General features: G+C 42.1%; 52 protein-coding genes (1 of these 52 running past the window's edge). 17 read left to right on the top strand and 35 right to left on the bottom strand.

The annotated features are described in order from the left end of the window. Positions 1 to 425, top strand: the final stretch of a protein-coding gene (locus LCH52_16265; GenBank protein MCA0390045.1) for a NupC/NupG family nucleoside CNT transporter. The gene continues 928 nt to the left of window position 1, outside the view; only the last 425 of its 1353 coding nucleotides appear in the window; the start codon falls outside the window, past its left edge; the stop codon is at positions 423 to 425. Between the two features lies 1 nt (position 426). Next, a complete protein-coding gene (locus LCH52_16260; protein MCA0390044.1) occupies positions 427 to 1248 on the top strand; it encodes a purine-nucleoside phosphorylase in 822 nt (273 codons plus the stop codon). Here LCH52_16260 and LCH52_16255 read toward each other — a convergent pair. Continuing rightward, positions 1245 to 1946, bottom strand: coding sequence for a 16S rRNA (uracil(1498)-N(3))-methyltransferase (locus LCH52_16255; protein ID MCA0390043.1), 702 nt, complete (start codon positions 1944 to 1946; stop codon positions 1245 to 1247). The two genes, LCH52_16260 and LCH52_16255, sit on opposite strands and share 4 nt — an antisense overlap. Before the next feature lie 3 nt (positions 1947 to 1949). Beyond that, on the bottom strand, positions 1950 to 2402 hold the full coding sequence (locus tag LCH52_16250; GenBank protein ID MCA0390042.1) for a hypothetical protein: 453 nt from the start codon (positions 2400 to 2402) through the stop codon (positions 1950 to 1952). A gap of 89 nt (positions 2403 to 2491) precedes the next feature. Between LCH52_16250 and LCH52_16245 the strand changes: the two genes are divergently transcribed. After that, positions 2492 to 2890: an acyl-CoA thioesterase gene (locus LCH52_16245; protein ID MCA0390041.1), complete on the top strand. Its 399-nt coding sequence runs from the start codon at positions 2492 to 2494 to the stop codon at positions 2888 to 2890. Here the strand turns inward: LCH52_16245 and LCH52_16240 are convergent. The 7 genes from LCH52_16240 to LCH52_16210 form a co-directional block, all read right to left on the bottom strand. After that, entirely contained in the window at positions 2887 to 4221 is a 1335-nt protein-coding gene (locus LCH52_16240) for an AMP-binding protein (protein ID MCA0390040.1), read from the bottom strand. The genes LCH52_16245 and LCH52_16240 overlap by 4 nt on opposite strands. 91 nt (positions 4222 to 4312) lie before the next feature. Continuing rightward, positions 4313 to 5188, bottom strand: a complete 876-nt coding sequence (locus LCH52_16235) for a 1,4-dihydroxy-2-naphthoate polyprenyltransferase (protein MCA0390039.1) — start codon at positions 5186 to 5188, stop codon at positions 4313 to 4315. Between the two features lie 5 nt (positions 5189 to 5193). Further along, on the bottom strand, positions 5194 to 6027 hold the full coding sequence (gene menB / locus LCH52_16230) for a 1,4-dihydroxy-2-naphthoyl-CoA synthase (GenBank protein MCA0390038.1): 834 nt from the start codon (positions 6025 to 6027) through the stop codon (positions 5194 to 5196). 17 nt (positions 6028 to 6044) lie between these two features. After that, positions 6045 to 6866 carry an alpha/beta fold hydrolase gene (locus LCH52_16225; protein ID MCA0390037.1) on the bottom strand — a complete coding sequence of 274 codons (822 nt, stop codon included), beginning with the start codon at positions 6864 to 6866 and terminating at the stop codon, positions 6045 to 6047. Positions 6867 to 6869: 3 nt separating this feature from the next. Beyond that, on the bottom strand, positions 6870 to 7862 hold the full coding sequence (locus LCH52_16220) for a M28 family peptidase (protein ID MCA0390036.1): 993 nt from the start codon (positions 7860 to 7862) through the stop codon (positions 6870 to 6872). Positions 7863 to 7871: 9 nt separating this feature from the next. Continuing rightward, positions 7872 to 9257 (bottom strand): D-alanyl-D-alanine carboxypeptidase/D-alanyl-D-alanine-endopeptidase, encoded by a 1386-nt coding sequence (dacB, locus tag LCH52_16215; protein ID MCA0390035.1) that lies wholly within the window; start codon positions 9255 to 9257, stop codon positions 7872 to 7874. A 28-nt stretch (positions 9258 to 9285) separates the two neighbouring features. After that, the gene (locus tag LCH52_16210) at positions 9286 to 9624 is read right to left on the bottom strand and encodes an ATP-dependent Clp protease adaptor ClpS (protein ID MCA0390034.1); all 339 of its coding nucleotides are present in this window, start codon (positions 9622 to 9624) and stop codon (positions 9286 to 9288) included. A 123-nt stretch (positions 9625 to 9747) separates the two neighbouring features. On the opposite strand from LCH52_16210, the gene LCH52_16205 reads away from it, so the two are divergent. The 4 genes from LCH52_16205 to LCH52_16190 are packed head-to-tail and all read left to right on the top strand — an operon-like array spanning position 9748 to position 13932. Further along, a complete protein-coding gene (locus LCH52_16205; protein MCA0390033.1) occupies positions 9748 to 10494 on the top strand; it encodes an electron transfer flavoprotein subunit beta/FixA family protein in 747 nt (248 codons plus the stop codon). A gap of 11 nt (positions 10495 to 10505) precedes the next feature. Beyond that, on the top strand, positions 10506 to 11474 hold the full coding sequence (locus LCH52_16200) for an electron transfer flavoprotein subunit alpha/FixB family protein (protein ID MCA0390032.1): 969 nt from the start codon (positions 10506 to 10508) through the stop codon (positions 11472 to 11474). Then, positions 11471 to 12052, top strand: coding sequence for a DUF151 domain-containing protein (locus tag LCH52_16195; GenBank protein MCA0390031.1), 582 nt, complete (start codon positions 11471 to 11473; stop codon positions 12050 to 12052). Before LCH52_16200 ends, LCH52_16195 begins: the two co-directional genes overlap by 4 nt. A 23-nt stretch (positions 12053 to 12075) precedes the next feature. Next, positions 12076 to 13932: a hypothetical protein gene (locus tag LCH52_16190; GenBank protein MCA0390030.1), complete on the top strand. Its 1857-nt coding sequence runs from the start codon at positions 12076 to 12078 to the stop codon at positions 13930 to 13932. Positions 13933 to 13970: 38 nt separating this feature from the next. Here LCH52_16190 and LCH52_16185 read toward each other — a convergent pair whose 3' ends face one another. The 11 genes from LCH52_16185 to LCH52_16135 form a co-directional block, all read right to left on the bottom strand. Beyond that, positions 13971 to 15452 (bottom strand): DUF2851 family protein, encoded by a 1482-nt coding sequence (locus LCH52_16185; protein ID MCA0390029.1) that lies wholly within the window; start codon positions 15450 to 15452, stop codon positions 13971 to 13973. Between the two features lie 137 nt (positions 15453 to 15589). After that, the gene (gene pyrF / locus LCH52_16180; GenBank protein ID MCA0390028.1) at positions 15590 to 16414 is read right to left on the bottom strand and encodes an orotidine-5'-phosphate decarboxylase; all 825 of its coding nucleotides are present in this window, start codon (positions 16412 to 16414) and stop codon (positions 15590 to 15592) included. A gap of 8 nt (positions 16415 to 16422) precedes the next feature. Continuing rightward, positions 16423 to 17652, bottom strand: a complete 1230-nt coding sequence (gene rodA, locus LCH52_16175) for a rod shape-determining protein RodA (protein MCA0390027.1) — start codon at positions 17650 to 17652, stop codon at positions 16423 to 16425. Beyond that, complete coding sequence (mrdA, locus tag LCH52_16170) at positions 17653 to 19488, bottom strand: penicillin-binding protein 2 (GenBank protein ID MCA0390026.1); 1836 nt, start codon at positions 19486 to 19488, stop codon at positions 17653 to 17655. Beyond that, positions 19485 to 19991, bottom strand: coding sequence for a rod shape-determining protein MreD (gene mreD / locus LCH52_16165; protein MCA0390025.1), 507 nt, complete (start codon positions 19989 to 19991; stop codon positions 19485 to 19487). The genes mrdA and mreD overlap by 4 nt, the downstream gene beginning before the upstream one ends. Continuing rightward, entirely contained in the window at positions 19988 to 20821 is an 834-nt protein-coding gene (locus LCH52_16160; GenBank protein ID MCA0390024.1) for a rod shape-determining protein MreC, read from the bottom strand. Before LCH52_16160 ends, mreD begins: the two co-directional genes overlap by 4 nt. A gap of 1 nt (position 20822) precedes the next feature. Continuing rightward, the gene (locus tag LCH52_16155) at positions 20823 to 21848 is read right to left on the bottom strand and encodes a rod shape-determining protein (GenBank protein ID MCA0390023.1); all 1026 of its coding nucleotides are present in this window, start codon (positions 21846 to 21848) and stop codon (positions 20823 to 20825) included. 10 nt (positions 21849 to 21858) lie between these two features. Beyond that, positions 21859 to 23373: a bifunctional phosphoribosylaminoimidazolecarboxamide formyltransferase/IMP cyclohydrolase gene (gene purH, locus LCH52_16150; GenBank protein ID MCA0390022.1), complete on the bottom strand. Its 1515-nt coding sequence runs from the start codon at positions 23371 to 23373 to the stop codon at positions 21859 to 21861. A 39-nt stretch (positions 23374 to 23412) separates the two neighbouring features. Beyond that, positions 23413 to 24018, bottom strand: a complete 606-nt coding sequence (locus LCH52_16145; GenBank protein MCA0390021.1) for a phosphoribosylglycinamide formyltransferase — start codon at positions 24016 to 24018, stop codon at positions 23413 to 23415. Positions 24019 to 24024: 6 nt separating this feature from the next. Further along, a complete protein-coding gene (locus LCH52_16140) occupies positions 24025 to 25629 on the bottom strand; it encodes a CTP synthase (GenBank protein MCA0390020.1) in 1605 nt (534 codons plus the stop codon). 78 nt (positions 25630 to 25707) lie between these two features. Continuing rightward, positions 25708 to 26304, bottom strand: coding sequence for a GDSL-type esterase/lipase family protein (locus tag LCH52_16135; GenBank protein MCA0390019.1), 597 nt, complete (start codon positions 26302 to 26304; stop codon positions 25708 to 25710). A gap of 88 nt (positions 26305 to 26392) precedes the next feature. Between LCH52_16135 and LCH52_16130 the strand changes: the two genes are divergently transcribed. Next, positions 26393 to 27484 carry a T9SS type A sorting domain-containing protein gene (locus LCH52_16130; protein MCA0390018.1) on the top strand — a complete coding sequence of 364 codons (1092 nt, stop codon included), beginning with the start codon at positions 26393 to 26395 and terminating at the stop codon, positions 27482 to 27484. 27 nt (positions 27485 to 27511) lie between these two features. Here LCH52_16130 and LCH52_16125 read toward each other — a convergent pair whose 3' ends face one another. Next, a complete protein-coding gene (locus LCH52_16125) occupies positions 27512 to 28012 on the bottom strand; it encodes a DinB family protein (protein MCA0390017.1) in 501 nt (166 codons plus the stop codon). Between the two features lie 58 nt (positions 28013 to 28070). Then, on the bottom strand, positions 28071 to 29429 hold the full coding sequence (locus tag LCH52_16120; protein ID MCA0390016.1) for an OmpA family protein: 1359 nt from the start codon (positions 29427 to 29429) through the stop codon (positions 28071 to 28073). Between the two features lie 227 nt (positions 29430 to 29656). Here LCH52_16120 and LCH52_16115 point away from each other — a divergent pair, with 227 nt between their 5' ends. The 4 genes from LCH52_16115 to LCH52_16100 all read left to right on the top strand — a co-directional run bounded on the left by LCH52_16115 (position 29657) and on the right by LCH52_16100 (position 34392). After that, on the top strand, positions 29657 to 30124 hold the full coding sequence (locus LCH52_16115; protein ID MCA0390015.1) for a hypothetical protein: 468 nt from the start codon (positions 29657 to 29659) through the stop codon (positions 30122 to 30124). 106 nt (positions 30125 to 30230) lie between these two features. Next, a complete protein-coding gene (locus LCH52_16110) occupies positions 30231 to 32429 on the top strand; it encodes a TonB-dependent receptor (GenBank protein ID MCA0390014.1) in 2199 nt (732 codons plus the stop codon). A gap of 23 nt (positions 32430 to 32452) precedes the next feature. After that, entirely contained in the window at positions 32453 to 32797 is a 345-nt protein-coding gene (locus tag LCH52_16105; GenBank protein ID MCA0390013.1) for a YHS domain-containing protein, read from the top strand. A gap of 245 nt (positions 32798 to 33042) precedes the next feature. Continuing rightward, positions 33043 to 34392, top strand: coding sequence for a T9SS type A sorting domain-containing protein (locus LCH52_16100; GenBank protein ID MCA0390012.1), 1350 nt, complete (start codon positions 33043 to 33045; stop codon positions 34390 to 34392). A gap of 79 nt (positions 34393 to 34471) precedes the next feature. Here LCH52_16100 and LCH52_16095 read toward each other — a convergent pair whose 3' ends face one another. The 9 genes from LCH52_16095 to LCH52_16055 form a co-directional block, all read right to left on the bottom strand. Continuing rightward, positions 34472 to 34708, bottom strand: a complete 237-nt coding sequence (locus tag LCH52_16095) for a hypothetical protein (GenBank protein MCA0390011.1) — start codon at positions 34706 to 34708, stop codon at positions 34472 to 34474. An 89-nt stretch (positions 34709 to 34797) separates the two neighbouring features. After that, the gene (locus tag LCH52_16090) at positions 34798 to 36837 is read right to left on the bottom strand and encodes a Type 1 glutamine amidotransferase-like domain-containing protein (protein ID MCA0390010.1); all 2040 of its coding nucleotides are present in this window, start codon (positions 36835 to 36837) and stop codon (positions 34798 to 34800) included. 26 nt (positions 36838 to 36863) lie between these two features. Continuing rightward, entirely contained in the window at positions 36864 to 37856 is a 993-nt protein-coding gene (locus tag LCH52_16085; protein ID MCA0390009.1) for a PorV/PorQ family protein, read from the bottom strand. A 15-nt stretch (positions 37857 to 37871) separates the two neighbouring features. Continuing rightward, positions 37872 to 40730 carry a hypothetical protein gene (locus LCH52_16080; GenBank protein MCA0390008.1) on the bottom strand — a complete coding sequence of 953 codons (2859 nt, stop codon included), beginning with the start codon at positions 40728 to 40730 and terminating at the stop codon, positions 37872 to 37874. 17 nt (positions 40731 to 40747) lie between these two features. Next, a complete protein-coding gene (locus LCH52_16075; GenBank protein MCA0390007.1) occupies positions 40748 to 43204 on the bottom strand; it encodes a TonB-dependent receptor in 2457 nt (818 codons plus the stop codon). Positions 43205 to 43213: 9 nt separating this feature from the next. Further along, the gene (locus LCH52_16070; protein MCA0390006.1) at positions 43214 to 44068 is read right to left on the bottom strand and encodes a MurR/RpiR family transcriptional regulator; all 855 of its coding nucleotides are present in this window, start codon (positions 44066 to 44068) and stop codon (positions 43214 to 43216) included. A 62-nt stretch (positions 44069 to 44130) separates the two neighbouring features. Then, positions 44131 to 45240 (bottom strand): T9SS type A sorting domain-containing protein, encoded by a 1110-nt coding sequence (locus tag LCH52_16065; protein MCA0390005.1) that lies wholly within the window; start codon positions 45238 to 45240, stop codon positions 44131 to 44133. A gap of 19 nt (positions 45241 to 45259) precedes the next feature. Then, the gene (locus LCH52_16060) at positions 45260 to 46108 is read right to left on the bottom strand and encodes a cyanophycinase (GenBank protein MCA0390004.1); all 849 of its coding nucleotides are present in this window, start codon (positions 46106 to 46108) and stop codon (positions 45260 to 45262) included. After that, positions 46105 to 47211 carry a M20/M25/M40 family metallo-hydrolase gene (locus LCH52_16055; GenBank protein ID MCA0390003.1) on the bottom strand — a complete coding sequence of 369 codons (1107 nt, stop codon included), beginning with the start codon at positions 47209 to 47211 and terminating at the stop codon, positions 46105 to 46107. Before LCH52_16055 ends, LCH52_16060 begins: the two co-directional genes overlap by 4 nt. Before the next feature lie 218 nt (positions 47212 to 47429). Between LCH52_16055 and LCH52_16050 the strand changes: the two genes are divergently transcribed. Next, entirely contained in the window at positions 47430 to 50432 is a 3003-nt protein-coding gene (locus LCH52_16050) for an exo-alpha-sialidase (GenBank protein MCA0390002.1), read from the top strand. Positions 50433 to 50584: 152 nt separating this feature from the next. Here the strand turns inward: LCH52_16050 and cysK are convergent, their stop codons facing one another. Then, the gene (gene cysK, locus LCH52_16045) at positions 50585 to 51496 is read right to left on the bottom strand and encodes a cysteine synthase A (GenBank protein MCA0390001.1); all 912 of its coding nucleotides are present in this window, start codon (positions 51494 to 51496) and stop codon (positions 50585 to 50587) included. Between the two features lie 21 nt (positions 51497 to 51517). Next, positions 51518 to 52360: a serine acetyltransferase gene (locus LCH52_16040; GenBank protein MCA0390000.1), complete on the bottom strand. Its 843-nt coding sequence runs from the start codon at positions 52358 to 52360 to the stop codon at positions 51518 to 51520. A gap of 338 nt (positions 52361 to 52698) precedes the next feature. Here LCH52_16040 and LCH52_16035 point away from each other — a divergent pair, with 338 nt between their 5' ends. From LCH52_16035 to LCH52_16025, 3 genes are read left to right on the top strand one after another with little or no spacing between them, the layout of a single operon-like run. Then, positions 52699 to 53166: a hypothetical protein gene (locus LCH52_16035; protein MCA0389999.1), complete on the top strand. Its 468-nt coding sequence runs from the start codon at positions 52699 to 52701 to the stop codon at positions 53164 to 53166. A 3-nt stretch (positions 53167 to 53169) separates the two neighbouring features. Beyond that, positions 53170 to 53406 (top strand): phosphopantetheine-binding protein, encoded by a 237-nt coding sequence (locus LCH52_16030; GenBank protein MCA0389998.1) that lies wholly within the window; start codon positions 53170 to 53172, stop codon positions 53404 to 53406. 8 nt (positions 53407 to 53414) lie between these two features. Further along, positions 53415 to 54464, top strand: coding sequence for a ketoacyl-ACP synthase III (locus tag LCH52_16025; GenBank protein MCA0389997.1), 1050 nt, complete (start codon positions 53415 to 53417; stop codon positions 54462 to 54464). A 16-nt stretch (positions 54465 to 54480) separates the two neighbouring features. Here the strand turns inward: LCH52_16025 and LCH52_16020 are convergent, their stop codons facing one another. Then, entirely contained in the window at positions 54481 to 55590 is a 1110-nt protein-coding gene (locus LCH52_16020; protein MCA0389996.1) for a glycosyltransferase, read from the bottom strand. Further along, a complete protein-coding gene (locus tag LCH52_16015) occupies positions 55577 to 56440 on the bottom strand; it encodes a mechanosensitive ion channel (GenBank protein MCA0389995.1) in 864 nt (287 codons plus the stop codon). The genes LCH52_16020 and LCH52_16015 overlap by 14 nt, the downstream gene beginning before the upstream one ends. 232 nt (positions 56441 to 56672) lie before the next feature. On the opposite strand from LCH52_16015, the gene LCH52_16010 reads away from it, so the two are divergent. Further along, positions 56673 to 57536 carry a polyphosphate kinase 2 family protein gene (locus LCH52_16010; protein MCA0389994.1) on the top strand — a complete coding sequence of 288 codons (864 nt, stop codon included), beginning with the start codon at positions 56673 to 56675 and terminating at the stop codon, positions 57534 to 57536. Positions 57537 to 57671: the final 135 nt, after the last annotated feature.

The raw sequence follows: 57671 nt of genomic DNA, 5'->3' as shown, positions 1-57671 counted from the left end.
GGGTCGGTGACATTACAGGATTGAGCGCCATCATGCAGGATCAGTATGGTAAACCACTCAGTTTTGAGTTATTGATTGGTTTCATACTTCAACCGGTTGCGTTCGCTATTGGTATCCCTTTTGAAGATGCACTTAACTTTGGAAGTCTGCTCGGGACAAAAACGGTTCTTAATGAATTTGTAGCTTACCTTGAGCTTTCGCGTATGGTTGAGATGAAGGAGATGATCAATCCTAAGGTAATTTTTATGTCTTCGTACGCCCTTTGTGGATTTGCCAACTTCTCGTCAATCGCAATTCAGGTTGGTGGAATCGGTGCTCTTGCTCCACACAGAAAAGCTGATCTTGCTCAGCTCGGCATCAAAGCTGTAATTGGTGGAACTCTTTCCACACTTCTCTCGGCAACTATTGCAGGAATATTTTTCTAAGATGTTTGATTTCGAATTTTATTACAAAGACCTGATAGATATCCTAAAAAAGGATATCAAGGATGATATTAAACTCTCAATAGTTCTTGGTTCCGGACTTGGTAAATTCCCGGAAACAATTAATATTATTAAAACATGGGATGGAGACACTCTTCCAAATTACCCCCGGTCCACAGTTGAAGGTCATTCGGGTAAACTGATTCTCGGTGAGATTAACGGGAAGAAGTGCCTGGTATTTCAGGGGCGATTCCATTTTTATGAGGGCTACCAGCTCTATGAGACAATCGTACCTTCAATTATTACAAAAGGTCTGGATATCCCCTATCTTTTGCTTACAAATGCCGCCGGAGGTGTCGACTATGCTTTCGAACCGGGTGATTTGATGCTCTGTACCTCTTTCATCGGAATTAATATCAAGAATGAAATTAATGAAGTCATGAGAGTCGCTACACCTGATCAAAAAAACATGTTTCTTAAGACTCCCGATCCTGATTTTAACGATATTATCATCTGGTCGGCTCTCGAAGAAAAAGTTCACCTGAAAGAGGGAATCTACTGGTATAATAAAGGACCAACCTACGAGACTCCTGCCGAAATTCGGATGGTCGACAAGTTTGGTGCTCACGCGGTAGGAATGTCCACCGTTGCAGAAGCTTATTGGGCTTCAGCTCACGGTATAAAGGTAAGTTGTATATCATGTATTACGAACTATGCGGCAGGTCTTTCACCCCACAAACTTAGCCATGAAGATGTCACTGTTGCTGCGAAACTTGTTGAAAACAAATTTAACAGACTGGTTCAAAGAATAGTAGAATATTTTTAGTAAAATCTGGTAATCAGAAAAGCGGAATAGAGAATTGCCGTCTCACTTCTCAACCGGTTGCCGGTGAGTTGAAAAATATTTCCTTCACGGAATTTTGTAAGTTCTTTTTTACTCAGTCCGCCTTCGGGTCCTGTAACAAGTGTGTAATTTACTCCCCGTTCAGGCTGAAAACCGGCAAAACTGTTTTCAGCCTCCAGATCAAATCCAATCACTTCTCTCCCATTTTTGAAAAGATCATCAAATTTACTCACTGAGCGTAATTCCACATTAAATGGATTAAATGACTGCTTGGATGCGGAGATTGCAATTTTTTCCCACCGGTCGAGTTTGAATCCTTTCCCGATGCAATTCTCAGATTCGAAGAATACAAATTTTGTAAATCCCGTCTCAACCAGTTTCTCGATAACCAGTTCAATTTTATCGCTGCTTTTTAGTCTCGGAATTGCAATCTCGATATTGGAGAGTTTATTTTGACACTCAAATCGCTCAAGAGACATCACTTTAATCAGATCATCTGATCCTGAAACTATTTTCACTCTTAAAATGATGCCATCACCCGAAGTTACATGAATGATATCACCTGCCTTATGACGCATCACCCGCGTGATATGCCTGATATCGTTTCCTGTAAGAACCAAGTCCCCGTTATCCATCCCGATGTTACACCGGAAGAGTTCCTGACCTGCGAAATGGCTCATATTTTATTGAAAATAGTATCTGACACCAATTGCTCCGTTAAAATCGAATTGAGTATCGGGAATCAAATCGAGTAATGGCACGATCTCAACAAAAAGATCAACAGGGGCTTTGGGGAACTGATATGCGATTCCCACCGGGACCCTTACTCCAAATCTGCTCTTATCCTGCAATTTTAATCTTCCGCCAAAGCCGAAATAAACCGGCAGTTTCCCTGTTTTAACATTGAAAAAAGAATTGTCATGATAAAGATAATCGGCATGAATATGGAGTGCTGCAACTTTCTTGAAAGACCATGCTACTGCGGCATCAATGGCATTGTTTTCATTCAGGAAATACTTGCCTGATAAACCGGTTGGTTCCCCTACTATGATCCCCAGGCCGAAACCTGAATTTTGTGAATAGATACTTACAGATGAAAAAATCAAACAGATCACTAAAAATCTGAATATTTTCATGTTTTGATTCCTTACTTTATTGTTTTCGATTTTCAAAATTACGAAAAATATCTTTGACAGCCTTTTTATCCCACAATTAGATAGAGCAAATGTTTTCAACAGAAAAATATATCTCATTCGGTGAATGTGATCCTGCGGGCATCATGTTTTTTTCCCGTGCATTTGAAATAGCACATATTGCCTACGAACAGTTCATGTTTAACAATGGATTGGGGGGCTATTTTGAAGCAAAAGGTGTGATTATACCCCTGGTTCATGCTGAGGCGGACTATAAAATCCCGCTAAAAGCCGGTACCAGAGTGACTGTGATGGTTAAATTGGGTGAGATAAAGGAGAATTCATTTTCGCTTGCCTACAATATTTATAACCCCGAAAACGCGATTGCCATAAAGGTAAAAACAGTTCATGTTATGTTTTCGCCGGAAGAAAACAGGAAATATGGAGTGCCGGAGGATTTGCGAAATGCCCTTCTTAAACTCGAACTTTAGCGTTCGAAAAGAATTTCCCTTGATTTAACCGGATCAGATTTACCGATTGCAGATTTCGGAATTTCATCAACGATACGGTAATATTTGGGGATTTTGTGTGCAGACAGCCTGCCCTTCAAGAATTTATGGAACTCCATAATATCAAACTCATCTTCGGTTCTTAAAAGAGCAGATACGGCTTCTCCCCATTTTTCGTTGGTAACAGAGAAGACGAACACTTCCGTTATGCCGTAATACTCTTTTATCGCTGCTTCCACCTCAAGGGGATCCACATTTATTCCACCTGAAATTATAAAACGACTCATTCTGCCGGTAATCGAGAACGAACCATCTTTGAAGATCGAGGCTTCGTCACCTGTATGATAGGTGTCATCAATTTTTCTCGAAGCTGTCAGGTCGGGATCATCAAGATATCTGTCAAAAAGCTGATCACTTTTTACGGTGAGTTCTCCATTATCCAGATTGATTCTTACTCCTTCAAGAGGCTCATAGTCACCTTCATGACTAACCTCATTTGACTCCAAATCCCGTCCGGCAATAAAAGCAGCGGTTTCGCTTGAGCCGTATACCTTGAACAGATTCAATTTGCAGGCAATTGCATCTGTGATAAGTTTACTGTTGATGGCACTTCCACCCACGAGAATCATTTTGTAACTTGTCTGCGAAAGCGTTATGTTCTCGATATATCCTTTTAACTGTGTGGCAACAAAAGATACCAGATTTGGTTTGCGGACTTCAGCCTCATAAAATTCAGGGTTGGCTGTGTTGTTGGAGGCGGTAAGAACAAGTTTCACTCCCCCGACAATTGATCGCATCAGTATTGAAAATCCCGAAATATGATACACAGGCAGACTTAACAACCATTTATCCTCCGAAGTCATCCGGCAGGCAAGATTGCTCCTTTTTGCCGCATTCAGTAATGAATCAAATGTGTGTACTACCGCCTTTGGTTTGCCTGAACTCCCCGAGGTGAGTATGACGACAGCATCATCATCCAATACGGGATTCAGAGTTTCTTCATAGCCGGTCAAAACGGGTGAACCTTTGGTGATCACGATACCCGGTTTGAATCTCGAAAGCAGTTCCTTAAACTCGTTTTCAGTTACCGATGGAGAAACCAGCAGAGGAAGTAAACCGTTATTCCAGGATAAAACGATGGAAAAGATGTACTGAAGAGGATTTTCTTCGTGAATGAACACAAGTCTGTTATTGAGATCAAGTGCAGATATATCTGTGAAGTTGTCCGAGACCATCTCATTCGAAAAAATTAAGTAGTCTCCTTCCACTGCCGAGCCATCGATTATCCGTCGCCGTAAGCTTTCAGAATTCAAAGAGTGAACCATACTCGAAGGAGACTCGATCACGAGAGCCCGGACAAGCTTTAAAATGGTACTTTTTGCCTCACCGGTCAACTGATAAACCTTAGAGACAGAGTCCGAGGGAGAAAAGGAACCCAAAAAGTGCTGATATCTTAGCCGAAAGTTCCAGCGCTTTATTCAATTCCGAACCTTTAAGGCTCAGCAACATCAGAATCGCTTTATAAGCAAATGGGAGGGTTAAATAAGGAAGAAATACCCAATAGGTCAGATCATAGTAGAGATACATGATCAATGGGACTGAAAATGAGGAAACAAGCAAAATAAAATATTCTGCCAGTGCAAAATTCTTACCGAGCAGCACCGCGAGAGTTTTCTTCCCGGCTTTTTTATCCTGATCCACATCCCGGTAATTATTTACAACCAGTATATTCGTTACCAGGGCGCCGACAGGTATTGACGATATCATAGCCTGACTTGTAATGGTATGGGTATTGATAAAATATGTCCCTACGGTGCCCACAAAACCGTAGAAAAGGAAAACAAAAAGATCACCCAGCCCGTTGTAAGCAAACGGAAACGGGCCTGCGGTGTACATAAATCCTGCGATTATGGAAAGAATTCCTATCGCTGAAATAAGCGGACCACCAAGGTAGACAAGATACAACCCCAGAATGAAAGCCAGTCCGAATGTAAGGTAAATAGCAAGTTTCATCTCCCCGACCGAAACCCATCCTTCATTCAATGCTCTCTGCGGGCCCACCCTTTCTTTGGTGTCTGCACCTTTGAGGTGATCATAAAGATCGTTTGTAAAATTCGTGGCAATCTGGATCAGTATTGAACAAATCAAAGCAACAAGAGCCGCGGCTAGATGGTACTCTTTCTCTGCAACCGCCAGTGATGTACCAACAATCACCGGGACGAATGCGGCAAGAAGAGTTTTAGGTCTTGCCGCCAGAATCCAGACATTCAATTTACTCATAACTTCTACGGCAGTTTGGGAAATTTATTGAAATCGGGCTTTCTCTTCTCCAAGTAAGCTTTTTTACCTTCCTGAGCTTCCTCGGTCATGTAATATAGAAGTGTTGCGTTTCCGGCAAGTTCCTGAATACCCTGTTGTCCGTCGAGCTCGGCATTGAATGCGGATTTTAATAAACGAATGGAGAGGGGGCTTTTTTCAAGAATCTCTCTCGCCCACTGAACTCCTTCAGCCTCAAGTTCTTCGACGGGTACAACTTTGTTCACGAGTCCCATTTCATATGCTTCAGCTGCATTGTACTGGCGGCAAAGATACCAGATTTCACGGGCTCTTTTCTGTCCAACAAGTCTGGCAAGATAGGATGCACCAAAACCACCATCGAAACTTCCGACCTTCGGACCGGTCTGTCCAAATACCGCATTATCAGCGGCTATGGTTAGGTCGCAAACCACATGAAGAACATGGCCGCCACCAATTGCGTATCCTGCCACAAGAGCGATTACTGGTTTGGGTATGCTTCTGATCATTTTCTGCAAATCCAGAACATTAAGTCTTGGAACTCCATCCGAGCCAATGTAGCCCTGATCTCCTCTAATCCTCTGATCACCACCTGAACAGAAAGCGTATTTGCCATCCTCGGCAGGTCCCTTGCCTGTCAACAGGATGACGCCGATCTCCTGGTCCTCCCTTGCATCAACAAAGGCATTGTACATCTCAATCACAGTGTCAGGACGGAAAGCGTTTCTTACTTCGGGCCTGTTGATGGTAATTTTTGCAATGCCTTCAGCTTTTTCGTAAATGATGTCTTTATAATTTCCGGTTTGTTTCCATTCAATCAACATAATATTTCCAAATGGTTTTAATTCAATTCAGTTAAAAAATTTTCAATCAATCGGGCAGTCTCTTTCGGTTTCTCCAGATAAAGAGTATGCCACGCTCCTTCTATAACAAAATGTTTAAATTTATTGTTCAACCTGATGACACGATTCCCTATTTCACAATATTTTCCATCATTACCGCCGGAAATCAGAAGTCCCGGAACGGTGGTTTTTCTCAATCCCGGTTGTAGCGGTTCCTGAATACCGAGTCCGGAATATAAAAGATACTTCTGCAGCACTTCAGTATTGTTGAGAAGCCTTCTTTTCCTGTACTCTTCATTGAAATCAGATAAAAGATACTTCAAACCTTCAAACAGATCAAGATTTAGCCAGTTTTCCACCCATTCCTCAATTCCGTGTTCAGCAATCATTTTTGCATGATGGATATCACCCTCCCGTCTCTCCTGCCTCATCACTTCATCCGGAATGCCTGGAGTTGTTGAAATGGCAACAAATCCGGATTGTGAATTCACCAGATTATGTGCGGTGATATAGTAAACAAGTCTGCCCCCTGCCGAGTAACCGCAAATAACCGGTGATATAATACTCAGGGAATCAATCAGACTCGAGACTAAACCACCCAGTCCTTCAAATGTGTAGAAAGTGTCATCTGATGTGAACTCCGACTGCCCGCAGCCGGGCAAGTCGATCAGCAGATAACTTTGTTCTTCACCGAGTACTTCAACAAACGGTTCCCAGTCAGCAGAACTGCCACCAAAACCGTGGATTAAAACCAGAGTATGCCTGCTTCCCCTCTCCTCAAATTTGTAAAAACACTTGATACCGTTATAATCGTAAAGCATTGCCTAATTAATTTTAAGTGAATATAAAAATCCTGTTAGTACCCTGCCGAGGTCATATAATGTGGTCTTGCTGATATTCCGCATATCGTCGTTAAGAGTGTGCCAGTAGTTTCTTCGAGGATTTGCAGAATTGGCACCAACAAGTCCGGCATCGATTATATTTAGAGTCTTTATGCCTGCCTCGTTTAAAGGTATATGATCATCGTAAATGGGTTGCGAGATAAAATCCTTGAATCTTGAATTCCCTGAACTCTGAGCATAACGCCAAAGCAATTCCACCAGATCCCCGGCGTACTGCATCGAAGCCGGTTCACGCATATAAACAGCCTCGATATCACCCACAAGATCGAGAAGAATACCAAATTTTGGTTTAATTGGAAGCGGAAAATTTGAAGCGAAGTGTTTTGAACCAAGACAATATCCCTCGAGACTGCTCGAAACTCCATAATCTTCCCCATCGAACAGAACAATATCGACACCGTAATCCAGTTTGTTTTTTCCGATTACATTTGCCAGTTCGAGCAGGACTCCGGTACCGCTGGCTCCGTCGTTAGCCCCGGGAATTGGAGTTTTGTGTTTACTGCTGTCAGCCTCCTTATCAGCGTGAGGTCTGCTGTCCCAATGAGCACAAAGTAACACTCTTTTAGCCGCATCGGGATTAAAACTTCCGATGATATTGGTAAACTTCATTTTCTCCCCCCAAGGCACAACAGCCTCAAAATCCTGTAGTGTGACCTTCGCTCCCGATTTTTGCAGGCTCTCGATAAGATACTTTTTTGCATTCTCCCAGGACGGGAGTCCCGAAACCCTGGGACCAAACTCTGTCTGTCTTTTTACATATTCATAAACATTCAGACTGTCAAAAACCGGCATATTATCTCTTTTTTGAATTTCAAATTGAGGCGGTTGAACGGCTGGAGGTTCTTCATTTTTCTTGCAGGAAGTGAAAAAAACCGCGAAAAGAATCAATACAACTGTTGCTTTCCCAAAATTCATATTCCCACCTCAATTATTCTGTGCAATTATTTCACAAATGGCGTCCTGAAATCCTCTTGCCTTTGCGGCACTGCCGGGAAAGTTCTGCATCATTATAGAGAAGGAAATCATATCTCCACTTTTTCCTCTTACATAACCCGTGAGGCTGCTTACACCGGAAAGTGTCCCCGTTTTTGCGTGGAGATTATTAAAGCATAAGCCGGTTTTCATTCTTGATGCCAGAGTACCATCCACCCCTGCGATTGGTAATGAATTGTAGTAAATATCGAACAGTTCACCGCCTGTTTCGTAAATTTTATTGGTTAGAGCCAGTAGAAGAGATGCACTGACAACATTGTATCGTGAAACACCGGACCCGTCGGACAGTCTGTAATCTGCAGGATTCTTCCCTGCCCACTTTATTATAATGTCCTGATATTTTTTTCCATCGGCGAAGGAGACATTTTTATTTCTTGAAATACCACCTAACGCAAGAAGCACCATTTCAGCATAAAGATTGTCACTTTTTTTATTCAACTGATTGATCAATTTCGAATAGGGATGTTGAAACTCATACAGTTGAGTCATTTTGTAGTCCCCGTAGATAATTCTTGCTTTCCCTGAAACCTTGATTCCACCCCTCTCAAGCTTTTCTTTGAGAAGTGTTGCGAAATAGAATTCCGGCTGCCATACATTAAAAATATATACCGATGGCGGAGAACCGTAACTCATTTTTCCCTTCACGAATATTTTATTTGTTCTCTCGAGGTAATCACGCCAGACTCTTAAATCAGTTCCTTCATTGGTCATCGAAGCGGAATTCACTATTTCAAAATAACTGGTTACAGGATAAACAGAGACATGGGGTCTTCCGCCTCCGGCAACCGGCGAAACGGTAACCTTTACTGTATTTCCGTAAATATTAAGTGCGGACATAAAAGGTGAAGTTACAGCGCCGTCGTCATCCCACATCCAGCCCTCTCCCCAAAAAAGAGAATCCTTGTATGAGACATCAAGCAAAATATCTCCCTTTATCTCTTTTATACCAAAAGCACTTAGCAGGTCATAGCATTTGTTTAGACTGTCCATCTTGAAGTCAGGGTCACCATACCCCACAATTACAACATCACCATTCAGAACTGAATTTTCTATCTTCCCGGTGTAACCAATTTTTGTTTTGAACGAGTAGTCTTTCCCGAGATATACAAGACCTGCAATTGAAGTGATAACCTTCATGTTTGATGCGGGATTCATTAATTTAAAGCGGTCGCGGGAGAATAACGGCTTTTTTTGCGATAAATTATATACTTCGATCCCCGCATTACAGGAGGTAAAGAAGGTATCATTAAGAATTGTATTTAACTCTGAGAGGAATTTCTCCCCCTGGGCTGACACTCTGGTGAATGAAAGGCACATCACCAAAACGAAAAACTTTATAGATATTCTAGTATACAATTTCTGTCCTCAGTGCAATTTCTTCCAAAACTGATGAAACTTTTATACATTTTAAATACTCTCCCTTGAAAACAACCGCCTTCCCTTCGCTGTGAGCCTTCATTGTCAAATAAACTGCCCTCGCAGAGGAACAATTCAGGGCTTTTATCAGTTGTCCTATTACTTCCTCGAATGAATGGAAGTCATCATTATATAAAATGACCCTCGCAGCATATTTCGAGGAAGAGCCCGAGTCGATGTCCTCAGATATCTCAGGTGACTGAACTTCCTGACCTTCGGTTCCTGGATTTCCTCCAAAAATGGTCAAGATTCTTTCAAATTGGGTCATTTTATTTCAGATATTTCGTAGCAAAATAATTTAAAACATGAAACAGTAATTTAAAGAAAAAACCATCATCTTTCTTATTTTTGTAAGTCATTCCTTAACAAATTCATACAATACGGAGGTCAAATGAAAATAGCTGTTTGCGTCAGCAATGTACCCGATACAGCTACCAAAATAAAGATTGCTGCCGGCGGTAAAGAGATCGATAAAACCGGTGTATCTTTTATTGTTAATCCCTACGACGAGTTCGCCATTGAAGAGGCAGTTAAAACCAAAGAGAAATTTGGTGGTGAAACTGTTGTAATCAGTGTTGGTGACGACTCAAACAAGGCGATTATGACAAAAGCATTAGCCATGGGAATTGATTCCGGCCTGCTTTTAAAAACACAGGATACACTCGACTCTAACGGTGTGGCAACACTTCTTGCAGAGGAGATTAAAGCGAGCGGATACGATATTGTATTCATGGGCAAACAGTCTGTAGATTATGATACTTCAATGGTGGGACAACTCACCGCTGCGAAAGCGGGCTTGAATTGTATAACTGTATGCGTTTCATTGAATATTGAAAATGGCTCTGTTACTGCTGAAAGAGAGATAGAAGGCGGAAGAGAAGTAGTAAAATCGTCTCTTCCTGTCGTGATAACTGCTCAAAAAGGGCTGAATGATCCAAGATATCCGAATCTCAAGGGAATTATGGATGCAAAAAGGAAAAAACTCGAGGAGAGACCTGTCACCGCACCTGCCCCGTTGGTGGAAGTGGTCGAAATGTTCCTTCCCAATCCAAAAGCACCCGGGAGAATTCTTGGAACCGATTCATCAGCAGTACCCGAACTGGTACGCCTTTTAAGAGAAGAAGCAAAAGTTATCTAAGGAGATTATTTATGTCAAAAAAGATTTTAGCAGTTATAGAACAGAGAGATGGAAAAATAAAGAAATCCGGGTTGGAAGCAGCTTCAAAAGCTTCAATGCTGGCTGCAACATTCGGATGCGAAGTCCTGGCAGTAATCCCCGCGGCTTCTGTTGAAAACTCGCAATTACTGTCACAATATGGGATCCAAAAAGCCGTCATCCTTTCTGATCCGGCTTTTGATAAATATTCACCGTCGGGATACACCAAATCGATCATCGATTTTGCTAAAGGATGTGGTGCCGATACTCTTATTTTCGCGAACACCGCTATGGGAAAAGATCTTGCACCAAGGGTTGCCGCAGGTTTGAATGCCGCAATTATTTCAGATGTCACCTCACTCGAATTTGAGGGTGGTGAACTGATTGCTGTCAGACCTGTATTTGCAGGAAAGGCTTTGCAAAAAGTAAAATCTGCTGCCGAAGTCAAGGTTTTTACACTCCGTCCTAATGTATTTCCGCTTGTTGATTCACCTGTTCAGACAGTTTTTGAGACTGTTACTCTTTCCGGGTCTGATCTCTCAACCACCGTCACAGAAATCAAAAAATCGGAAGGCAAACTTGATGTAGCAGAAGCAAATATCATCGTTTCGGGTGGAAGAGGTCTGAAAGAATCAGGTAATTTCCACATGGTGGAGGAACTTGCAGAAGTTCTGGGCGCGGCTGTAGGTGCCTCAAGAGCAGTTGTTGATGCCGGATGGAGACCTCACGGTGAACAGGTGGGACAAACAGGTAAAACTGTGACTCCTTCACTTTACATTGCGTGTGGAATTTCAGGCGCCATTCAACATCTTGCAGGCATGGCTTCCTCAAAATACATCGTCGCCATCAACAAAGACAAAGATGCACCAATCTTTACTATTGCGGACTATGGTATAGTCGGTGATGTGTTTGAAGTGCTGCCGGCATTAAAAGACGAGTTAAAGAAAGTGATTGCAAATTGAACAAAATAGAATGTGAAGTTCTTGGTATTTCAACCAGTCCTGCGGGCGGAGGAGCGTTCGTTCTGCTTCTGAAAGAAGTGGATGGAGAGCGTAAACTTCCAATCATTATTGGACATTTCGAAGCTCAGTCAATTGCTTTTGTGATTGAAAGGCAGGCTCTGGAAAGACCAAATACTTACGATCTATTGAAATCTGTTATTGATAACCTCGGCGCTTCTGTCGTCGAGGTTGTCATTCACGAACTCCTCCAAAACACTTACTATGCAAATATCGTGCTCGATGTATCCGGTTTTACTAATGAAGTGGATGCCCGTCCCTCAGATGCGATTAATCTCGCCATCAGATGCCAGGTGCCGATTTTCGTAGCTGAAAAGGTGATGGATGAGGCGGGATTTTATCCGGCAAAGGAAACTCCCAAAGAGGATGAATCAGGTGAACCCTCTGAAAGGTCTACCATCAGGGAAACCAAGCTCGCCGCACTTCAGGACAGACTAAGGGAATTGCTCGAAAATGAAGATTATGAACAGGCTGCTAAAGTACGCGATGAGATTAATAAACTTGGAGGAAAGAGCAACTGAACAAATCATGAAAGAATTTCCAAATGTACATTCCTCCTGAAACTGTCCGGTTTTTCCGCCTGCCTTTTCTACTTTTTGCCTGCCTGCTCCTGACATCGCAATTATTTCCACAGACTCCAAAAGAAAAAACAAGATTTTCACTCGTATCCCCTGGTGCCGGTGAAGTGTTGGTCACAGGAAGTTTTAATGGCTGGAACCCGGTTGGAGAGAAACTCATTAAATCAGAGGATGATCTGTGGATTGCATATCTTGAACTGGAACCGGGATATTATCAGTATAAATTCATTGTTGACGGAAAATGGATTCCCGACCCTGCAAACAACTGGAAAATTAATGACGGTGGCGAAAGTTTTAACTCCCTGATCATGGTTGGAAATCCTCCCGTTCCGAAAAGAAAAAGAAGCACCATCCCGTTTCCTAAGGATAAACTGCCGGAACCTGTATTAAGAGATTCTGCATTGATAGAATTATATTACTTTGCCTGGAATCGCGCATGGGACAAAATCACACGCGGTACCTCTGAAAATGATTTTTCCGATAGCTATATTGATGAAGGGTTCAACGAATGGATATATCAATGGGATTCGAATTTCATGGTTGCCTTTGCCATGTATTCAGGCGAAGTCTTCCCTGCCATGCAGACACTGGATAATTTTTACAGCAAACAGCGGTCTGATGGCTACATCCAGAGAGTATATTCCGAAGCAAACGGGAATATTGCTGCCGAACCATCCCAGGATGAACCGATGTTAAATCCCCCGCTTTTTGCGTGGATCGAACTCAGATACTCAGAGATGACAGGCGATTTTTCACGCATTAAAAAGGTTCTTCCTCGTCTGGTGAAGTACCATGAATGGATTGAAAAGAATGTTGCATCATCACTTTCTCCCTGGCTTTATTACCAGACTCCTTTAGGCAGTGGCATGGACAATGTTCCGCGGAGAGGTGTTGGAAAAGGTGCCTGGGTCGATTTCTCCTCCCAGATGGCGCTGGCAGCCAAATCCATTTCCCGCCTGGCAAAGCTGGATGGTCAGATGGATATTTCACAGGAATTCCTAAATCGTTACACAAGAATAAGCGAGGCAATCCTTAAATTTTGCTGGGACAGCAAGACAAAATTCCTTTATGATGTGAAGCCTGACGGCAGTTTTTCTTCCACTGCACATGCAGGGGCATTCTGGGCTTTTCTCGCAGGTGTACTGGATGCGGATAAGGCAACGGCACTCTCATCACACATGGAAGACACACTCTCGTTCAACCGTCCACACAGGATTCCGACACTCCCCGCAAATGATCCTGATTACGACAGTATGGGACACTACTGGCTGGGAGGAGTCTGGGCTCCTGTCGTATACTCAACTGTGAAGGGTTTGGAAAGTTGCGGATTTTACAGGCTCGCTGATGAAATCGCTAAGAATCACCTCGAAAACATCTTGAAGGTGTTCAACAATTTCTCACCCCCAGAGGACAAAATTGCGTTTGAGGAAAGATATGAAGATGGATATAAAACCATTTGGGAGTGCTATTCTCCGGAGTTTCCGCAACCCGGCACAAGATGGGACAACACATTTTACGGGAGACAGGATTTCGCCGGATGGACAGCAACAGGACCCGTAGCCCTTCTGATTGAAAATATTATAGGTCTTAGAGTAAGTGCAGCCGAAGGAAGGATAGTCTGGCGGCTGAACCGGAACGACCGGAACGGGATGAAGAATCTTCTGTTCGGAAAGGAAAAAATCAGTCTTGTTGCAAGTGAGGATATTGAAAAAAGAAAAATAGAGGTGGAGACGCAGGTCCCCTTCGTTTTGGAAATCATCCGGAACGGGAAATCCTACTCATTCAGCGTGCAGAAAGGGAAATCAGAATTCCTTGTTGAATAGCCACTCCATTGACCCAAAAAAAGGTCTCAAAAAACTTCCTATTCTGAAAAGACCTTCTCTCCAATCAAACACTGGTCACATTTGTCTTTGGAACATTTGTTCCTGAAAAGTTCCAGCATCCCCTGATAAATCAGTGGTCCATGCTTGTGTGCATCCAGATTCAATGCTGAAGACACTTCACTGACAAGTGTGTTATCGATTTCCATATCCACTTCACTAAACAGTCTCAATGTTTTAGCTGCAAATTTATGCTTGCCAAACAATTCGTAATAGATATAAAGTATAGGAAGAACGACATTAAGCACCATTTCGTCTGCACGGTTTTTTCCGACGAAGAAATTAATATACGGTTTTGCTTCCGTATCGAACATGTAGTGCCGGCTCCAGTATCCATTTCCTTTTGTTACAAAGATGCTCCTGATGCAAACTTTTAAGGTGTTAAGATTGTGAATGTCGATAAATTTACGGTGTAATCCGCCGATCAGATTGTGATTCAGTATTTCATTCAGAAGTCTAACTCCACCTGCAAGTCGCACAGTTGGATAATTTTGAGGTCTCATACGATAAAATGACCAGTCTTCCGAAGAGAAGGTCTTGCCATCGTATATCTCTTCAAGCTCCAGCCACTTTTCATGCATCGATCTGATATATCCCGAAGTCTCCTCTGACTCCCCTTTATGCGTTAATTCCAGCAAACCGGACACATGGAAGAAGAGGGCTTCAGCATTGTGGATAAAATCTGCATCCTGCCCCAGGGTTTTCAGATATTTAAGCTCGACAGCCTTTGCGAGCCTAAGCATAATCTCTTTGTTTCTGGAATAACCCAGAGCTTCAAATATCCCTTCATAGAATAACTGTTCCCATACTGCTTTGTTATTCATTTCCTTTCGTGTCAGTTTTCTCTCAAGATATTCAAGCGGTACATCATATCCATGTTCAGGTTCACATATCTTCATCTCCTCGATGAAAAGTATCTCCTTCATTCTGTAGGCAACCTTTTCACATTTTCGCTTGAACCTCTCAATTCCGAGTCTTTTCAAAAACTGAAGTTTTTCTTCCTCTGTTACGAGCAGAGTCAACTGTTTGCACGATATTTTATTGATACTGCTTAACCTGAAATTGGCAATCTGCTTGCGGAGGGATGTGCTTAGAGACTGATCGATAAAGTCAATGACGCTAATAGAGGGGACTTTTCTGCCGTCTTTGGTAGTAACAAAAATTCGCTGATCAGAATCGTCGAGGATTACATGAAGGATGACTTTGTTAAACTTTGGATTTTTTGAGTGACCATGATTTTTCCAGTCGGTATGAAAATTATCAATTTCGATATCACCGACAAATGTCAAACTGCCTATTTGTATGTGAGCATTCCTGAAGTCAGGACCTCCCAGTTCCGTTGATTCAACACCCCTGTCGAGCACGCGAATCCTTTCGCCATCTCTTGTATAAATATCAGACTTGAAATCCTGATTTTTCCAAATTTCATAGATCAGTTTTTCAGGTAACGCAGCAGTTTTCATTCTCTCTCCATCAAAATACGATAATAGCCGACAGTATTATCTATCAATTATTAGAATATATTCCCATTTACGAGAAATATATCTTTCCTCCGGCTTACAATACCGGGTTAATTATTCTTTGATTACTATCCGGTTTATCACACGCTGTGTGAGATTTGATTCACTTCTCTGTTAAGTTTTTGAAGTTCGTCATATGCAGATGAAGCAAAATCTTCTTCCTGTGAAGCGTAAATGATATTTCTGCTGGAATTAATCAGAAAATTTCTGTGTCCTGCAGAATGAAATATTGAAGCAACCTCACCGGCACTGCCCCCCTGAGCTCCAACTCCGGGTACGAGAACAGTGGTACCTTTCAGGTCATCAATATCTTCCTTCAAGTTTTCGATCCTTGTTGCTCCAAAAACTGTGCCAAGTTGATTTGCCGGATACCAGCTTTTAATTTTTTGAAGTACAGATTTATAAAGAGCTGTTCCATCGCTCAACAACAGTTTTTCAAAATCTTCCGAACCTTTGTTCGAAGTGAGGACGAGTATGAAATTAATTTTCCCTTCGTACTCAAAAAAAGGATCAAGGGAGTCCTTCCCCATATAAGGGGCTATGGTCGAACAATCAAATCCCAGTTCATCGAAGATTGCTTTGGCATACATCATGGAAGTATTGCCGATGTCTCCCCTTTTTGCATCTCCGATTATAAGCACATCCTCTCTCTTAGACCGGATTAGCTCTACTGTTTTTCTTAAAACCGTAAAACCTTCCAATCCATGACTTTCATAAAAAGCAAAATTAAGCTTGTATGCTGCTGCTTCAGTTATTGTTGATTCAACAATCAGTCTGTTAAATTCATAAAAAGGGTTCGAAGATTTTCTTACAATGGAAGGAATTTTTTTTATGTCGGTATCCAGACCAACGCAGATATGTTTTCCCTGTTTTACAAGTGCTTCCAGTTTTTCAAACGAATTCATTCACCACCTCAATTAATTGCGTGACGGCTTTTGGATATGTTAAATACAATTCCGAGCATTATAAAATTTGACAGAAGTGATGATCCCCCATAACTGACGAAAGGCAAGGGAATTCCGATGACAGGAACAATTCCTATGACCATTCCAATATTGATGGCAAAATGAATCACGAAAATTGACAGGATTCCCACAACGACCAGACTGAAAAAGTCACTCTTTGTTTCACTTGCTATCTTGAGGATTCTGAGAAATATAAGTACGAATAATGAAATCACGGCGATTGTGCCAAAAAAGCCAAATTCCTCACCAACCACGCAGAAAATAAAGTCTGACCACAATTCGGGTATGAACTGTAACTGTGTCTGACTGCCTGACATGAATCCCTTGCCCCAAAGTCCTCCGGAGCCTATTGCTATCTGCGCCTGAATGGCATTATAACCTGCTCCAAGTGGATCCGAGTTGGGATCGACAAATGTCAGAATTCTTTTTTTCTGGTGAGGGCTAAGGATGTTAAAGAAATACTTTACAAAAAATGCCGAAGCAAAATTTACACCCAGGAGGGCTGTGGTGATGAAAATATTTTTTTTGAAAACAAACAGAAAAGCTATTACAACCGCAAATGCCCCTGCAATGTACCAGACTCCGAACAGTGAACTGATCATCACCAAAGGTGGAGCAAGAACAACAAACAGCCCAAATGCACTTATTCCCCTCCAAAAAAGAAGGGTAAGTATCATTCCAAAATAGACAAGCGAACTTCCAAGATCCGGTTCCAGCATAATCAGGGCAACAGGAAAAAGTCCGATTGCCAGATATTTTAAAATTACTTTTATATCCTCAATATCATTTCCTTTTTCTTCCAGAAATGATGCCAAGGCAAGAAGTGTGGCAATTTTGGAAAATTCAGCAGGCTGCAGGTTCAAAGGTCCAAGACTGATCCACGCTTTAGCACCACCAATTGTTTTACCAAATATAAGTACTGCTATCAATAGGAAGATACTCAACCCGTATGCCCATGGAATTGCAGTTCTTATAAGAGTACTGGGAAGGTTATAGATTACGACAAAAATTATAATTGAGAGGACGAGTGCAACAATCTGTTTTTCAAAATTATTGCGAACCTGTGTTACATTCTGAGTGGAACTGTAAATCGCCAGTAACCCGAATGTTAAAAGAATAATGACAGCACCAAAAATCAGGAAATCAAATCTGCCGGATATTTTTCCGCCTAACTTCATTTAATCCCCGTTTTCGATGTTGGTGACAAGTTGTGTAGAATCTGCTGATTTCGAGGGTTTTTTGGGTTTATCTTCCTTTTCCTTCAGCTTAATCACACCTGAAGACCGAAGATATGCAAGTATTACTTCTTCTGCCACCGGTGCTGCCACATCAGCTCCGTATCCCGCATTCTCAAAAAGTACTGCGACCGCAATTTTGGGATCATCGTACGGGGCAAAACCGACAAACAGTGAGTGGTTTCTGCCATGGATATTTTGTACAGTTCCCGTTTTGCCTGCGATCACCACATCGGTACTCCTGATGTTCTTTGCTGTTCCACCACCACCGTTGACTACAAGCCACATCCCTTTTTTGATAATCCTGACATTATTCTCGTTGACTCCGGTATTTATTTCTTCAAACCGGAAAGGAACAAAGTTCCTTTTCTCGTCAAGATAACCTTTAACGAGATGAGGAACGAACGACTTGCCGTTGTTTGCAACCAGGGCGGTCATCAGAGCGAGTTGCAATGGTGTCATACTTACCTCACCCTGTCCAATGCCAACACTCACTAAAATACCTTTGGGCCAGCCTTTTCCATATATTTTTTCATAATACTGACTGGAAGGAATCAAACCTTTTGACTCTTCAAGAAGATCAATTCCTGTCTTTGTCCCTATCCGGAATTTCTTTGCAAATTCATTCAGCCGGTCCACTCCAATTTCAAAGATCAATTTGTAGAAGAAGACATTGCATGATCCCTCAAGTGCCCTGTAAACTGTAGTGGCACCATGAGCACCGTGACATTTAAATGTTCTGTTTCCATAGGTGAACGAGCCGGGACAGTAAATCGTGCTGTTTTCGTTTAATACACCGAGTTCCAATGCACATAATGCTACCAGTACTTTAAATGTTGAACCGGGAGAATGGGTTGACATGGTTGCTCTGTTAAACTGCGGCTTCAGCGGGTTTGTTACCAGCTCCCTCATGTAATCTGCAGGAGTAATATCCGAAAATTTTGAAAGATCGTATCCGGGTGAACTTGAAAACGCCAGTATCTCACCGGAAGATGGTTCTATGGCAACAATTGCTCCGCTCCTGCCGTGCATCACCTTTTCGGCTGTAAGCTGTGCTGCGGAATCAAGCGAAAGCACAAGGTCTTTACCCTTTATTGAAGGCTTATCAGCATTTCCTTCCTTAAACCTCGCAATTTTCTTCCTCGATGCGTTTACCAGAATATAGTTGTATCCCTTTTCACCGCGAAGGTAGGTTTCATAGCTCTTTTCGATACCATTCATGCCGATGTTATCACCAAGAGTATAAAAGCTGTCTTTTTTTAGATCATTGTCATTTGTCTCTTTTAGATAACCGAGAACATGGGATGCGCCAAAAATATTCGTGTAGCCCCGTTTTATTTCAATTATGTAATCGACTCCCGGGAACCGTTCAGAATTCTCTTCCAACCACCCGATTTCCTGAAATGTAGCCCCCTTTTTAATGCGGACAGGCTGATACTTCCCGTATTTTTTGTGCTTAAGAAGTATCCGTGAAATAGTGTCTTTGGGGAGTTGGAGGAGCGATTCAAGCATCGAATTTTTTGTGGTGTCATATTCGTATGGAGTAATTCTCACAGTGTACGACGGCACATTGTCAACAAGCAATCTAAAATTACGGTCATAAAGAACACCCCTCAGGGGCATCTGTTCAATCGCTTTAATACTGTTGTCGGTAGATTTGTTTTCAAATTTACTGTTGAAAACTATTTGCATCTGAAATAGCTTTAAACCGTAAACAAGAAAAAGACCCAGTATTATGGAAGCGAGCACAGTCTTTCTTGTAGAGGAAAGTAGTGTCATTCCAGCCAGTCACCTTTTTTTGTTGGAGTTGCAAAGATCCAAATTGCGCTTATGAATCCTGTGTAAAGTGCGGGAGTAATTCCCTGCTCAAAAATAAGTTTAAGAAGATTATTATTCAGGTCGAAATTTGTTACCAGAGCGAAAGTTGAAGAGTTGATGAAGGCTGCAAGCAGAATTATAAATATAAACCTGTAGGACTTTAAATTAATGTCCATTCTGTTTGTACTGAAATAACCGGCAACGAATCCTGCGACAGTTTTGGCAAGAGCAGCACTTCCAAGTAAATTTCCTGTGACAAGGTCAAATATCAGTCCGGCACCAAATCCAAACACGGTACCCGGTATCTGTCCCTGTTTCACCGCATAGTAAACAACAAGAATAAGTATAAGGTCAGGAACTATCGTTTCAATTGAAATAAGTGGAACGAAAACGACTTGTACAAACAGAAGCGGAATCAGATATAAAACCGGAAGAAGGTATTTGAAATATTTGTTGTTTGTCATTTCGTCTTCAGATAATTCAGTTCGTAATTGTCAACTTTTTTACTCTGCACCATACGCATCACAAACACATTAAGGGTACTGTTCAGATCAACATACGGTTCGATGAGAATATCGTTAAACAAACCGCTTTCGGGATTCAGAATCTTAACCACTTCACCAACGGGAAGATTTATCCCGATCAAGGAACTGATTTCAGAAGTGATGATTCTCTCCCCTTTTTTCAACTGCAATGTTTTTGGAATCCCTTGCATTATCAGCTCGGTTCCGTTCCATTTCAGGATACCGGGGGTTCCCGAATTCAACAATTTCACGATAATTTTCAGATTTACATTTTTATAAGTTCTTACGATCGAATAGTTTTCCGTAGAAGTGTAGACGATTCCAAGAAGTCCGTTGTGCGATATGACAGGCATCCCGGGTTTTACGGAATCTTTAGTGCCTTTGTTGATTGTAAAATTGACCTGATCGGCAAGGTATGATTTGGAAATTACTTCTGAAGCAATCAGTTCATATGAGCTGGTATCCTGGAAGGCAAGCATTTCTCTCAATTCACTGTTTTCCAGACCGAACTCCCGCAACTGATTGTTTTCGAGCATCAGTTCAGCATTTCTTCTTCTGAGTTCTTCATTGTCTGAACGGAGATCAGTGATGAAATTTACATACCCGAATACTCCTGAAACTCGCGAAAAAGTGGACAACGCAAGTGCCCTCAGCTTTTGAGTCGATTCAGATTCACTTAACGACATCAGAAAAAATGAAATGATTATGAGAATTATCAGGATTAGATAAGACTTGAAAGATTGAAAAAGTGAATGGAAAAATTCTCTCATTCTAATAGCGACGGTGCCTTATCAAAACTGCAGAATATCCATTTAGATTATCAATAACTCTTCCGGCACCCCGAACCACGGCAGTCAGAGGTTCCTCTGCAATGTGAACGGGCAGATTTGTCTCCAGTCTTATTCTTTTATCAAGACCTTTCAGTAGTGCGCCACCACCTGACAGCATAATTCCGGAGCTGTGAATATCCGCTGAATGTTCGGCACCTGTTCTCTCGAGCAATCTCCTGACTGCCTCAAGAATCTGAACTACAGGTCCCTCCAGGGCATCCCTGATTTCCACAGACGAAACTTCAACTTTCTTTGGAACACCGCCTACAAGATCCCGTCCCTTCACTTCGATTGTAAGTTCTTCCGGTAATGCCATCGCTGAGCCGACCTGGCACTTTATAGCTTCAGCAGTCCTTTCACCAATCAGAATATTGTAATTCCTCCTGAAGAAACTCACAATTGCCTCATTCATTTCATCACCGGCAACTTTGATTGATTCTTCAACCACGATACCGGAAAGGGCGATTACAGCAATTTCCGTTGTTCCTCCACCAATGTCGATAACCATGTTACCTTCAGGTCTGGAGACATCAATTCCAATACCGATGGCAGCGGACATTGGTTCGGAAATAAGGTGAACTTCTTTTGCCCCTGCATGTTCAGCACTGTCCCTGACAGCCCTTTTTTCAACTTCGGTCACTCCACTCGGAACCGCTATAACTACCTTTCTGGCAGAAACAATACCTGAATTCACTTTTTTGATAAAAGCACGGATCATGCCCTCGGCAATTTCGAAATCGGCGATTACACCGTCTTTCATGGGTCTTGTTACCGCAATTTCCCGGTGCTCTCTGCCCATCATCTCTTTGGCTTTATTTCCAAGGGCGATGATTTTCCTTGTATTGCGGTCGTAAGCCACGATCGAGGGCTCGTTTAACACGATTCCTTTACCTTTGACATGAATAAGTGTATTCGCTGTCCCAAGGTCGATTGCTATATCATTTGCTAAAAAATCCAATAATCCCATCTAAGAAACCTCAGTGTTTAAAGTGTCTGACTTTTGTAAATATCATAGAGATCGCATGCCTGTCAGCAGCTTCTATACTCTCTTTGTCGCGTACCGACCCCCCGGGTTGTACGATAACAGTAATTCCTGCCTCAGCAAGAAGATTCACTCCGTCCTCAAACGGGAAAAATGCGTCTGATGCTGCAATTGCTCCTTTGATATCAAATCCGAACTCTTCAGCTTTTCTGATAGCAATCTTTACTGAATCCACTCTGGAAACCTGTCCGGCACCAATTCCGATTGACCTGCCATCCTTGACTAAAACTATGGCATTCGATTTTACATTTGCACAAATTTTCCAGGCTAAAAGGATATCCTTTGCAGCCTCTTTCTCAGGCATTTTTTTTGTTACTGTTTCAAAATTCTCGAGCTCACCCCGGTATGAATCCTTTTCCTGAACGAGGTAGCCCCCTGCAGCATTTCTGATGACGAAGGGAATATCCACTTTTTTCTTCTGAAGAAGCACCCTTCTTTGTTTTTTTCTGTTCAAAATCTCGATGGCATCTTCCGTGAATGAAGGTGCGACCACAAGTTCAAGAAAAATCTCGTTTAATTTTTCCGCTGTCCCGGCATCAATGGGACTGTTAAATACCACTATTCCTCCGAAAGCAGAGACCGGATCACACGACAAAGCTTTCGTGTAAGCATCCAATGAGTTTTCACCTGTACCGACTCCACAGGGATTACTGTGTTTTATAATTGCACACACGACTCCGTCAAGTTCTGAGACGAGTTCTGAAGCTGCCGAGAGGTCAAGTATATTGTTGTACGAGAGCTCTTTGCCGATGAGCTGTTCAAAGTGTTCGTTGAAGTCACCGAAAAAATATCCCTTTTGGTGAGGATTCTCACCATATCTTAATACCCGTCGCTCGGGTTCGAATATCGAAAGTGTTCCTGTTTCATCGGTAGTTCTCCTTTCAAGAGTTGAGGAGATAAGTGAATCATATTGCGCTGTAACTTTGAAAGCTTCAATGGCTAAAAACTGCCGGTAAGATTCATCAATTTCTCCTTTTTCCGCTCTTTCAAGAAACTCGCCGTATTGATGAGGAGCTGTGAGTATCGAAACAAATTTAAAATTCTTTGCTGCAGCCCTTATCAGTGAAACTCCGCCAATATCTATCTTTTCAACAAGTTCAGGTATTGATGAGTCGACTTTTGAAGCTGCCTCTGAAAAATTGTACAGATTTACAACCACCACATCAATATCTTCAATTCCGTGAAGTGCCATCTCGGCAAGGTCATCGCTGTTATCTCTTCTCGCCAGAATTCCGCCGAATACTTTTGGATTAAGAGTCTTTACCCTTCCTCCCAGAATTTCGGGGAATCCCGTAAAATCACTGATTTCAACACATTCGACTTTCGACTCCCTCAACAGCCGTGCTGTGTTTCCTGTTGAAACGATTGTATATCCCAAACCTGACAAACCGGATGCCAGTTCGACACAACCGGTTTTATCCGTCAGTGAGACAAGAGCATATTTCTTCAATTTTCTTCTTTCTGTAGTTTAACTGACAGTGGAACAAATTCAGATGATTCTTACTCTGCCTTCCACAATCCTTATCCTTTGTTTTGCAAAAAGTGCAACTGTTTCTGGAAGCAGTTTATGCTCCGCGACCAGCACTTTTTTTGCTATCTCATCAGGAGAATTCACCATGGATATATCTACTGCGGATTGGGCAATTATATATCCCTTGTCATATTCATTGTTTACAAAATGTACCGTAGGTCCCGATATCCTGGCGCCTGATTCAAACACAGCCTCATGTACAAAATGTCCGTACATCCCCTTTCCGCCAAAAGACGGAAGAAGTGCCGGGTGGATATTTATTATCCGATTTTCAAACTTTGACACAAACCCGGGAGGAACAAGTTTCAGAAAACCCGCGAGTACAACAAGACCAATACCCTTTGCAATTAATATTTCTGCAATTTCATCAAAACCTGAGGCGTGCGTTCCAACAGTCAGGGTCTTAATCCCTCTTGCCTGAGCAAACTCAAATGCCTTACAATCAGGTTTGTCACTAATGACATAACTTGTTTCAACTAAATCAGTTAACGAGTCGCTGTTCACGATTGACTGAAGGTTCGATCCCCTGCCTGAAACAAAAATTGCCAGTTTCAGCTTTGCCATATAATGTCAGTTTGTGAGGGAATAAATCTTGCTTGCCTTCACAAACTCCCGGAACAGAGGATGAGCCTTGGTCGCCCGGCTCTTCAATTCAGGATGGAACTGGCAAGCTACAAACCACGGGTGGTCCTTCAATTCAATCATTTCAACAAGTAAACCATCGGGTGAGGTACCGCTTATTATCAACCCTGCATTCTCCAACACACCCCGAAAATCGTTGTTTACCTCATATCTGTGACGGTGTCTTTCCCAGATATCGCTGACACCGTATGCCTCGGCTGCCTTGGTGCCTTCTTTAATGACGCAATTATAAGAACCGAGTCTCATTGAACCACCGAGGTTTTTAATTCCTTTTTGACCCGGCATAAGGTCAATAACCGAGTAGTTGCCTTTCTTGATTTCAGAACTGTTTGCTTTTGGCAGTTTGCACTCTGATCTTGCAAATTCAATTACCGCACATTGCATGCCGAGACAAATTCCGAAAAATGGAATGTTGTTTTTTCGGGCGTAATTGATGGTCTTTATTTTTCCCTCAATTCCCCGGATGCCAAATCCTCCGGGAACCAGAATTCCACTTATACCGGAGAACAACTCATTCAAATCACCTGTTTCGCAGTCTTCTGCGTTTACCCATCTGATTTTGACTTTTACACCGTTTTCTGCACCCGCATGTACGAATGATTCCATTATGCTTTTATAAGCATCATGATAGTCGATGTACTTGCCACTAATAGCAATTTCTATTGTACGGTCAGGATTTTTAATCTTATTTACGAATTTCTTCCATTGCCCGAGTTCAATTTTCGTATCCTGCAACCTGAACTTTTTCAGTACCACAAGGTCCATTTTCTCCTGATGCAGAATCAGAGGCACTTCGTAGATTGTGTCGCAATCCTGAGTCGAGAAAACCGAAGAACTTTCCACATTACAAAATGAAGCAATCTTGGCTCTTATCTCGAGTGAAAGATTCTTCTCGGATCGGCATACAAGAAGGTCCGGTTGGATCCCGAGTTCCAGAAGGGCTTTTACGGAATGCTGTGTGGGCTTGGTTTTTACCTCGGCAGCAGAACGAATATATGGCACATAAGTAACATGGATGGTCAGGGCATTCTTTTTACCAAACTCATGAAGCAATTGTCTGACCGCTTCGATAAACGGAAGGCTTTCTATATCGCCGATTGTCCCGCCAATCTCGGTAATTATTATGTCATATTCACCTGATTCACCAAGCTTACACATCCGTCTTTTAATCTCATCTGTGATGTGCGGTATTACCTGAACAGTAGCTCCAAGGTATTCACCCTGTCTCTCTCTGTTGATAACATCATAGTAAATCTGTCCGGTGGTGGTATTATTTGCACGGTTCATATTCAATCCGAGAAATCGCTCATAATGCCCCAGATCGAGGTCCGTTTCAGCACCATCTTCGGTTACATACACTTCACCGTGCTGAAATGGATTCATCGTTCCCGGATCCACATTGATGTACGGATCAAATTTCTGGATTGTTACCCGGTAGCCACGCTGTTTCAGTAACAATCCCAACGATGCGGCTGTTATTCCTTTACCAATCGAGGATACTACCCCGCCGGTAATAAAAATGTACTTAACCAACTTATGTCCATAAAATTAAATAATTTAAACTTCTAATATAGTTAGAAAGGCAACCTTTTTCAAAGTTAATGGATGTCTTTACCCAATTACTTTTTCCCTGATATTCTCTGCCCAGCGGGAGTAGGCATAACCGTTCAGATGAAGCCCGTCTGATGTAAAATCAAGTGACAGGTTGCCTGAAATGTCCTTTAAAAGAGCGTTATTGTCTAAAAACTGAACATTTAATTCTTCCGCCATCACTGCAAGTGAAGCATTTACTTCATCAATTGTACTGTTTTTTATTCCAGTTTGAAGCATCATTTCCCTGACAGGAAGTATCGATTGAAGAAAAATTATTGCACCTGTGAAACCGGTAAGTTGTAAAATAATTTCCCTGATGTTGGAAATCACTTCGTCCTTCGGGTAATGCCTCTGCAAATCGTTCACACCAATGGTTAAAAATATTTTTTCAGGATTCAATCCGGTAATCTGATCCAGCCGGTTCAATACTCCGGCGGTACTGTCACCCGATATTCCCCTGTTTATAATTCTGATTTCGGGAAAAAATTCCTGCCACTCACACATTTCTGTTATACTGTCACCTAAAAAAACGACGCCACCACCATCACTTCCAAACATTGAAAACAGGGTTGTGCGATGAATATAGTGTGAATCGATCTCAAGTTTTCTGCTCATGTTGCTTTCTGATCTCTCAAATTTTTTGTAATTTCAAGATATAAATTTAATTAATACTTATTCCCCCAATTCATATTTCCGGTGCTCGATGCAAAATATTTTCAAATTTTTTCTCCTCTTCATGACCCTGGTATTTCCCCTTTCCGCTCAGTTTGATACACATATCACGGAAAATATTACTTCCGGATTCAGACGCTACCCCCTTTATGAGGAAGTGACGAATGCCTCCTGTGGTCCCTGTGCACAGAGTAACCCCGCCCTGAATTCATACATGGAGACAATGAAAGACTCCTTGACTGGTGTAACTTATCATGCATGGTGGCCCGGGGTCAGCGATCCGATGTATCAGCACAATATTCAGCAAAACAGAGATCGGATTCAATTTATGAAAGGGAATGTGAATGCGACACCCTGGTTGAATGTCGATGGAATAATTGTGGATGTCTGGCCCTTCTCATCCTCAAACCTGTCGGGAGCATACAAGACCAGAATGGCGGTCGCCTCCCCGCTTGGACTTGAGGTCAGCCAGTCCCGAATTTCTGCCGATTCAATTGAAGTTAAAGTTAAGGCATATTTACTGTCGAACCTCCCGGCAGGTACATGGAAGTTAAGACTTTATGCGGTTGAACACCCGGTTAATTTCACAACTGCACCCGGTACGAATGGAGAGAAGTATTTTCCTCATGTATTTAGAAAATCGGTCCCAAATTCTTCTGGAGAGCTTTTCCCGACCTCAAAAGGTATCTATGAGTTTACCTGGAGATATAAATTCGAATCTGCGTGGAAAGATACAAATCAATATTCCGTAGCCATTGTTCAGGATGATATTACGAAAGAAGTGGTTAATACCGGAAGCAGCAGACGACCACTCCAATTTCCTGTCGGCATAAAAGAAGATGAGGCAGGATATCTTCCTTCAACGGTAACACTTTACGACAATTACCCGAATCCATTTAACCCCTCGACAGTGATTTCCTATTCAATACCTGAGGCAACAGATGTTAACCTCAGTGTATATAATGCCTCAGGTGAATTTATTAAATCACTAGAAAGCGGTCATAAAGCTGCGGGTCATTACAAAATCGGGTTTGAAGCCACCGGTTTTTCATCAGGAGTCTATTTCGTCGTTCTGAACACACCGGTTGGAAGATCAATCAAAAAAATCAGTCTGCTCAAATAGTCATGAGCTGATGGATCTGCCGGGATATCACTTCTTGTCGTCAGCACTGGGACCGTACAATCCCGGTACTTTAAGATCATTCATCCGCAAATAAACGGTCAATTGCCCTCTGTGATGAATCATATGGTTCATCACCGAGGACCTCAGAACCGAGTGCCTTGGCTCTCCAAAAAACGGTTTGCCATTGTAATAGAGAGTCCACATTTCATTCATCTGGTCTACTGTCATTCCACGGAGTACCTCGAGAAATTTTCTCACATTTTCATCAAACTTACCGAGCATCTCTTCCTTATCCACAGGGACATCAAAGTCAGGATTGACTTCGGAATCTTTTAAATGATATTCATTCGTGGTCAGAGTCAATAAACCCCAATATGAAATGTTAGCAAGATGCAAGGCAAGGTGCTTCATTGAAAAAGATCTTGGATGAGGTTTGTAATCCAATTTGCCAAAATCAAGATTTTCGAGCACTTTCCTTGTTCCTTTGAATTCATTTTCAAATTCACGATAGAATTCGTCAACCATCATTTTTCTCTCCTTTTCTTTGGTTTTCTTGTGTCAAAATATCGTAAAGATTCATGTTTGTTCATTTTTGAATTATGATAAACTCTGTTCTTCTGTTCTCAGCTCTGCCTTCTTCCGTCTTGTTGTCGGCAACGGGCTTTGTGTCGCCGAACCCGATCGCTTTTATCCTGTTACCGTCAATTCCTCTTTTGATAAGTTCCGTCTTGACAGCATCAGCCCGCTGTTGCGAAAGTTTCAGATTATAGCTTTTGTCCCCGACATTATCTGTGTGGCCATGAATTTCAATATCAAAAAGCGGGTTCCTGACAAGAAGATCAACAACAGTCTGAAGAGCCCGCTCCGAGGATGCTTTAAGATCATATTTGTTGAATTCAAAATTGATGTTAAGCAAAACCGGTACATTTGCTTCGGGGGTATTGTTAAAATTGGCAAATGTTTCTATCTCATACTGTGGCATGCAGAATTTGATACTGACGGTATGTTGACCATACTCAACGGGTCTGTACTGAAGGATGTAGGCATGCCGCAACCGGCTGTATATATCCGCGTAGACTCTGCTGAACTCGGAAGAAAGATACATGTGATTATATGTTCCCCCGGTTGAGACTGCCAGTTCTTTCAGAAAATTCTCATTCACATCCCTTCCAAAATCGATAGCACAGATAATTACATCATTATCAAGAGCGTATTCGATAAGGCTGTCAAGGAAATTCGAACCTTCAGTTCCATCGGTATAGACAATCACTATCTTACTCTTGACAGGCGCATTCTTTACAGCGTCAATTCCTGTCATTATGGCTTTTACGAGAGATGATTTTCCTCCATAACCTGTCAAACCGGAGGGAGTGAGTTTGTTTAGAAGAATTGAAGCCTCAGTTGTTAAAGGAACCTCCACAACCGCCTTGTCGTCGTATTTAACGATGGAAACAGCGTCATCCTTGTTTTTAATTTTTATCAGATCTGCCGCGGCAGCTTGAATGATATTTGCGCGATCTTCCCCGATTGATCCACTGTGATCCATCACCAGCGATACTGCGATCGACTCAACAATCGCACCCGGAATCTCGGCAAGCTTAAAATCATCAATCTTAAAGGTTTTACCATTCACTTCTTCAGTAACACTGCACCACTTTTTTAACCACTCACCTTCGAGTGCATTGGTTAGCATTATTCCATCAGAATTCAGGATATTCATGTAGATGGAGATCAAATCAGCTTGAGATGCATCGACACGACTCACCGTGAGAGAAGGATTTTGTGCATTCATTTCGCTTATTCGGCTTATTCCACTAACATAAAGTGGTTTGTAGTTTGCCGGAGGTGTCGAGTCATCTTTAACAGCTTCAACCGGGGTTGAACAACCGGTCAAAAAGACTATTAATAAAAGAGAGTTGATGAGAATGAGTAATTTTGTTTTCATATCTGATCCGATTGAATAACTATGATTAAAAAATTGTTAGAGTGAAATTCATGATTAAATGATCAGGAAAAATAATCAGTTTCCGTTAAAAAAGCGCGATTAATCTGCATTTTATCAAATTGCAATCTACATTTATTTCATTTAATACTCATGAAATCGACTGAAATAGTTTTTGGAGAACGAAAAAAGCATTTGTTAGTAGCAAATATCTCATTACATTTGGGGGTATGAAAAGAAAATTTCTTATTTCCATTCTGATTTTTGTATTTTTCCTGTCCGCAACAGGTTTCCCCGTTGTTATTCATACTTGTGAATCTTCGGGCGTAAGTACACTATTTGGATGTGAAATGTGTGAGGAGACCGCCGAGGTTCCCGCACCTGAATCTTGTTGTGATGAAAATCCTGATGAAAATAAGTCGGATTTTAGTCAGTGCGAAACGATTAAGTCACTTGACGGTGAGTCTTGCTGCTTCGAAAAAGTCGATTTGCACAAAATTTCATACGATGTTTCTGTATTTAACCTGTCAAATCTCTTTATATGTGAATTTGATGCGGTTACAGTCTCTTCTGACCTTACCAGTGAGCAGGAAATTACTCAGATTCTCAGGAATACAGACGACCTTCCTCCCCCTTCATTCGGTAAATCCCTTTTAACCTCGATACACCAACTAAAAATAGCCTTACCTCTAAGCTAAACGCTTGTCAATAGACTGCTCCCGGTATTGCTCCATTACTCATGGCAATTAAGGACTGTCAACAACTCTACAATTATTGATTTCTCCTAAAGAGAAGAGGTTTAAAATGAAATTTAAATTTTTATTACAAATGTTGATTCTGTTAAGTGCAGTTACCATTGCACAGAATCTCAAAGGTTTTGTTTACGAACTCGATCAACAAAACAAAAAAGTCCCCCTTGTTTCAGCCAATCTGTTTTGGAAGGATACCAAAATCGGAACGGTTACCGACATCAACGGTTTTTTCTCAGTCAAAAAGCCCGCAGGTAAAAGTGCTTTGCTGGTTGTGAGTTATACCGGATATGTCGCCGATACAATCGAGGTTTCCGGCAGCAAGGACTCCATCGAGATTGTTCTCACCCTCAATGCCCAACTTAAGGAAGTTCTTATTTCTGCCGAGAGATCTTCACGCTTTATGGATGACCTTGAACCGGCTCAGGTCGAGATTATTACCGGTAAAGAACTTCTGAAAGCTGCCTGCTGTAACCTTGGCGAAAGTTTTACTACCAATGCCTCGGTTGATGTGCAGTATCAGGATGCAGTCTCGGGAGCCCGTCAGATACAGTTACTTGGACTTGCCGGTGCATATACCCAAATGCTCTTCGAAAACATCCCTTCAATGAATGGTATCGGAAATTCATTTGGACTTGGTTTTGTACCCGGACCCTGGATATCACAGATCAGCGTTTCGAAAGGATCTGCATCGGTTGTGAACGGATATGAATCGATCACAGGACAGATTAATGTCGGTTATAAGAGTGCAACCGACGCTGAGAGGTACTACTTCAACGCCTTCCAAAGTTCGCACTACAAGACAGACATTAACGCAAATGCTGCAATAGAACTGAATGACCATGTCAGCACAATTTTCCTCGCCCATTCCAACTTTGTATCGAAAATGGTGGATGACAATTTTGATTCATTCACAGATGACCCAAAAACCATACAATACAATGTGATGAACAGGTGGAAAATTCATACCAATTTTGGCTTGGAATCACAGTTCGGTATTCACTACCTTTCGGAAAAGCGAACGGGCGGACAAATGTTTCCGATGCTTTCGGGAAAACAGTATAAAATTGACATCGACTCAAGACACTTCGATTTCTACTCAAAGACCGGTTATGTTTTCTCTGCAGAGCCATACATAAGTCTTGGTTTAATGCTTGATGCACATTCCCACGACCAGAATACTCTGTTTGGAGAGAGAAAGTATGATGCGTCGCAAAAAATCTTTTTCTCGAAACTGATTTTCGAAATGCGTTCTATCGACAATATTCATTCGGTAATAACCGGATTGAGCTATACACACGATCAAATTGATGAGTCGCTTAATGCATCCGGTTCAACGAAAAAAGAATCAGTACCTGGTGTATTCCTCGAGTACAACTTCTCGCCTGACAATCTTCTCTCCATAGTACCCGGAGTAAGAGTCGATTTTCACAACCTTTTTGGTACTCTCGTAACTCCGAGAATCCATATTAAGTACAATTTTGACGAAAACACCTCAGTTCGTGCATCTGCAGGAAAAGGTTACAGGGCGGTAAACATCTATGCAAACAATATGAGTTATCTCGCCAGTTCAAGAAATTTTGTACTTAATAACACCAACTCATACGAAGAAGCATACAACTACGGACTGAATTTCACCCGCTACTTCATGTTATCGGGAAGAGAGTTGAGGGTGACCCTTGACTACTACAGAACCGACTTCATCAAACAGGTGGTCACAGATATCGATACCGATCCTTCGAGCATTCTGTTTTATGATTTGAATGGCTCCTCATTCTCAAACAGTTATCAGGTGGAGCTTGCATACGAAGTGCTCCCCCGCCTCGATATATCGGCTGCTTACAGGTATACCGATGTGAGAACCACCTATAACGGTACCCTGAATATAGTTCCTCTGCACAGCAGGTATAAAGTGCTAACCACGGTCTCATATTCAACTCCGGGGCGTGGATGGGTTTTTGACGCAAGTTTTTTGGTGAACGGACCCGGAAGAATTCCTTCGACCTCCACCAATCCTTCACAGTATCAAAGACCTGAAACATTCGATGCATTTGTAAACATCAACGCACAAATCAGCAAAAAGTTTGATATCTTCGAACTCTATGTCGGTGCTGAAAATATAACAGACTTCAAGCAGGCAAATCCTGTAATAGCTTCAGATGATCCGTTTGGAAAATATTTCGACGCTTCGATGGTCTGGGGTCCAGTTTCAGGAAGAAAATTCTATGCCGGTATCCGGTTAAGTGTATTTTAATTCAACTAAATGAAAGTATTATCATGAAAAAGCAATTATTTCTCGTATTGTTCGTATTCCTGACCGTTAGCGGATTAACCCTTGCTCAGGAAAAACCTGACACAACAAAATCGAAAGCATGTACTGAAGAAAAATCGGACTGCTGTGATTCAACAATAGCAAAAACGGCAGAAGTGCCCACCACTCCGTGGAATACCGTTTGCCCCGTTATGGGAAACAAGGTTAATCCTAAAGTAAAACTTGAGGTCTACAACGGAAAAGCTTACGGTTTCTGCTGCGCAGGCTGTGATGCCAAATTCGCAAAAGATCCTGAAAAATATTCAAAAAACCTGAATGAAACAGGAACCCGCTTTACCGGTAAAAAGTAACGGGAATTGAAAAGTTGGATAACTCTGAAATAACAATTATCTTGCGTTAAGATTTTTATTCTTTCATCGATTGTGAACTTATAAAGTCACAATCGGAAATGCCGGGTTTTATGCTCAGAGTTATCCAGCTTTTTATTTTTATTTTCATACTCACCTCGATATCATATTCTCAGATTGATCCGGGTGCAAGAGGTCGGTACCCTCAAGGGTGGTTTAGTCAGACCATTTCCCGTGAGGGGAGGAATATGAACTGCAGAATTTATTACCCCTCCTTTTCAGACGGTGAAAACAGCCAGATCGACACTGTTAACGGACCCTGGCCAATAGTGGCATTTGGACACGGCTTTTTCATGCAGACAAACTACTACTTCTCACTATTCCGACAACTCGCCTCTCACGGATTCATCGTTATTGCTCCTCAGTTTACAGACACACAACACGGAGAACTCGGAAAAGACCTTATCTTCTGTCTGAATTTCATCAAATCATCGTCCACAGCCACAGGGAACAGATTTTACAAACTCGCCGACACTTCAAAAACGGGTGTCTCAGGACATTCAATGGGAGGCGGCGCCTCTCTGCTGTCCACAATCTATGACTCGACTATAACGATTTCTGCACCGTTTGCCGCTGCCGAAACTGTACCGTCAATTATTTCGACCATTAATTCAACCAAATCAATAATCTACCTGATCTCCTCACAAAACGACGGAATCACTCCTCCCGCAACAACTCAGATTCCAATGTATGAGAATACACCTGACAATAAGGCACTTCTCACCATCAATGGTGGTAACCACACGAAATTTATGGATACTAATATTTGGGATTGGACTGACATAGGTGGATATATTAACAGAAACCTCCAAATTTATCTTTCCCAAAAGTACTTGACTGCTGTTTTCAAACTTTTCCTGCATGAAGACAAAGGCTATTGGAATTACGCTTTTGGTGATTCTGCCAACGCTGATACTTCCGTTGTTTTAAGGAAATCGGTGAATCGACTTCCGTTAAAATCGTTTAAAATGCTAACCGATGAGGGATCGGTAACCAACCAAAACATTAATATCAGGTGGGAGAAATCTTCGACACTGAATCCTCTCGAGAACATCAGATACAATGTGGAATTTGCACTTGATTCACTGTTTGAATCACTTTTCTATGTTTCGCCTGCTGTAGTGGATTCCTCTATTATTATCGATTCCATCCCCCCGGGAGATTTTTATGTACGGATTGTCGCTTCGACCCCCGGCGGGATTCAAAAGTTCAGCAATAATTCGATCAAACTGACACTTTCACCTCCGTTATCTGTGGCAGATGGTTCTCCGGATTTGAGTTCACTTAGAATTTCCGGTGTTTTCCCCAATCCATTTAATCCAGCATTCTCCATCACCATCAATAATCAGAATACGACAGGTATTCTTTTTGAGTTGTATGATATCAGCGGAAAAAAGATTTTATCATCTGAAAAAGTAATTTATCCCGGCATTTCAAAAGAGTACTTCGATCTTTCAGGTAATCCATCGGGTATCTATTTCCTGTCGGTCAGAGTTGAAGGAAGGTCGTTTGTTAAAAAAGTAGTGCTACAGAAGTAAACCGGACTGATTGTTAATTGACTGCATAAAAAAACCGGACTGGGAATTTCCAATCCGGTTTTTTTCTAAATTACAACCTTTAGGCAGGTGGATTCCATGTCTCAAGGATCAATTTCGCATCTTTTTCGAGTTGTTTTTTGATCTCATTAACTCTCAAGGCAGTAGTGTTGAGAGTTGCATAAATATTGTCAACATATAGTCTCAGATCTTCGATGTCATTTCCATCGGGTTTTAGGTGGATTGCCTCCACCATATCCTGAAAAATCAAATCAAGCACTTCGACTTCTTTTTCGAATTTTATTGTTTTGTTATCCATTTTTGCGTCCAAATTATTAATTAAGGTACAGTGAAATATAACTAATTCCACCCAATAAGAGAGGAAAACGGAAAGATTTTACTGTGTGGTTATTTGTGCAGTACCAGTTTTATGGTCTTTATCACATCATCAAATGTTGCGCGCAAAAAATAGATTCCGGAAGACAAGCCTCCACTTTGGAGAGAAAGAGAATGTTGCCCGGCGGTGACATCTGCACAGAACAGAGTCCTGATCAACAAACCGCGAATATCAAACAATTCCAGTTTCATTTCCCCTGCCCTCCCGAATTCAAAAACGATTTTTGTGGAATAAGTGAAAGGATTAGGAAAGGCAGTAACCCTCAGGTCGACTTTTTCATAGTTATCTTGTATCCCGTAGTTTTCTTCAGGATTTACACCCGTGGGATCAGCGGAGGCAAATCTTTTTTGTGCAATGCTGTAACCCCTTCCGTAGTTGTTGGAGGCTGAAATTCTAAATGAATTTAGCGCCACCACCTGTCTCGGACCGGTACTGCTCGAAGCCCTGTAGACCGATGAGTCCCGCAGTGTTGCTTCCCTTGCATCAATCAGGAAGAACGGAAACCGTGAAAAGACAATTGAAGAATCAGCATTAATAAATTTTGTTATGCCGTTTCCGTTGATGTAAATACCGTATGGAATCTGCGTTTTGAATATTGACCACAGTACAGATGCCATCCTGTTTTCATAATAATCGCTGCTTGCAAAAGTGAGTGACTGGGTTGAAAATCCCGGTAAAACCCTAAAACCCTCATTTAATGTCATCTTACCGCGGTACGCAGCATACGGATCACTGTTCAAATTGTCAGCAAAAGAAGTCGAGGCAAGTTTTGACATTTCACCGAAATAGAAAGATGGACATCTTGAGTTAATCAATTTTTGTCGAAGCAGATTACCAACCAAAGAAGTCGATGAAGTGATGTTTTTAATGGCTGTAAGGTCATCACCGGCAAAAATGAATGCCGAAGCTCCCTGTATTTTCTGATGGACCAGAGTATCAGTCTCGGATCCTGGAGTATAGAGTATCAGTTTAGCCAAGGGTGCAGAAGCTGCAACTTCGTTAAGAATCGAATTTGCATTTGCCTCATAGGCAGGATATGAGACAATCAAAACATCCGGAGTATTCGCCCTTGATACAAATGCAGACAGCGCAGCCAGCCACGAAGTTGCAATCCAGTTACTCCCCGTCAATGTCACATCTCCTGTCGGGACTTCAGATAATGTCGCATTAAATGCTTTTGCTGAGGCCGGTACAAAACTGATATTTTTACTGTTAAGATCATAAACCCAGTTTTTGGTAAGCTGCCGGGCGTGAAGATTTTCGAGTTCGTACAGATTTCCAGACGACCAGAGTCTTGTAAGGGAATCCGCCCGATAAATAGAAACAGAACCACTTCCCATCACCACCCCTTTTCCATCGGGTGAGATACAAAAAGCGGTTCTGTCATCCAAACCAACGCCTGTTACATTTTGAATTCCCTGCAATCCAAGTTTGAGAAGGACAGATGCCAGTCGCGCCTGCCGTCCTCTTTCGATAAAATGAGTATCAAAAATAACATCCGGAACCAGGCCGAGAAAGTTATCTTCGATGTTTGAAGTCTGTATGAAAGGATTTACAAGTGCATCATCGGGATAAAGCGAACCATATCTCGCCGAGAGTATAAATTTCCCGAGCACCATTGCTCCTGCGGAAGTGCCAGCTACAACTCCTCCCCGGGCATAAACCTGCTTTATGGCAGATTCAACAAGAGTACCTTTCCAGTAATTTATGTAATTGTACTGGTCGCCACCCTTGATAAAAACAGCAGATGCTGCGAGAATTGAATCTGCAACGGATTGTGTATTCGCTAATGTTCTGGAGTTTATTTTGAGATTGTATGAGGAACGGGAGCCCAGTGAACGGAAATAGTCGGGTATCCATGTTGTTTCGTCATTTACCGAAAGTACAACAACTGCACCTGAATCAGCTTTCTGAACTATCCATGAATAAGGTTCGCGATTCCAGTCATTTACACCCTCTCCACCACCACCCACAGCACAGATATATCCCTGAGAGAATAACTGAAGCGAAAACGCTATCACCAACAAAAACAACCGTTTAGCGCCTCTCATCTCATTCTCTCAGGGTAGCTTAAACTCTAAAATCTTAACCCGACGGAAATCCTCTGTACATTTGGAAGGATATCGTAAATGGAATAAGCATAATCAAATGAAACCACAGATTCTCCCAAAGGCAGGTTTGCTCCGGCTCCGAAAGTTATCTTTTCATCATCATAATTATATCTGTAACCGCCTCTCAGAAACACCCTGTCAAATACCGAGATCTCGGTACCAAAATTTACTCTTTCGAGGTTGTCATTCGGGTGTGTTACATCAAGGGCGGCACGCATCTTAACGAAATCAATTTTGAAGATGTCCATCGCTATACCAACCTGAAAGTGAAGCGGAAGCGAGAAATCCTCTGTGCCCAGCTTTGCTGGTGCAAGCCTCGAAAGCGGTATGTTCTCGTCCCTCAAGTAGGTAACATTCAGATCGGGTCCGTCAAATCTCATGTCAGGTCCAAAATTTGTCATGCTCATTGCAATGGTCAGATTTTGGAAATCGAGAGTATATTGAGTTCCGATGTCGAAAGCTATACCTGTTGCTGTCTCATTCCAGATTCTTTGAGATACATACTTGACTGTGATACCGGTTCTGAACCTGTCAGTTATAGCCCGGGAATAAGTCAAACCAAGAGCAATATCCTGTGCATCGTAAAACCGTCCTGTTCCGTTTGGTTTCTTTTCAGTCGTAATCTCTATTTTACCTGTTGAAAAAGAGATAAAATGAACACCCAAAACACCCGCATCACCTCCAAGTTTGTAGGCTCCGGCTGCAGCGTTCAGGTCGAATAACCCGAACCAGTTCAGATTCGTGAAATGGAAGTCAACATTGGAAACGCTTGAGAGTCCTGCCGGATTCCAAAATATGGATGAGGCATCATCGGTTAGAGCGATCGAAGCACCACCCATTGCCGCCTGTCTTGCTCCAAGTGGAATCTGCAGAAATTGTGCACCTGATGTCCCAAGATTGGAATATTGCGCAGCGAGTGTAAACGACATTAAGATTGAGATAAATATCAGTTTTTTCATTTTATGCTCCGTTGATCACTTGATTACGGCGAAGCGGTCGATGAACTCGCCTCCGCTGGTTTTTACTACATATATGTACATTCCGGCTGAAATCTCTCTTCCACCTTCGGAACGGAGATCCCACACCTCTGTACCGTTGGATGAAGAATGGTTAATGGTTTTAACCAGATCCGCATCAATGGTGAAGATGTGAATAGTACATTCAGGTGGCAGATTGATGAATTGTATCTGCCGTAACGGTTCACGCCGCAATTCACCAAACTCGGGTTCATACAATGATGAGACCACATACGGATTTGGTACAACTCTTATTTTGTTCAACGATGTATTGGCGACTTCGTTATTTACCACAGGGGCTCTGAATGTAAATGCATATTTGTCTTTTAGTGTCGGTGCCTTTGGTTTTACTGTCTCCAGAGAATAAAGATTGCCCGCCTGTGGAGGGTTGGCAGGATTAAATTCTATTCTGCCTCTCACACCACCAAATGTAAATGTTGACAGAGTGTAAACGGTATCAAACTTCACTATTGCTGAATTTGTTGAAGTGTCTTTTATCTCCAGTGAAACAAATCCCGCTCCACCTGTTCCGAATCCTCTGTTTTTCACTTCAACGAAATATAGAGTGGATTTCAGATTCACTTCATTTTCAAGTGAAAAACCGAGTGAAAAGATATCGGTCCCGCCTATTTTCGAAAGGGATTTTACGGCACCGGGTTTTGTCATACTGAATACAATACCATCAGAAGTTGCCTGAGTTTTCTCAAACAAAAACGGTCTTGGCTTAATCAGTGTATCATTATCCTTTGTGGCGTACACACCAAAACTGAGCGTAAGCAAGTCACCCTTTCTCGGTAAATACTCGGGAGCAGTACCGGGAGGTGTAACTATTCTTACCCTCAAACCAGTTCCGGGTACTGAAATTACCTGATTCGGGTTCGTCCAAACATAACTGTTGTCAGTTTTTATATCTTCACCGGTTGTGAGATTAACAAAATCGAATACAGTCGGCGACTTGAAGTAAACACCGTATTTTTCCGGTTTTGTGTTTGCCGAGTCAGTAATTACCGGTACGAGTTGTGTTTTCAGCACGCCTCTTTCTGTTCTGCTGACATAATTGAAGCCGACATTGTACTCGCCTGAAGCAAGTTTTACATCATCGACCGGCGTCACATTGAATACATAATTTGAAGTGCCTTTTCCGATTTGTCTGATATTATCAAGAGTAACCGGCGTTCTGCCTGCAGCCGATGAGACAGGGGTAAGACTGACAATGTTTAACTGATCAAGATTCTTCCCGAGCGGACTTTCGAGCGGCTCAAGAAGGGAATCACCTCTGTCGTAAGCCGTGATAGTGTACCAGTATTCAAAACCGTTAGTGACAGTGGAGTCGATAAAAGAGTATTGAATGCCCTTGTCTATACCAATTTCATTTGGTACATCGAATTCGGCTAATTTTGTCCAATGGATTCCTTTATCGATACTTCTGTAGAGTCTGTAACCTTCGAAATCATACTGACCTGAAAATGAATCAAATGACCTTTCTGCAGCATCATCCCAGTAAAGCATGGTTTTGTTGTCACTTGGGACACCCGAAAGTTTAGGAGTCACAGGTGGTTTTGCGATATCATAGTTAAACGAATGAATCACCTGTGCCTGAGCAAGGGCTGTTTTCAACTCATTCAAGTTCTCTCCTGCCACCAGAACAGTGTAAAACGAGAGTGTATCTCCCCTTTTAATGAAATATGGACCTGATGAGAAAGTGGTCAAAAGATCGAGACCGGAAGCAGGAATCGTGGAAACATCATCATAGTTCAGTGAGGTGTTGTTTCCGAGGTGGAAATACTTGTTTCTCAGATTTGAATTATACAGCGATGGTGCTGATGTCATTCGACCGAATAGAACAGAGTCGAGATCGGAGAGTTCATCATCATCATAGAGTGCATAATGGAAATCGGTAAGTCCCAGTTCACGCCCGTTCACTTTGGGAGTCTGTAGAAATGCAACTCCCATCATACCCGTTTTTCCATTTGGCCATTCTGCAGAAATACCGTCATCATAGAACCAGACAAAATTGTTGTTTTTGTCAAAGTCTATTTTATCGTCCGCATACTCCGGGTCACCACCCGAAACATTACCTACATCGATATCAGTATATAATGTAAAATAAAGACTGTCGTAGTCTTTTGGTCCATCGTTAATGATATCATACTTGAAAAAGAGGAGATTCTGAGCAAATTTAACTCCATACGCATAACCCGTTTGGGCAAGGGTGATGCCGAGAATCTGCTTTGTATTGTTGGAATCGTTATAAACGCAATATGAATCCTGATCCGATTTGAAGACCGGATTACCGTTTGCATCCTTCACGGGCCAACCCTTTACAGGATGCCACGAAGCAGGATTATCGGAGAATGCTATTCTGGCACCTTCATTATTGTGATAGCCGGCTGCAGCTTCCCACTCCTCATTGGTTGTGTATCTTCCCTGAATTACATTTCCGGGAATACCAACATATGGATTCATTCTATAGATGTAGTGTTTTCCGCTGTTGATCGGAAACTCACCAGAGGGACCCTGTGAAAGCCTTCTCGGATAGAGCTTTCCTCTGTTCTCGAAGAAGAGCCCGATAGCCGAAGCGTTATGCACACCTCCTGCTCTGTCGCGAATCGAGAGCACCGAATTATCTCCTCCATTAGCCTTCTTTGACTGAGAATTAAGCAGAGGTGTAGCAAGTAACAAGAACACAAAAATCAATACTGCTTTTCCTGCCATCGAAAATATGGGGTTTTTACTCATCAATTTATTCTGTCTTTCAATTTCCGTCATTTTTTCCGGTTTTATGAATTTTGATGTCATTTCTTTTGTAAATTTCATTGTTCAATCTCCCTCAGTTAAAATCTTAAAGTCGCCCCAAGACGGATTCGCCTCGGTGCCCCGTAGTTTGAAGGATCTTCCATATATTCTTTCGAGTGACCACCAACATATGTGAAGTCGGGCTCCCCTGTATCGGGATAAACATAAACGATGTTCCTGTTATCTGTCAGATTAAGAATCTCGGCAAAAAGACGAAGGCGGATATTATTGAATATCGTCACATCCTTTCCAATAAGCAGATCCATCGACCAGGTTGATGGCTGTCTGAGTGAATTCTTCACAACAAAACCGACATCTCTCCCTGAAGGTGTGTATGGATAACCAGAGGACCAGGAAAAGATGAATGAGAAATCCATATTCTCAAACCAGGGTGATCCAAACACCTTTGGACCTTCACCATTCGGTATGGTGAATGATGCTGTTCCGTTAATTACATGCGTTTTATCGAAATCCAGATAATATAAGAGGGTGGATTCAGAAGTGCCGGGGTACTGCTCAGTTTCTGAGGAAGCACTTCCCTTTGCAACTGAATATGTGTAAGTCAAGCCGCCCGAGAAGTATTTGTCGGGTCTGATGTCAAGATTTACTTCAAAACCTTTCATATTGGCATAATCCTCGTTCACATACAGGGTATAACCGACATATCTTCCCTCGGTAAACGGGAAGAAGTAGCGGGTTCCAATCAATCCGGTCACATCTTTATAATATGCAGTTACTGAAACGGCAGCCCGGTCAGAGAACTGATGCGAAACACCCACTTCATAAGCAATGGTGCGTTGAGCATCCAGATCAGGCTGACCAAACAGCGGCTCTCTCACCTGAATATCGTATTGTTTGTTTTGGAACAGGAACTGATACTCAGGATTCTGGAAGAAGTGCCCGTATGCGAAGTGGAGCTTTGTTTTATCGGAAATAGGATGGGCAATACCTATTCTTGGACTGAACTGCGAACGCGATTTAACTTTTACAACCGAAGCAGGATCAAGAGGATTAGCCCTGAATTCCACATTTGCATTCATAAAATCATAACGGAGTCCGAGGTTGATGACAAGATATGCAAGTTCAATTTTGTCCTGTACATAAGTGGCAATCTCGAAGGGCGATGTTGTATAATTGTTTTTATATGGGAAATTTCTCTTTGGGTCCTCGATACTGTAGAGCATCAGGTTATGAGTCTTGAACTGGGCACCAAACTTCACTTCATTATTATTATTTATCTGCCAGACCGCATCACCTTTAAAATCAAGTGTGGTCGTCCTGCTGTCCGTAAGCACGGTCGGATCAGCAAGTGCATAAAACTCAAAACCGTTTCCTGTATTTGACTGATAAACCCTTGAACTTACAGGGAGATACTGCGAAGTATCTTTGTCAAGTCCGGAATAAAATCCCTGATTGAAGTACGAGAATCTTATGTCGTAGAACAATGACTGGCTGACAGTATGTGTGGCAGTCAATGCAGATTGCCAACTGTCGGTCCGTCTCTTTAAATACTGCTCCGGTATATATTTATAGTCGTGATTGTAGCTCTGTCTCAACCCCCTGCTGCCTCTGTTCGAGATTGTCAACCTGAACTGTGGAATTGCTGTCAGAGTCAGTTTCGTGAAAAATGACTGGGCATTGTTATATCCAAATGGAAGATAACTTCCTTCATTCAACTGCTCGCCTGAAAGGAAAAATCTAAGTGCGTTTGGAATTATAGCCCCTTCAAGACTTCCGCTTATCCTCAATTCGTTCAATTTTGAATATCTTTCAACCCCAAAATTGGAAGACCGCACTTCCAGCTTTCCTGAAAACTTGTCAGCACCATCCCGGGTAACAATGTTTACAACTCCGCTGAGTGCATTCCCGTATTCCGCGTTAAATGTTCCTGAAAGAAGGCTCATCTCCTGTATCGCATCATTATTGATTTGGGTCGCCAGACCACCAAGTAACGGATCAGTAACATACATGCCATCAATCATGTATGCAACTTCGTTTGATCTCCCGCCTCTGATATGAAGATTGTTTCCGCTTCCCACCACACCTGCCTGCAGTGCGAGCAGATCACTAAAATTGCCGACGGGTAACAATTCAATTTCGTCCCGTCCAACCACGGAGATGGAACTTGTCAGATCTTTTTGGATAAGAGGAGTGTTCGCGGTAACAACCACTTCGTCAGTTGTCATGGAGACAGGTTTCAATTTGAAGTCGATGGTTGTGGTCTGATCAACCACAATCTTTACTCCCTCGAAGGTAAGATGCTCATACCCGACATAGGTGATTTTTATCCTGTAAACTCCCGGAGGAACATTCAGGATCACAAATCTGCCGTCCGTATCGGTCGAGGCTCCGAGTTTTGTTCCCTCTATTACGATGGTGGCTGCGATCAACGGCTCACCGGTGATGGCGTCCGTAACCCTTCCTGCCAGCTTACCGGTGATTCCGGCTTGTGCGACAGGGACTATAAACAATAGAAAAAGAATAAATCTTTTCATGATTTCCTCTTATTGGTTGATGAGGCGGCCTTGTTCAATTTCATTAAGTTTAAGCAACCAGTCCTTGGCTCTTTTTTTGTTAAGCCTTGCAGCTTCTGTGGTAAGAGCGTTAATAAGGACAGAAATGGCTGCGAAAGAATTGGTGTAAAGCATATTTTCCGATCTTACGGTAAGTGAAATATCGGAATACATTGCTGCTGGTGAGGTCGATTTGTTTGTAATCGAAATAACCTTGATGCCCCGCATTTTTGCGGATTTTGCAAGATCAATTGTTTCGACGGAGTATGGAGGGAAGGAGAAAACAATCAGTACACCTTTTTGTGATATAAAAAGGCTCTCTTCCTGAAATGAAGCCCAGCCATTTCTGAAATTGCGGGCTTTAATTCCGATCTGTGTGAGCTGATAACCCAACACTTCAGCCAGAAGATAAGATATTCCCATACCTGCCGTAAAAACTTCATCAGCACCCGAAAGGAGCGAAACAGCCGATGAGAATTTCTCCCGGTCTATCAAATGAAGTGTTTCGTTGATGTTTTTTATGTCGAGGTTGGCTACCTCTGTCAGGGTGTTTTTATCACCGTCTTCCATCTCTATCAGTGGAAAGAGGTCTTTGTTGCTGTTGATTTCTGTCTGTAGAAGTTCCGATATTTCATCTCTTATCTCTGAAAAACCCGAAAAACCAAGATTTTGGGCAAATCTTACTATCGAGGCAACGGAGACATGAGAACTCCCGGATATCTCCTGTACGCTCAAAAATGGTATCCGGTCAAAGTTAATCAGAAAAAAGTCGGCGATTTTCTTCTGATTCTTCGGCAGAGAGTTATACCTCTCCTCTATCAGCTCTTTTAACTGGCGGTAACGCATAGTCTTTGTTCGGAGGAGAAAGTGACGGGATCGGGATCCCGCCACTCTTCGCTCGTCACTCTTTACTTGCTTAAAATCATTTTGTTTGTTATAACGGTTGCCCCTGCTCTCAAAGTGTAGAAATAAACTCCACTTGAAAGTTTTGAGGCATCAAAATTGACCGACTGTCTGCCGGCATTCTGATATCCGTTTACAAGTTCTGCCACCTTATTACCAAGGAGATCATATACTGAAAGATTTACATTCGATGCCTGTGGTACATCAAAAACTATCTTCGTCGATGGATTGAAAGGATTTGGATAGTTCTGATACATCTTGTAATCAGTGATTGAAGCAACAGGAGTTTCATCCAAAATGCCTGTCAACTGGTTGTATTTTGCAGTTGCGGAGTCGATGTTTGCATTCATCTCCAAGGAATCGAGTCCGACAGCAATCGCTATGTACATAATGGTTGAATCATTTGGATTTGTTGCAACAGGAGAGGTTCCAAAAACTGCTGTTCCACCGTCAATACCTGCCCAATGGAAGTTTTCGTATTGACCGTCTGTCATCCATCTGGTAAGCGAGGTATCAACATTGTATCCTTCATACCATTCGAAGTTGTGGGCTGAAGGTACCTGAAGGTTTAATATTTTCAAACCGAAATAATTGGTCTTGCTGAAACTGAAAAGCCATTTTGCGGGGTCGTAGGTCATTATTTCGTTTCCATACGCACCTTCCACCTGAGGAATCATTTCAAGACCGAATCTTCCCTGATAAGCGGCAGTTTCCTGACTTTTTACTACATATTTAACAATGGCATAGCCTTTGTTTGCCCAGCCGTAAAGGTGAATATCAGCCTTCAGAAGTGGTGATTGATTTGAATAGTCACTGTTTATCCTCGAAGTGAGTTCCACATCTCCCCAGGTTGGGTTATCTACTGTATCGGGAAGTATTTCGTCATCAGCATCTTCGAGATAATCAAAGGTGGCGGTGTCCTGCATGTTATAAAGCAATGATGCACGATCCAACTGACGGACATATGCACCGTTGTTCATCATACCGATTCTCACTCTTCCGTAGGTACGGAGGGTAAGTTCGATCTTTCCTGACTGGTAAACGGCATTCTGTGCTGCAACATCAAAAAGCATGATTGCAACTAAAAAAGCAGAAAAAAGTAATGTTTTTTTCATGGGTAACTCCATTATTATGTTATTTAGATAAAACTTTTCTGGTCTTCATGTCATATCTGTCACCATCCATCAATAGATGCATCGTGATATCAGTGGCTGAAACCATTCCGTTTTTATTGTCTTTTTTTCTTTTACCTTTTGTCGGATCGATTACAAGAACCCCGCTCTCGCCCACCACTGTAAAATATCTCCCCTTGTCAACCAGAATTGCTGTTGATTCATCAATTCCGATTCCTGGAAGATTGTGTTCTATCGTTGTGGTAATAAGCCTGTTCTGTCTCTTTCTTACGAGGAAATGCTGGTCGATAATTACATCTGTCAAAAAGCCGAAGCCCTCTGTCGTTTCAACATTTTTAGCGTGAACCGTGAAAAAACTCAGTGTTGAGTCTTTCACTAACAATTCCTCACCCGTTATCATTACTTTACTCATTACGGCTGCCCCTGCGGAGGTGCCACCGATTATTCCACCATTGTTATAAATAGCTTTTATCTTGTCAAAAAATTTGCTCTTACCCACTTCTTTGAAAAGTTTTGCCTGATCACCACCTGAGAAAAAGACTCCGGTTACTCCGTCAAGTTCTGCAAGATTCTGAGGAGAATCAACTTCAGCTCTCCCAAAATAAAGAGCCTTCACATTTTTACATCCAAGCTTCACAAATTCGGTACTGTGATCCCAGGCTTCATCCTTGGGAACAGAACTTGCATTCGGTACTATCACGATTTTTGCATCATATCCACCGGCAAGTTCAATAAATTTCTTCATCATATATTCAGGACGCGATCCCCCGCCAATTATGAGGAGTTTTCCTTTCGGTTGCGGAAAAAGAACGAAACTGAATAACACACTTAAAATAAATAATTTTTTCATTTTTTTCTCACCAGATTTAATCCAATTTTTGCGGCTGCAATAAAATCGTCCATCAATACAAATTCATCATTTGCATGAGGATTTTGAGCTCCAATTCCGATATTAACCGAAGGAATACCAAGTCCGTTGAATGAATTGGCATCACTTCCCCCAAATGAGATTACCGGTTTTGCTTCCATCCCCGATTCTTCAATCGCCTTGTAGATCATTTTGTAAGCAAGGTGATCGGGTGAAAGTTCGTAGGGAGTAAAATCTTCATAAGTGTCAATCTTGATGGTTGCTCCGGCATTAAAAACTTCCGTACCAAAAGTATCCAACACCCTCTCAAGTTCTTCTTCAAGGCGGTCGGGCTTAAAGGAACGGACTTCACCGGTCAGAACAACCTTCTCCGGTACAACATTTACCGCAGTACCACCGGAGATTATACCGATGTTCATTGTGGTGTCCTCATCCAGCCGTCCCTGTTTCAGTTTTGAAATGGCGGCGGCTGCAATGGCTATGGCATTAATACCGGCTTCGGGGGCTATTCCTGAATGAGAAGCCTTTCCAAAGATTTCAATAGTAAAAGTTTTGGAACCCGGAGCTCTGAAAACAAACTTTCCGGGGAGATGTGATGAATCGAATACGAGACCTGCCTCCACCCACTTCGGAACCTGCAGATTTTTCGAACCACCGAGAGTGGTCTCTTCACATGTCGTGAAAACCACGGTAAAATCATCAATTTCAGAGTTGTTTTCAGCTATTTCCAATAAATAAAGAAGAATAGCCATCCCCTGACGGTTATCAGCACCCAGTATCGTTTTTCCATCGGAAGAAATCTTTCCTGTTTTCTCATCAATAACAACTTTTATTCCTGCCGTTGTTCGTGCTGTGTCCATGTGAGAGGTCAGCATCATCTTCCCCCCCTTGCCCCGCTTTATTATAATATTGCCGGTGTTGCTGCCCGTAGCGCTTCTGGAATTGTCTTCGGAAATCACAACCTGCTTGCCGGTGAGAAATTCTCTTACAAAATCGGCAACTGCCTTCTCGTTTTGAGATAATGCATCAATTTTTACGAGTGTCGTAAATATCTCGATCAGTCTGTTTTTGTCTATTGTAATCATTGTTTCATTTTTAGGAAAGATTGTAATGTTTATTTCAAGTTACGAAATAAATATTTCACAGTCAAGAGGTTTGGAATAATTTTTTCCATTAAACTGAAATTTTTTGAAAAATACTTGATCATTATTAATTCGAATTATTTTATTAAATTAAAGATAGAAAAAAATAATACTTGATTCTCTAATTAAGGCACAGAACCATCAAATTGGCAGGTTTAAACATGAAACTGATGTTTACCGGAATATTGCTTTGCCTCTTTACAAGCATGGCATATCCACAAAGCACTTTATTCAACACTCCTTTTCCTGATGATAACTTCAAACATCTTCATGGAGAAGTTGTTGACTTTGGTAATAACGAAATGTACGCCCTCTGGTCGAAATTCGAAACAACCGGCAGAATCCGGTTTTTTATGCGGAAAAGTACAGACGGAGGTAATCAGTGGCAGAATGAAGAAACCGTTTTTGATACTGTCATAAACGGGAGTATTGAAGATGCGTGGCGTGGAGCACATCTCATTAAAGGAAACAACAACAGATTGCTTCTTTTCATCAAGACGGGATCAAGCAGGCATACAATCTACAAGTATTCCGATGACGGTGGAGTTACCTGGACTCCAAACATTCGGATGACGATAGCGAATGGTACTTTCACAAGTCAGGCATACAGAATATTCTCAGTTGTCCACCTGGGTGAAGGGAGACTCATCCTGACAAGCTCCAACTCTACAAGTCTCACGGGTACCGTCAGAAGTACGGATAATGGTACCAGCTGGCAAAACTATGTATCCTTGGGATTTTCGCTGTTCATGAATCCGTCTCTTTTGAGTATCGGAAATGGCAGTTTCTATATGGCGGCTCAGCAAACTGCAGCCACATCAAGTAAAAGAATCTTTTTTGTAAAGTACATTTCCACAAATACCTGGCAGGATACTGTCATAGTACACGAAGATACCTCGGCATCTCTTGCTCTCCCCCGTTTGTTCAGAGACTCAAACAACGATATTTACATCTTCTTTTCAAAGACAGTAAAAGTTTTTGGGAAATACTCCCGCACCAATATCTTTTACTCCAAAAGCAGCGACGAGGGTGCAACATGGGGAAACCCGGTTCAGGTTACAAAATATCCCGGTGTTGATGCGAACCTGAACCTCAATTCACAATCCGTCAAACCCTTCATCACATTTTCTAGTGACAGGAACAACCCTCAAGGTGCTCAAAAATTGTTCTGGACAAATGCACTTGGACTCCAGGATAATTCAACTCCACCCGTTATTTACGACTATGAGGCAAATTCCGCTTCCGTAACTGCCGGAGATACGATTAAAATTAAAGTTTTTGCCGGTTCGGAATCCCCCGTCACAGAGGCAAAATTAACTGGTTACCTTAATGATATCCCCTACGACCTTCAGCTTTTCGATGACGGGAACCACAATGACTCGTTGCCGGGAGACAAGATATTTGGAAATTTCATAAAAGTTGCTCAAGAGGGTGATCTGCTAAGATATTCTGTCTCTGTACAAAATGCTTTTGGTACTTCAACCACTGCACAAAATATAATAGCGTGTCCTTACAGTGACCTCCCAAGCAGTGCAGAATTGAAAACAGGACGCCTGATTGTTCCGTTCGACTACAATGGTAATATTGCAGATGTTTCAACTCCATCGGGAGGCGGACTCAAATATGATTCAGTGTTAACTGTTTTCTCTCACGGGTTCCTTCTCTCGGGCTTTACCGGATCAAATGTTTGGGCTGCAGGTGAATTTAGTGCTTCAAGGATTCTGGATTTTAGAGCCGGTCTGGTTGGTTATCCTGCAAACGATCCCAGAAATGGAATATACAGGGTAGCACTTACCGATACCGCATTTGGTACTTCATGGCAAAGATGGAAAGGGGCTGTTTCACTCGGTGCAAAATACTGGGACGGAAACAACAATAATATATATGATCCTGTCGATTTGAATCAAAACGGAAGATGGGATCCGGATGAAGATATGCCGGAGATACTGGGAGAGGTTTCTTATTTCACCGTTTTTAATGACGGTGTACCCTCAGCTACAAGAAGATTTTTGGAGGAACCCAAGGGAATCGAAGTCAGACAAACCCTGTATGCGTTCCCGAATTCGGATGCCCCTGCAATGAGAGATGCGGTATTTATCAGATATGAAATAGTTAAAAAAGGGAACCTGTCACCTGAGATAGTTGACTTTATTCTCGGAATTCAAAGTGATCCCGACCTCGGTGAGGCGAATGACGACCTGGCAGCTACCGATACTTTAAGAAATTCCGTGGTGTGTTACAACGAATTTGCAGATCCCTTATTTGGAGATAATCCACCTGCTATCTACAATTCGATGCTTTTTGGAAATCCGGTCTACATCCCAGGAGTCAGTTTTACAGATATCAACAACAATGGCACTTATGAGAACGGTATCGATATCCCGCTTGATACCGCTATGCTTCCATTGGGAAAACCATTTGAAAATCTCCTTTTCCCCGGTGCAATAAACAGTGGAATGAATGTGTCTCAACACTATATGCAGTCGCACCCGACGCATGGTGATCCAAATACTCCTGCGGAAGTAAGAAACTACCATACGGGCAAAGACAAAGTCGGGCAATATTTCGACCCTTGCACCTGGACATTCGGTGATGTAAGAGGAGGTGTTGACTGCACTAAAATCAATCCGCTTTTTGTCTACTCGGGTGATCCTGTCTTGAACAGAGGATGGATAAACAATACGGGGGTTGATCAGAGAACTACTGTTGCTAGCTACCCTGTTCTCTTAAACGATCAAACGACACTTACCTGGCACACCGCTATAATTGTCGGAAGAGGAAATTCTCCTCTCAACTCAATCAATGTCACAAAAGCAAATGTAGATACCATCTTTTCCAGAATGGGAGCAAAATACAATCCTAATCCTGTCTCTGTAAAAGAACCTGGCACAGAAATCCCGAACGAGTATGAGTTATCCCAAAACTATCCGAATCCCTTCAACCCGAATACAAAAATCAACTTCAGTATACCTGAAAATGCACGGGTATCATTAAAAATATATGATAACACCGGTGCTCTGGTAAAAACTCTTTTAAATGAAGAGTTGAGCCCCGGTAAACATTCGGTATCATTTGACGCAGGCAAACTTGCAAGCGGTGTATATTTTTACAGGCTTGAATCAGAAAAATTCACTCAAACCCGTAAAATGCTTCTCCTGAAGTAGGAAAGAGCTTCAGAACCTCAGAACTCCGGAACCGCAGAAAATGCAGTTCCGGGTTCTGATTTGAATTCAGCCTTCAAACTTCATACTTCATTTATTCAGCCCTCTAACTTTCGGCCTTCAAAAACTCATAATTCATAAATCACAACTAATAACTAAAAAAGTCCTTCAATCGAAAGGTATCTTTCACCTGTATCATAGTTGAATGTCAGGATTTTCGAGCCGGCAGGAATTTCGGGAAGTTTTTTCGCAACCGCTGCCAGTGAAGCACCGGAGGAGACACCAATAAAGAGCCCCTCCTCTGAGGCGGAGCGTTGGGCAAATGTGTACGCTTCATCTTTACCGACCTGAATAACTCCATCAAGAATCGGGAAATTAAGGATAGCAGGTACAAATCCGGCACCAATTCCCTGAAGCGGGTGAGGTGATGGTTTCCCGCCTGAAAGAACGGGTGAAAGTTCGGGTTCAACTGCATATACCCTGAGATTCGGGTATTTCTCTTTCAGTATTTCAGCTACGCCTGTTATGTGACCTCCCGTTCCCACTCCTGTGATTATGTAATCCAATCCTTCCGGAAAATCATTCAGTATCTCGAGGGCAGTGGTTTTTCTGTGAATTTCGCTGTTTGCTTCATTTTCAAATTGCTGTGGCATCCATGCATTTGGATTGGCAGCTACGAGTTCTTTCGCTTTCTCGATTGCACCCGTCATCCCCTTCTCTCTGGGAGTTAGTTCAAATTTTGCACCATAAGCCGACATGATTTTTCTTCTCTCAATCGACATCGATTCTGGCATGACCAGCACAAGTTCGTAACCTTTTACTGTAGCTACCATTGCGAGTCCGATTCCCGTGTTTCCCGAAGTGGGCTCAATTATTACACTTCCCTTTTTCAGGAATCTCCTTTTTTCTGCATTCTCTATCATTGCAAGAGCAATTCTGTCTTTGATGCTGCCGCCTGGATTCGCTTTTTCAAGTTTTATCCAGACTTCATGATCACTTCCGAATAATTTATTCAGTTTTACATGAGGTGTGTTGCCAATTGTCTCAAGAATATTATTATATCTCATTTTATTCTCCATTATTTACAGTTAAATTACAAAATCAAGAACGGGATCGTGCTTCCCGTTATATTTAAGTCTTACTTCACTTTTGTGAAGAACGACAGAATCAGGCGGGACGCTCTCAGTAACCCATGCGTTACCACCCACAACACTGTTTCTGCCAATAACAGTTTCTCCGCCAAGAATTACCGCCTGCGCATAGATAATTACATCGTCCTCTATGGTCGGATGCCTCTTTTGGCTTGCGAGTGATTTATCAACACTGACAGCACCAAGTGTAACACCTTGATAAATTTTGACACGGGAGCCAATTACAGTAGTCTCACCGATTACAATTCCGGTACCGTGATCGATGCAGAATGACTCTCCTATCTCGGCACCCGGATGAATGTCTATTCCCGACCTCTCGTGTGCATACTCGGAAAGTATTCTCGGAATTACAGGCACGCCCAAAAGGTAAAGTTCGTGGGACAGCCTGTAGATAGTAATGGCAAAAAAGCCGGGATACGCCAGAATGACCTCATCCTGATTTTTTGCAGCAGGATCACCGTTAAATATGGCTTCTGCATCCTTGTCCAGTTTTCTTATGATTTGGGGCAGCTCCGATGCAAACTGATCGACGGTCTGATCGACCTCCCTTTTATCTTCAATCACTGACCCGACAAGCTTCTTTAAATCATACATCAAAAGTATGGCAGCCGATTCTATCTCCTCAATTTTCTCGAATGATTTTTCGGAGTATTGGGGGAAAGCCAGCTTTAAAAATTTGTCAATGAATTTTCTGCTCTCATCCTTAAGCGGCAGCATGCATTGATGATCTTCATATTTTTTTATCACTTGAGAGGCAAACTCTCGAATCGCTTTGTTCATTTGTTGCTCGATATATGCCTTGAAGGCAATTTATTGTAGAATTTTTTATTTTAAATGGGAGATGGTGCCGTTGTGGCTTAGCAGCCGCAACAACAACAGAGACAGCAACAACAGTTGCAGGCGGAACGGGTGAAGACACCGGTAAGTGCTTCAGGATGAATGGGGTAAAATTCTTTTATCATTATAAAATATAAACACAGGAATCGAAATACGGGTTCCCAAAATCTCCTTTTTTCTTTTTTCTTTTTGAGGTCCTGTCAAATTTATCTAAATATTGATTCCATCAAAAAAAATCGTATGTTTGAAATCGTTATTTTCTCAGTTAGAATGATACTAAAATGAGTTATCACACAATCGCATTTAAGAACAAACTTTCAGCGCTCCACCGGAAAGAGCTTGAAAGGATTTTTTTCTTCAATCTGAACCAGTCATTTCATCTCGATAAAATCCAACAAACCATCGAATCTGACGGATTAATAAGCATTATCGAAGAAAAGGATTATCTTAAACTTCAATTTGAGAATAATGAAACTGAATCGCTTTTTGCCCTCGACAGTGAAAAAAGCGATGCCGCTCTTCTCGGTGTCATCTGTTACAAGTTTTTTAACGACAAATGCCATATTCTCCACATTGCTGTCGACCCTGATTGTGCAACAAAAGGTCATTTTGAATCTGAACTGCTCACCTTCAGACTCGTTGAAAAAGTCAGAAAAATCGCTTCAGACAAAAGGGTGGAGAGCATAATTCTTCCGTACACAGGCAAGGAAATTAAAATAAAGCAAAAAATTATCGACATTCTGGAATAATATATGAACATTGAAGAGTTTATTAAAAATTTTGAATCTGCTGTAGAGAGTGCCGAACCAGGGTCGTTGGCTTCGGATTCTGAATTCAGGGTGGTAATTCCCGGGTGGGACTCACTCGCAGCACTCTCGGTACTCGCAATGATCGATGCCGAATACGATGTTACTATCAAGGCTAACGATTTTATCGCCTGCGATAAAATCAGTGATGTTTACAATCTGATCTCCCGGCTAAAACAATAGTGTAATAAATGGCTTTCTGCACTATTAATGATGTGAAAATTTCCGCGATGGCTGTGGCACTTCCGCAGTCGAGGGAAAGCAACTTTGACCTTCCTTTCGGGGCGGAAGTAAACGCAAAACTTGTATCAACCACCGGAATTGAGACAAAATATATCGCCCCTCCTGAAATCTGTGCATCCGACCTTTGCTTCGCAGCAGCAGAAAAACTTTTAGCTGACAACAATATTCAAAGAGAGAGCATCGACCTCCTGATCTTTCAGACTCAAACACCCGACTACATCATTCCCTTCACCTCCGCAATTTTACAAAACAAACTTGGACTGAGCACTTCAACAATCTGTTTCGATATGAATATGGGCTGTTCAGGTTTTGTGTATGCACTTTTTGTCGCTTCCTCCATTCTCCAAAACGGGAAAGCAAAAAGGGCGCTTGTCCTGTCGGGTGATGTCCTTTCACACCGGATATCAAAAAGCGACCGTACGACACGGACAATTTTTGGTGATGCCGGTTCAGCGACACTTCTTGAATTCTGTGAGAACAGGGAAAGTCTTTGGGCATTGAACACTGACGGGAGCGGATACGACTCTATTATCATTCGGGGTGGCGGAGCAAGAAATCCCGTAACTCCCGACTCCTTCATCGAAAAACCACATCCTAAAGGTTCTGCTGTTAAGGAAACGGAGCTTTTTCTTAGTGGAATGGACATCTTTAATTTTTCAATTTCACTCGTTCCCAGGGTAATCAACGATTTCATCTGGAACTTTAAGATTAACAAAGATGAAGTAGACTTCTTTCTCTTTCATCAGGCAAACCTGATGATAAACCGAATCATTGCCAAAAAACTCGGCATAAACGAAGAGAAAATGCCTCTTTCCCTGAAAGATTACGGCAACACTTCATCTGTTTCAATACCCCTTACCGCCATTACACAGGTCAGGAAGGAAATAGAACAGGGAAAATCGAAGGTATTTATGAGTGGTTTCGGAACAGGCTTGTCGTGTGCTTCATGCCTTACGGACATTTCAGGGATAAAATTGTCAGAACCGGTATTTATTTAACGCTTCACAGCAGGATTCAGTCCCCCTTGTTTAGTACTCTTTGGTATGCTTCAATCATTATTTCAGCATTCTTTCGGATATCGTAGTTGTCCTCCACTCGTTTTCGGGCTGCCCGTCCCGCATTTTCTCTCAACTTATGATCAACAACAAGCTTAACCAGAATGTCAGCAAGGGCTTTATGGTCCATTACCGGTGTGAGGAATCCCGAGATACCATCCTCTACCAGATGCTGGAGTCCGCCGGTTTTGGAAACAATACAAGGTACACCGCATGCCATTGCTTCTACTGTTGAGACACCGAAAGTCTCCTCAATCACCGTCGGGTAAACCTCGATATCCAGATTCTGATGCACAGCAGAAAGTGCATCCTGCATTACATAACCGTTAAATCGTGTCTGCTCCCCTATCCCAAGATCGTTAGCAAGAGCTGTTAACCTCTCCTTGTCACTCCCCTCACCCGTTAATTCGAGTTCAAGTGAATATTCGGGTAACTGTGATTTAACCGATGCAAACGCACGGAATAAATATTCCTGTCCGTAGGTGGAGGAAAGGGTTTTTACTGTTCCGATTCTGACGGTATTCCCCATATTTTGATTGAGGGAGGGAGAAAATTTCGAAATATCCACACCGAACGGAGTAATCACTATCCCCTTATTTGTGTATTTTCGGGTGATATCAGCCATGAACTCACTTGTTGAAAAAACCAGATTCGCTCGGGAAAGAGAATACTCGATTATTTTTCTGTGGAGAGGTGACTTTTTCGGAAAACTCACTACATCACTCCCCCAGACGGAAACAAAAAATGGCTTCCTGCCTGCGAGTGCACCAAGCAGTCCGTAACTTGAAGCATAATGTGCGTGCACGATGTCCGGTTTGATTTTTCGAATCAAATCTCTCAGCCGTTTCAACTCGAAGAAATAGCCTGCTTTTTTAATGGATGTTTCACCAGCCGAAGCTGTGTCTCCGGCAATATTCCCCGGGTGAAGTGTTACATTCCTGAACTCCTCCCCTGCCTGAGTAAGCCCGAAAACATGAACTTCAAACCCGTTGTCTGAAAGAATTTCAGCCCATTTTTTTGTGTGTGCAGAACGGAGGTCTGCGAGCATCAGAAGTTTATTGTTTTTCAATATTGCTGCCGACAAGCCTGACATCCAATTGCTGAAAAGGTATCTCTATACCATGCTCCTTCAATTTCTGCCAGATTGCAAAATTTATCTCTGAACGGAGAATCCCGGCACGAGACATGTAATCTTCGGTCCACACCATCAAATCAAAATTGATGGAACTTGCACCGAATTCCTTAAAGAGTACCTTTGGTGCAGGATCCTTCAAGACGCCGGGATGGGCTTCTGCAACTTCCATCAACAGCCTTTCCACCTCTTCGGGATTGCTGCCATAGGAAACTCCTACGGGATTGTGAATCCTTACTTTTTTGTCGGAATATGTCCAGTTGGTTACATTGGAACTGATAAATTTCGAGTTGGGCACAATTATACTGACATTATCGTTACTTTGAATCACTGTAGCACGGGGAGCAATCTTCATTACACTTCCCTCGATGCCATCGACTACAATTCTGTCTCCCACTTTGATGGGACGCTCGAACATGATGATGATACCGGCAACAAACTCGGTTATCGCATTCTGTAAACCAAGACCAACACCTATGCCAAGTGCTCCAGCAACCACAACAAAACTGCTCAGGTCAATTCCCGAACTTTGAACAATTACCAGAAAACCAATTGTTACTATAAGATACCTGAGCATTTGCGCTATTGCAATGCTAACACCATACTCAATCTCGAATCGGGGAAATATCCTCTTTACGAGCCAGTTCTTGAATCTTCCCGAAACCCATACAACCAGTATCATTAAGACCAAAATATAGAGAACTGTCTCTACATGAAAATTGATGTTTTTTATTGTAAACAACTTGTAGTTTAAGATATCAAATATTATCCGCTGTGCTTCTGTCATTCCTTCTCCGGTAATAAAATCCTCAGAATTAAAACATAAATTTAACCATTTTTCGAGTTATTTCTTTAAAGTGTAAAATTTGTGACTGACACACTTGCTTTTTATTCAAATATTTTTAATAATTCCGTGTAGTCTTAATTTTTTTAATATCACAGAGGTTGTGATTCATTTCCGTTGAAAAGCGGTGTTCATAAACCTGACAAACAATTTTCAAGTGAGGTATTCTGTGAAGATTAATCTTAACCGGTTCAGAGTTACCGGTCCAGGCAAATTCAAACTTTCCAATCACCCCGCCAATTATACAGCAAAATTGAAATCAAAAGAGGATGCTAAAACCGACCTCGAAACTAATGTCAAACTTATGGCGGAGATGCAGGATATGATGTATGCCCACGACAAGTGGGGTCTTCTTATTCTTTTCCAGGCAATGGACGCTGCGGGTAAAGACGGCGCTATCAAACATGTAATGAGCGGAGTAAATCCTCAGGGCACTCAGGTATTCAGCTTTAAACAGCCCTCCGCTGAAGAACTCGACCACGATTATCTTTGGAGATATACCAAATCACTCCCTGAGAGAGGAAGAATCGGCATATTCAACCGCTCCTACTATGAGGAAGTGTTGGTGGTGAAGGTGCATAACCTCCTGGCTGCCGAGAAACTCCCCGATCCGGTTATGAATGCCAATATCTGGAAGGAACGATACCGCCAAATCAGAAATTTCGAACAATATCTAAACGACAATGGAATAAAAGTTCTGAAATTCTTTCTTAATGTATCAAAAGTGGAACAAAAAAACAGATTCCTCGGAAGAATTGAAAATCCCGCCAAAAACTGGAAATTCTCCTCCTCCGATCTTAAGGAACGAGGATACTGGGATCAATACCAAAAAGCATACGAGGAAGCCATCGCAAACACTTCCACCAAATATGCGCCCTGGCATATTATTCCGGCTGATAAAAAATGGTTTGCAAGACTTGTAATATCGGAAATTATCGTCGAAAAACTGAAAGAACTGAAAGTCCATTACCCCATCATCTCAGACGAACACAGAGCAAACCTCCAAACCTACAAGGAAGCATTGATGGCGGAAGAGTAGGTTTTAGTTATGAGAAGGTATGTTTAAAAAGTTAATTTAAAATAATAAGGGGCATCCTCGCTGCATATTACTAAAATTCAGTAATTTGTGTATCATTAAACAACCAACACAAACAGTCAAAAGGATGCCCAAAAT

It is taken from the genome of Bacteroidota bacterium, from assembly GCA_020161395.1.
GTDB lineage: Bacteria > Bacteroidota > Ignavibacteria > Ignavibacteriales > Ignavibacteriaceae > UTCHB3.
This window is presented reverse-complemented; position numbering and strand designations above follow the sequence as displayed.

Bases quoted from the DNA above. Each gene is read 5' to 3' on its own strand.
- LCH52_16260 (MCA0390044.1), top strand. From the start codon at position 427: ATGTTTGATTTCGAATTTTATTACAAAGACCTGATAGATATCCTAAAA.
- LCH52_16255 (MCA0390043.1), bottom strand. From the start codon at position 1,946: ATGAGCCATTTCGCAGGTCAGGAACTCTTCCGGTGTAACATCGGGATG.
- LCH52_16250 (MCA0390042.1), bottom strand. From the start codon at position 2,402: ATGAAAATATTCAGATTTTTAGTGATCTGTTTGATTTTTTCATCTGTA.
- LCH52_16245 (MCA0390041.1), top strand. From the start codon at position 2,492: ATGTTTTCAACAGAAAAATATATCTCATTCGGTGAATGTGATCCTGCG.
- LCH52_16235 (MCA0390039.1), bottom strand. From the start codon at position 5,188: ATGAGTAAATTGAATGTCTGGATTCTGGCGGCAAGACCTAAAACTCTT.
- menB (MCA0390038.1), bottom strand. From the start codon at position 6,027: ATGTTGATTGAATGGAAACAAACCGGAAATTATAAAGACATCATTTAC.
- LCH52_16225 (MCA0390037.1), bottom strand. From the start codon at position 6,866: ATGCTTTACGATTATAACGGTATCAAGTGTTTTTACAAATTTGAGGAG.
- LCH52_16220 (MCA0390036.1), bottom strand. From the start codon at position 7,862: ATGAATTTTGGGAAAGCAACAGTTGTATTGATTCTTTTCGCGGTTTTT.
- dacB (MCA0390035.1), bottom strand. From the start codon at position 9,257: ATGTGCCTTTCATTCACCAGAGTGTCAGCCCAGGGGGAGAAATTCCTC.
- LCH52_16210 (MCA0390034.1), bottom strand. From the start codon at position 9,624: ATGACCCAATTTGAAAGAATCTTGACCATTTTTGGAGGAAATCCAGGA.
- LCH52_16205 (MCA0390033.1), top strand. From the start codon at position 9,748: ATGAAAATAGCTGTTTGCGTCAGCAATGTACCCGATACAGCTACCAAA.
- LCH52_16200 (MCA0390032.1), top strand. From the start codon at position 10,506: ATGTCAAAAAAGATTTTAGCAGTTATAGAACAGAGAGATGGAAAAATA.
- LCH52_16190 (MCA0390030.1), top strand. From the start codon at position 12,076: ATGTACATTCCTCCTGAAACTGTCCGGTTTTTCCGCCTGCCTTTTCTA.
- LCH52_16185 (MCA0390029.1), bottom strand. From the start codon at position 15,452: ATGAAAACTGCTGCGTTACCTGAAAAACTGATCTATGAAATTTGGAAA.
- pyrF (MCA0390028.1), bottom strand. From the start codon at position 16,414: ATGAATTCGTTTGAAAAACTGGAAGCACTTGTAAAACAGGGAAAACAT.
- rodA (MCA0390027.1), bottom strand. From the start codon at position 17,652: ATGAAGTTAGGCGGAAAAATATCCGGCAGATTTGATTTCCTGATTTTT.
- mrdA (MCA0390026.1), bottom strand. From the start codon at position 19,488: ATGACACTACTTTCCTCTACAAGAAAGACTGTGCTCGCTTCCATAATA.
- mreD (MCA0390025.1), bottom strand. From the start codon at position 19,991: ATGACAAACAACAAATATTTCAAATACCTTCTTCCGGTTTTATATCTG.
- LCH52_16160 (MCA0390024.1), bottom strand. From the start codon at position 20,821: ATGAGAGAATTTTTCCATTCACTTTTTCAATCTTTCAAGTCTTATCTA.
- LCH52_16155 (MCA0390023.1), bottom strand. From the start codon at position 21,848: ATGGGATTATTGGATTTTTTAGCAAATGATATAGCAATCGACCTTGGG.
- LCH52_16145 (MCA0390021.1), bottom strand. From the start codon at position 24,018: ATGGCAAAGCTGAAACTGGCAATTTTTGTTTCAGGCAGGGGATCGAAC.
- LCH52_16135 (MCA0390019.1), bottom strand. From the start codon at position 26,304: ATGAGCAGAAAACTTGAGATCGATTCACACTATATTCATCGCACAACC.
- LCH52_16130 (MCA0390018.1), top strand. From the start codon at position 26,393: ATGCAAAATATTTTCAAATTTTTTCTCCTCTTCATGACCCTGGTATTT.
- LCH52_16125 (MCA0390017.1), bottom strand. From the start codon at position 28,012: ATGATGGTTGACGAATTCTATCGTGAATTTGAAAATGAATTCAAAGGA.
- LCH52_16120 (MCA0390016.1), bottom strand. From the start codon at position 29,429: ATGAAAACAAAATTACTCATTCTCATCAACTCTCTTTTATTAATAGTC.
- LCH52_16115 (MCA0390015.1), top strand. From the start codon at position 29,657: ATGAAAAGAAAATTTCTTATTTCCATTCTGATTTTTGTATTTTTCCTG.
- LCH52_16110 (MCA0390014.1), top strand. From the start codon at position 30,231: ATGAAATTTAAATTTTTATTACAAATGTTGATTCTGTTAAGTGCAGTT.
- LCH52_16105 (MCA0390013.1), top strand. From the start codon at position 32,453: ATGAAAAAGCAATTATTTCTCGTATTGTTCGTATTCCTGACCGTTAGC.
- LCH52_16100 (MCA0390012.1), top strand. From the start codon at position 33,043: ATGAACTGCAGAATTTATTACCCCTCCTTTTCAGACGGTGAAAACAGC.
- LCH52_16095 (MCA0390011.1), bottom strand. From the start codon at position 34,708: ATGGATAACAAAACAATAAAATTCGAAAAAGAAGTCGAAGTGCTTGAT.
- LCH52_16090 (MCA0390010.1), bottom strand. From the start codon at position 36,837: ATGAGAGGCGCTAAACGGTTGTTTTTGTTGGTGATAGCGTTTTCGCTT.
- LCH52_16085 (MCA0390009.1), bottom strand. From the start codon at position 37,856: ATGAAAAAACTGATATTTATCTCAATCTTAATGTCGTTTACACTCGCT.
- LCH52_16080 (MCA0390008.1), bottom strand. From the start codon at position 40,730: ATGAAATTTACAAAAGAAATGACATCAAAATTCATAAAACCGGAAAAA.
- LCH52_16075 (MCA0390007.1), bottom strand. From the start codon at position 43,204: ATGAAAAGATTTATTCTTTTTCTATTGTTTATAGTCCCTGTCGCACAA.
- LCH52_16070 (MCA0390006.1), bottom strand. From the start codon at position 44,068: ATGCGTTACCGCCAGTTAAAAGAGCTGATAGAGGAGAGGTATAACTCT.
- LCH52_16065 (MCA0390005.1), bottom strand. From the start codon at position 45,240: ATGAAAAAAACATTACTTTTTTCTGCTTTTTTAGTTGCAATCATGCTT.
- LCH52_16060 (MCA0390004.1), bottom strand. From the start codon at position 46,108: ATGAAAAAATTATTTATTTTAAGTGTGTTATTCAGTTTCGTTCTTTTT.
- LCH52_16055 (MCA0390003.1), bottom strand. From the start codon at position 47,211: ATGATTACAATAGACAAAAACAGACTGATCGAGATATTTACGACACTC.
- LCH52_16050 (MCA0390002.1), top strand. From the start codon at position 47,430: ATGAAACTGATGTTTACCGGAATATTGCTTTGCCTCTTTACAAGCATG.
- cysK (MCA0390001.1), bottom strand. From the start codon at position 51,496: ATGAGATATAATAATATTCTTGAGACAATTGGCAACACACCTCATGTA.
- LCH52_16040 (MCA0390000.1), bottom strand. From the start codon at position 52,360: ATGAACAAAGCGATTCGAGAGTTTGCCTCTCAAGTGATAAAAAAATAT.
- LCH52_16035 (MCA0389999.1), top strand. From the start codon at position 52,699: ATGAGTTATCACACAATCGCATTTAAGAACAAACTTTCAGCGCTCCAC.
- LCH52_16030 (MCA0389998.1), top strand. From the start codon at position 53,170: ATGAACATTGAAGAGTTTATTAAAAATTTTGAATCTGCTGTAGAGAGT.
- LCH52_16025 (MCA0389997.1), top strand. From the start codon at position 53,415: ATGGCTTTCTGCACTATTAATGATGTGAAAATTTCCGCGATGGCTGTG.
- LCH52_16015 (MCA0389995.1), bottom strand. From the start codon at position 56,440: ATGACAGAAGCACAGCGGATAATATTTGATATCTTAAACTACAAGTTG.